Source organism: Massilia pseudoviolaceinigra, from assembly GCF_030846505.1.
Lineage (GTDB): Bacteria > Pseudomonadota > Gammaproteobacteria > Burkholderiales > Burkholderiaceae_D > Telluria_A > Telluria_A violaceinigra.
On sequence record NZ_JAVCWL010000018.1, the window covers coordinates 1 to 57,510 of the forward strand.

The following is a 57,510-nucleotide window of genomic DNA, read 5'->3' on the forward strand; positions in this document are numbered from 1 at the left end:
AATGCTCGTCCTACGGACACTCATCGATTGAACGGTTTGATGCCTCTGAGGTGAAGATCCATGAATTGGCCGATGCGCAATTTGTACTCGTTCCTCGTGACGCCATGAAAGTCGGTATGCGCCGCGCCGGGTACGATCCAAAGCTGCTTTGGTTCGGGCACGGCGGCGTAGATGCGGCGCGTTTCACGCTCGCTGGTGTGCCGGTCGATTTCTCCGCCCACAACGAGGGTAGGGCAAGCCAGCTTGCCCACCGCGTCAATCGGTCGCAGCTGATCCAAAGTCAGGTCCAGCCGCAGCGGCACCTGCCATAGCAACAGCGGCGCCAGCGCACCGCCTGCGCTTCCCAGATGCAGGCGTAGGCGATTTTCGATGGCTTCTTCAATCGTCGGATACATCGCCTCGATTACCAGCGCGTCGATTCCACGTCCGGGTTGTGACAGCACCACGGCAGCAGCGCCGAGTGACACGCCGATCACGCCGATCCGTTCACCGGGCTGTTCGCGCTTGAGGTAAGCCAGTGCGGCACGCACGCCTTCGGCCTCGCGCACGCCAAAGCTGATGCGCTTACCGGCGCTCTCGCCGTGCGCCTGCTGGTCGATCAGCAGCACGCCATACCCAAGACGCGACAGAAAGCGCGCGCGCCCCAACATATGCAGGCGGTTGCCACGCACCCCGTGCAACAGCAGGACCGCACCAGCGCCCGGCGTGCCACGCGCCATCCAGCCCCGGACCGGGCCGGCGGCGGTAGAAATAGTAACGGAGGAAGCGGGGAAGTCGGGTGGCGCGGCACCGATCTGGCGCCGCGCTGGAGCACTGAGATATTCGCCGGCGCCGAACAGCGCGCCCAATCCCAGTAAAAGCAGACAGGCGAAGGCGATCAGGCCGCGCTTCGCCATTGCCGGTTTAACGCGACTTGACGAACGGCTTGCCGATCGCTTTTGGCGCCACCGATTTGGCCATCAGGCCAGCCAGCACGATCACGGTCACCACGTACGGCACCATCTGGATCAGCGAGCCTGGAATGCGCCCGATGCCCGGCAAGTCAACGCCTTCGATCTGGATCTGCACGGCGCTGAAGAAGCCGAACATCATGCAGCCGAGCGCCGTGTACATCGGCCGCCAGTTACCGAACACCAGCGCGGTCAGCGCCAGATAGCCTGCTCCTGCAGACATGTCGCGCAGGAAGAAGCCACTCTGCACAATTGCCAGGTAAGCACCCGAGAACGAACACAGGATACCCGCCACCAGCATCGCCATATAGCGCGTGGTGGCAACACTGACGCCGGCCGCATCGGCCGCATGCGGGTTCTCGCCACAGGCGCGCAGGCGCAGGCCGAAGCGGCTGTGGTAAATCACCCAGTGCACCAGCGGGATCAGCGCGAACGCCAGGTACACCAGCGCCGAATGGCCGCCGATCACGTGCCCGTAGAACCAGCCGATGAAGGGAATGCCCGCCAGCGCCTCGGTACCCGGCAAGACGATATCGAACAGGCGCGCCTGGCCCAGGTCCGGCGTGCGGCCGCCCTGCTGGTAAAAGAACTGGGCCAGCACGAAGGTCAGGCCGCTCATGGCGATGTTGATCGCAATGCCGCCCACCAGCTGGTTGCCCTTCTGGGTGATGCTGACGTAACCCTGCAGCAGCGCCAGTGCGGCCGATACGGCCACGCCGGCCGCCACGCCGTACCAGGCATTCTGCGTGGTGAAGGCGACAGCGGCCGAGACGAACGCGCTGGCGAGGATTTTGCCCTCTAACGCGATGTCGACCACGCCGCTGCGTTCGGCGAACAGGCCGGCCATCGCGGCAAAAATCAGAACAGGCGCATTGCGGATCGTGGAGACGACAATGCTCGATAAATGGAGGTCTTCAAACATGGCTTATCCTTTGCGAATGTTAAGCAGCTTCAGGACAGCGGGCGCATACAGATTTTCCATCGCGCCGCAGAACAGAATGATCAGCCCCTGGATGAAAATGAAGGTCTCCTGCGGGATGTTCGGTTTTTCCAGCGACAGGTCGAAGCCGCCCTGGATCAGTGCGCCGAACAAGACGCTCGACAGGAAAATGCCGACCGGATGCTGGCGTCCCATCAGCGCAATCGCGATGCCGACAAAGCCCGCGCCGGCCGGAAAATTCAGGCTCAGGTAGTGGGTCGAGCCCATGATCGAATTAACCGCGCCCAGGCCTGCCAGCGCGCCCGAAATGAGCATCGCCACGATGATCATGCGGCTGATCGACACGCCCGCATAATGCGCCGCGCTTTGATTGAGACCGGTGGCGCGCAGCTTGTAGCCCCACGAGGAACGCCACACCATCACGCCGTAGATGGCCAGGGCGGCAATCGCGATCAGGAAGCTGACGTTGAGCGGCGTGTCGCCCAGGATCGGGAACCATTCGTTCAGGCGCGGCATGGCGCCGGCTTCCGAGAACACGCGGCTGGCCGGATTTTGCTGGCCTTCCGGGATCAGGTACTTGACGATGATGAAGTTCATCAGGCTGGCCGCGATGAAGTTGAACATGATCGTCGTGACCACCACATGGCTGCCGCGCTTGGCCTGCAAATAGCCGGGCAAGAACGCCCAGGCCGCGCCAAATACCGCGCTGCCCAGCATCGCCGCCGGAATCAGCAGCCAGGCAGGCAGCGAGTGGTCGAGCGTGAGCATGACCACGGTCAGCCCCAGGCCGCCGACGTACAACTGGCCTTCGCTGCCGATGTTGAACAGCCCTGCCTTCATGGCGATCGATACCGACAGGCCGGTAAAGATGAAGGTACTGGCGTAGAACAGCGTGTAGCTCAAGCCCTCGGGATTGATCACCGCGCTGTCGATCAGGATGCGCAGCGATTCGGTCGGGCTTTCACCCAGCAGATGGATCACCAGCGCGGCCACCAGCAGGGCCGAGAGCAGGTTCAGTACAGGCAGGACAAACGCGCTTGCCCAGCGTGGGAGTTCGGTCGTTTTCATGTTTTGTGCATCCCGCCCATCAGCAGCCCGATGCGGGTTGTGTCGAATTCTTCAATCTTGAGTTCACCGGTAATGCGTCCGCCGGACATGACGATGATGCGGTCGGCCAGCGCCCGCACTTCTTCCAGTTCCACCGACACCAGCAGGATCGCCACGCCTTCGTCGCGCATCTTGAGCAGCTGCGTGTGGATACTTTCGATGGTGCCGATGTCGACCCCGCGGGTCGGCTGGCCGACCAGCATCAGCTTCGGCTTGGCCGACACTTCGCGCGCGATCACCACTTTTTGCTGGTTGCCGCCCGAAAGCAGGCCGATACGCAGTTCCGGATTGGCCGGACGCACGTCGAAGGCCTTGAGCAGGTCGCCGCAGCGCGCCGCGATGGCCTTGAAGTCGAACAGGCCCCAGCGGTTGCAAACCCGGTCCTGGTAGCCGAACACGGTGTTCTGCATGACCGAAAAATCCTTGATCACGCCGTCGCGCAGGCGGTCTTCCGGCACGTGGCCGATACCCAGCTTGCGGAAGGCGGCTGGCAAGCCGTCGGCGTCCGAGCGTTTGGCGTAGGGCAGTTCGGTGCCGAGGAAGGCGACCTTGCCGCCGCTCGGCAGGCGCATGCCCGACAGGATTTGCATCAATTCGCTCTGGCCGTTGCCCGACACGCCGGCAATCGCCACGATTTCGCCCGCGCGCAAGGTGAAATCGATATCGGCCAGCAGGCGCACGCCCGCGGCGTCCTGCAACTGCAGGCCGGCCACTTCCAGCACGGCGGGGCCAGGGTTGTACTGTGCGCGTGGCAGTTCGCCCTGGATCGGGCGGCCCACCATCATGTTGGCCAGTTCTTCCTTTGACGTCGTGGCGGTCTGCACCGCGCCCGCCACGCGCCCGGCGCGCATCACGGTCACCTGGTCGGTGATCTCCATGATTTCGCCCAGCTTGTGGGTGATCAAAATGATGGTTTTGCCCTGTTCCTTGAACAGCCGCAGGATCTCGAACAGCGACGCCGTTTCCTGCGCGGTCAGCACGGCGGTCGGCTCGTCCAGGATCAGGATGTTGGCGCTGCGGTAGATCTGCTTGAGGATCTCGACGCGCTGCTGCGCGCCGACCGACAGGTCTTCGATCTTGGCCAGCGGGTCGACGTCGAGCCGGTAGCGCGTGCAGATCTCGCGCAGCTTCGCTTCAGTCGCGGCGCGGTGCGACGCGAGCTTGAAGCCGCCTTCGGTGCCCAGCATGACGTTGTCGAGTACCGTGAAATTCTCGACCAGCATGAAGTGCTGGTGCACCATGCCGATACCGAGGGCGATCGCCTGTTGGCTGGTGCGGATGTCCTGGGCCTGGCCGTCGATCAGCAACGCACCGCTGTCGGCATTGTAGTAGCCGTACAGGATGCTCATGAGGGTCGACTTGCCGGCGCCGTTCTCGCCGATCACGCCATGGATCGAGCCCTTGGCGATGGAGAAGCTGACGTCGGCGTTCGCCTGCACGGCCCCGAAGGCTTTGCAGATATTGCGAAATTCTACAGCTGGCTGCATAGCGGTCAGTGGTGAGTAGTAAAGGTAAATGAGTTCAAAAGCGCGCCGGGCCGATCAAAACCGGCGCGGCGCGCTTTTCTGGAGTGCGGGGAGAATCTAGACCGGGCAGCTGCTGCCAACGCGGTAGTCGACCACTTTGACCTTGCCGCTGACGATATTGGCCTTGGCTTCGTTGACGCGCTTTTCGATCTCCGGCGTGACGACCGCGCGGTTATCCTTGTCCAGCGCCCAATCGACGCCGCCTTCTTTCAGGCCCCTGTAGGTGACGCCGGCTTTCCAGCTGCCGTTCTTCATCTGCATGAACGAGTCGTAGATGGCCAGGTCGACCCGCTTGACCATCGAGGTCAGCATGGTGCCCGGATGGAGGTAGTTCTGGTTCGAGTCGACGCCGATGGCCAGCTTGCCTTTTTCCTTGGCCGTCTGCAGGGTGCCCATGCCGCTGCCGCCGGCAACGGCGAACACCACATCCACGCCGCGGTCGAACTGCGCGCGCGCCAGTTCACCGCCCTTGGCCGGGTCGTTCCAGGCTGCGCTGGTGGTGCCGACCATGTTCTGCATGGTCTCGATCTTCGGATTGGTCGCTTTCGCGCCCTGGGCATAGCCGCAGGCGAAGGTGCGAATCAGCGGAATGTCCATGCCGCCCACAAAACCGATTTTCTTCGACTTCGATGCCAGGGCGGCGGCCACGCCGACCAGGTACGAGCCTTCTTCTTCCTTGAACAGGATCGAGTTGACGTTGTTACCCTTGGCGACCGCGTCGATCAGCACGAAGCGCACGTTGGGGAATTCCTGCGCGACCTTCTGCACGGCCTGGGTCTGCGAGAAACCGACGGCCGCGATCAAGTCCAGCTTCTTGCGCGCCAGACCGCGCAGCACTTGCTCGGCCTGGGTATCGCTGCTGGCCTGCACCTCGATGTATTTGATGTTGGTCTCTTTTTTGAAGCGCTCGGCGCCTTCAAACGCGGACTGGTTGAACGACTTGTCGAACTTGCCGCCAGCGTCGTACACGATGCCCAGCTTTGGGTCGGCAGCCGTGGCGCTGGCCGCGACGCACAGCGCCGCGATCGTGATACTAAGTTGCTTAAATTTCATGAGTTCACTCCTGGAAAGCGATATTGTACCCGGCACACCGGCTGCGATGGGGCGAAAGGAATGCGTAAGCTTAACGACACTAAGCAAGCAAAGCCAGCAAATTGGCGTGTGCTTGCTCGAATTGTGTCAGGCCGGAGCGCAAGAGGTCGTTACCAATTGTATCGAGTCCGATGCCGTGCCGGCCCAGTTGCGTCAATACGGCGCGCGCGCCGTCGACATCGTCGACCAGCGACAGGCGCGCTTCGCCATGGTCGCGGAAAGCGGCCAGGGTCGCATCGGGCACGGTGTTCACGGTCGCCTCGCCGATCAGTTCTTCCACATAGGTGACATCGCGCATGGCCGAGTTTTTCACGCCCGTGCTGGCCCACAGCAGCCATTGCGGCGTGGCGCCGAACGCGGTGAAGATGGCAAAGCCGCTGTCGTTCTGGAAGTCGTGGTAGGCCACGCGCGCGGCGGCGATGGCCGCCTTGCCGCGCAGGGCGCCCGCTGCCGGCGGCAGCAGGGCGTCGACGGCGGCATCGACGCGGCTGATAAAGACGCTGGCCACGCTGGCGATGCGCTGCACCGACAGCATCGCTTCCAGGCGGCGCGCCAGGCCACGGCGGTGCGCCGCGCGCACGGCAGCCAGCTGGGTGGCGCTGAAAATGAGGGTGACGTTGACGTTGATGCCGGCGTAGATCACTTCTTCGACGGCGGCGATGCCCGCTTCGGTAGCCGGAATCTTGATCATCGCGTTGGGCCGGTCGATCGCAGCCCACAGGCGGCGCGCCTCGAGCACGGTGCCGGCGGCATCGTGCGCCCAGCGCGGCGAGACCTCGAAGCTGACGAACCCCGCGTGGCCGTCGCTGTCGGCGTACAGGGGCGCGAACAGGTCGCACGCGGTCTGCACGTCGGGCAGGACCAGCGCTTCGAAGCGCGCCTCCGGGTCAAGGTGGGCGAGGCGCAATGCCGGCAGCGCGGCCTGATAGGCGGCGTCGTTGCGGATCGCGTTATAGAAGATGGAAGGATTCGAGGTCACGCCCTGGATGCCGTCGTCGGCGATCCAGCGCGCCAGTTCGCCCGAGGCGACCAGCTCGCGGCTGAGGTTATCGAGCCAGATTTGCTGGCCCAGGCCGGCCACGGCCTTGAGACGGCTGGCGGATGCACTAATTTGGTTCATGGCAACTTTCCTGGCGGGCTATGTCGTATTGTTGCAACAACTCATGTGGCGAAAATCACGCGTCTTTACGTGTTGAACTTTGCTCGTCCCGGCCCGGTGCGCGGGGGCCGTGTCGTCGCCATGTTCGCTACGCCCGGGAGTGCGTAAGGCTAGGGAATATTGCGCCGCGCCATATGGCACAGGTACAGCTTTAGAACTATGCATCACCGTTAATATGTATGGCAAATACGATTTTGCTTCGTCATTTATATGATCGAAATATAAATGAAAACGTAATTCCCATGATTTCGAGTCAATTCTTTTCATGCTAGGATGCCCAGGCACTATCAAGATACAGACGGGAGCGTAGTCACAGCGGGGTGATGAAGGCTGTTTTGTGCGCTGCAAGGCGTCCGGGCGGCGCACGTCGCCGGAGCGGATGCGAACCGGAACGCAGGATTCATGAGATGGTTAATCGATCTAAGGAATTACTTAAATGACAATAAAAAGCAAGCAGTTCGCCACCCGTTCGCTGATCGCCCTGGCCGTTGCCAGCGCCTTTCCGCTGCACGTCGCGATGGCGCAGGACAAGCCAGCCGAAGAAGCCAAGCCGCAAGCCGGCCAGCTGGAAACCGTCATCGTGACCGCGCAGCGCCGTTCCGAGAACATCAAGGACGTGCCGATGGCGATCACCACGCTCAAGGGTGAAAAACTCGACGTGCTCACCTCCGGCGGCCAGGACATCCGCTTCCTGTCGGGCCGTTCGCCCAGCTTGAACGTCGAATCCGACTATGGCCGTTCGTTCCCGCGCTTTTACATCCGCGGCCAGGGCAATACCGACTTCGACCTGAATGCATCGCAGCCGGTTGGCCTGGTGGTCGACGACATCGTGCAGGAAAGCCCGATGCTGAAAGGCTTCCCGGTGTTCGACGTCGAGCAGGTCGAAGTGCTGCGCGGCCCACAGGGCACGCTGTTCGGCCGCAATTCCCCGGCCGGCGTGATCAAGTTCGACTCGGCCAAGCCGCAGATCGGCAAATCCGACGGCTATGCCACGGTCGGCATCGGCAACTACCGCGCCCGCAATTTTGAAGGCGCGCTCAACCTGCCGATCAGCGATACCGTCGCTGCGCGCGTGTCGGTGCAGTCGCAGAACCGCGGCGACCGCGTGCACAACAACCGTCCGGGCAACGGCACCAAGGATTTCGAGGGCTACCACGACGACGCGCTGCGCCTGCAAGTGCTGGTCAAGCCGACCAGCGCCTTCAGCGCCCTGTTCAACGTGCACGCACGCGATATGGACGGCAGCGCCACCCTGTTCCGCGCCAATATCCTTAAAAAGGGCACCAATGAACTGGTGAGCGGTTTTAACTACGGCAGTTACGACAGCGATGGCGTCAACGAACAGCGCCTCGCGACCGAAGGCGCCAGCATGCGCCTGCGCCTGGACCTCTCCGGCATCACGCTGCACTCGATCACGGGTTACGAATCGGCCGACTTCTACAGCCGCGCCGACGTCGACGGCGGCTACGGCGCCGTGTACGCGCAGCCGATGGGCCCGAGCTACGCCAACCAGGCCGCGTTCATTCCGTTCGTGGTCGAAACGGCGGACGTGCTGCCGAAGCACCGCCAGTTCACTCAAGAGTTCCGCGCGGAGTCGGTCAATAAAGGTCCGCTGCAGTGGATCGCCGGCCTGTTCTACTTTAACGAAGACATCCAGATCGACAGCATCAGCTTCGACTCGCTGGCGCCGGGCAATCCGCAGAATCCGTTCTTCGCGACCCAGTACCAGGACACCAAATCGTGGGCCGCCTTCGGTTCGCTGAACTACACCGTGTCCGACAAGTTCAAGCTGCGTGGTGGTCTGCGCTACACCAACGACAAGAAGAACTTCGCCGCCCGGCGCGTCGAGTTGACCACGGCCGGTCCTTTCGGGATCAGCAACGAGTCGACCAACGTGAGCTGGGATATGTCCGGCACCTACGCGCTCAGCGCCGACAGCAACCTGTTCGCCCGCGTGGCCACCGGCTACCGCGCACCGAGCATGCAGGGTCGTTTGAACGGCCTGGCCGATCGTCCATCGTTCGCCGAAGCTGAAAAGGCGCTGTCGTACGAAGCCGGTATCAAGCAGGACCTGTTCAACCGCCGCGCGCGCCTGTCGGCCAGCGTGTTCCAGTACCGCGTCAAGGACAAGCAGCTGACCGCCGGTTCGGGCCAGATCAACATGAACCAGTTGATCAACGCCGACCGCGTGACCGGCCAGGGCGTGGAACTGGACTTCCAGGCCAACCTGTCGGACGCACTGCGCATGACCCTGGGCGGCAGCTTCAATGACACCGAGATCAAGGATTCCGACCTGTTCGTCCAGACCTGCGGCAACGAACCCAATACCAAGGGCGTGAACGGCTGCACGCCGACCGGCGCGGCAGGACCGTTCGCGTACACGCAGAAGCTGAACGGCAACCCGCTGCCGCGCGCACCGAAGTGGCAGGCCAACTTCACGCTGCGCTACAGCGTGCCGGTGGGCGATGCCGAGTTCTTTGCCTATACCGACTGGGCGTATCGCAGCACCTACAATATGTTCCTGTACGAAGCGAAGGAATACAAAGCCAAGTCGCTGGTCGAAGGCGGCCTGCGCATGGGCTACAAGTGGGATAACTACGAAGTGGCGGCCTTTGCGCGTAACATCACCGACAAGGTACAGTCGGTCGGCGCGATCGACTTCGACAACCTGACCGGTATCGTCAACGAGCCACGCACGCTGGGTGTGCAGCTCAAGGCCACGTTCTAAGCGTCACTGCAGCCATATCAGCCCCGCACATCGCAAGGTGTGCGGGGTTTTATTTTTTTGGAAGACCATGAAGCCACTTTATCCAAGGATCGCCGGCGCAGCGCTGTGCGGCATGTGCTGCGTCGATTGTGCGCAGACCAGGCGCGGTTTTTGACGATTCGCATCACGGGAGGGGATAGCGAAGAAGAGTAGGGCGCAGCCCCGGTATCGGGTAAGATTCCTCGTCCTGCATTCAGGCCGCTACCCCCACCGCCGTCGTCCCCGCCGAGTGCCGCCTTGGCGCGGGAACGACGGGGCTATTGGAGAATCCATGCAATCAGCAGTCAACCTGTGGCCGCTCATCGGCGTCGCCGTCATCATTGTCGGCTTCGTGCTGCGCGTGCATCCCGTGCTGGTCGTTGTCGCCGCCTGCGGCGCCACCGGCCTGGCCGTGTCGATGCCGGTCGAAGCGCTCCTCGCCTCCCTCGGCACCGCCTTCATCAAAACACGCAACCTGCCCATGATCCTGCTGCTTCCGCTTGCCGCCATTGGCCTGCTCGAACGCTTCGGTCTCAAGGAGCACGCGCAAGCGAGCATCGCAAAAATCAAATCGGCCACCACCGGCCGCCTGCTGATCGTCTACCTGTTCGTGCGCGAAGTGTCGGCCGCTTTCGGCCTGACCAGCCTTGGCGGCCACCCGTCGATGGTGCGTCCGCTGGTCGCGCCCATGGCCGAAGCGGCCGCCGAAACGCGCAACGGCACCATCAGCGACAAGCTGCGCTACCGCATCCGCGCCATGTCGGCCGCCACCGACAACATCGGCCTGTTCTTCGGTGAAGATGTCTTCGTCGCCTTCGGCGCCATCGTCCTGATGCAAACCATCCTGGCGGCCGAAGGCATTCCGGTCAATCCGCTGCACATGGCGATGTGGGGCATTCCCACCGCGATCACCGCCTTCATCATCCACGCGTGGCGCCTGCACCGCTTCGATGCCGAGATTGCGCGCGACGGAGCCGGCAAATGATCATCCTGCTCGACTATTTCTACCTGGCGCTCGGCGCCATGCTGGCCGCTTCCGCCGTCATGTCCCTGCGCGACAAGGATAATCCGCGCCGCTATTCGGGCGCCTTGTTCTGGGCCCTGTACGCCGCCGTCTACCTGGTCGGCGAACGCCTGCCGCCGGCGATTGTCGGCGGGATCATGATCGTGATGGCCCTGATCGCCGGCTGCGGCGGCGTCACCCTGGGCAAGTACGGCGTGCGCACGCTTGATGAAAAGACCTCCAGCGCGCGCCGCCTCGGCCACCTGCTGTTCATCCCCGCATCGATCATCCCGGTGGTGACCATGATCGGCTCGACCCTGCTCAAGGATGTTCACATCGGCGGGTTGCTGCTGCTCGAAACCAAGCACCTGACCCTGGTCAGCCTTGGCTGCGCTTCGGTGCTGGCGGTCGGCGCGGCCTGCTGGCTGACGCGCTCGACGCCGGTGCAGGGCATGCGCGAATGGCGCCGCCTGGTCGACGCGGTCGGCTGGGCGGTGGTGCTGCCGCATATGCTGGCCGTCCTGGGGCTGCTGTTCGCCGAAGCGGGCGTCGGCAAGGCGGTCGCGCACATCACCACCTCGTACATCAACATGGATTCGCGTTTCGTGGCGGTGGTGGTGTTCTGCGTCGGCATGGCGCTGTTCACGATCATCATGGGTAACGGCTTCGCTGCCTTTCCCGTGATGGCCGGCGGCGTCGGCATTCCGATCCTGATCGGCCAGTACGGTGCCAACCCGGCGGTGATGGCCGCCATCGGCATGTTCAGCGCCTATTGCGGCACCCTCATGACGCCCATGGCCGCCAACTTCAACGTGGTGCCGGTGGTGCTGCTCGAACTGCCCGACAAGCACGCGGTGATCAAGGCGCAGATACCGACCGCGCTGCCGCTGCTGGTGGCGAATATCTTCCTGCTGTATTTTTTGATGGACCAGAAATGACCAGAACAGTACTGCTGACCGGTTTCGAGCCGTTCAATAAAGAGACGATCAATCCGGCCTGGGAGGCGGTGCGCTCGCTGGCCGGCCACGAGGGCAGCGGCTATCGCATTGAAGTGCGCCGGCTGCCGTGCGTGTTCGGCGCCGCAGGCGAGGTGCTGCGCGCGGCGATCGACGAGGTGCGGCCCGCGGTGGTGATCGCGGTCGGGCAGGCCGGGGGCAGGGTGGACCTGTCGGTGGAACGCATCGCCATCAATATCGACGACGCGCCGATTCCCGACAACGCCCAGTGCCAGCTCGTCGACCGGCCGGTTGTGGAGGGTGGACCGGCGGCGTATTTTTCGACCCTGCCGATCAAGGCCATCGTGGCAAGTTTACGCGAGGCCGGCTTGCCGGCGTCGGTGTCGCAGACGGCGGGTACCTTCGTGTGCAATCACGTTTTTTACAGCCTGATGCACCAGACGGCGGGCCAGGATGTACGGGCAGGCTTCATTCACATTCCCTACCTGCCGCAGCAGGCAGCGGCGCACCCCGGGGCACCCAGCATGGCGCTCGCCAACGTGGTGCGGGGGTTGACGATTGCGCTGGAAGTGGCGCTGGCCGTGCGCGACGATGTGTGCGAGGCCGGCGGCACGGTTTCCTAGGCGCTTGGATTGAGGATGTTCAGGAACGCCCGCACCACCGGCGCATCGTCGAGCGTGGTGTAGGTGATGTACAGATTGGCCGATGGCGGATTGGTCTTGATCGGCAAGAAGATCACCCCCGGCCAGCCGATGCGGCTGGTCGTTTCCGGCATCAGCGCCACGCCCAGGCCCGCGCCCACCATCGCCAGCAAGGTTTGCGGCTCGGACGCTTCCTGGAAAATCGCCGGCTGAAAACCGGCCTTGATGCAGCATTGGATCAGGTAGCGCGGGAAGGCCGACTTGTCCAGCGCGAGCGTGAGCATCGGCTGGTCGGCAATGTCGGTCAGCTCGATCCACGGCTGCGTGGCCAGCGGATGATGCTCGTTGACCGCCACGCACACGTTCTCGCGAAAACACAGTTCCTGGCGCAGGTTGTCGTGTTTGAGTTCATCTTCATCAAGCTTGGGCTCGCGCCAGAAACCCACATCGATCTGCTTGGCGCGCAGCGCTTCGTACTGCACGTTCGGTCCCGACTCGTGCAAGGTCCAGGTCACGCGCGGAAACTTGGTCTGGAATTCTTCGAGCAGGCTGGGAATCGGTCCCCACATGGCCGAACCGACAATGCCGACCCGCAGGCGCCCGACTTCGCCGCGGTCGATCTGGCGGATGGTATCGATCGTCATGCGCATCTTGGCCAGCAGGTCCGACGCTTCGCCCATCAGCGCCTTGCCGGCCACCGTCAGCTCGAAAGTGCGGGTAGTGCGCGCGAACAAACGGACCCCCAATTCGCTCTCGAGCTTCATGATCTGCTGGCTCAAAGGCGGCTGCGAGATATGCAGCCGCTCGGCGGCGCGGCTGAAGCTCTTTTCTTCAGCCACCGCGAGGAAGTACTTGAGCTGTTTCAGGTCGATGGACATGTGGGTATGTGGGTGGGGTTAGAGCGGTTGCAGGCCTGGCAGGTTACGCATGGCCACGGCCAGCTCGGCGCCTACCTGCGCGTTGTGCTTGACCAGCGCGATGTTGGTCATCAGGCTGCGCCCTTCGGTCAGCGTCTTGATGCGGGCCAGCAGGAATGGGGTCACCAGCTTGCCCGCCACGCCGCCGTCGCGCGCTTCCTGCAATGCCTGTTCGGTGATGCTGTCGATTTCTTCCTTCGGCATCGCAAACGCTTCCGGCACCGGATTGCTGATGACGATGCCGCCATCGAGACCGAGCTGCCATTTGGTCTGGATGAAGGCCGCCTGCTCCAGCGCCGAATCGAGCTGGAAGTCGGCCTTGAAGCCGCTGTCGCGCGTGAAGAAGGCAGGGAAGGCCGGCTGGCCAACGCTGATCACCGGCACGCCGTGGGTTTCGAGGTATTCGAGCGTGAGGCCGATGTCGAGAATCGACTTGACGCCCGCGCACACGACCGCCACGTTGGTGCGGGCCAGTTCCTGCAGGTCGGCCGAGATGTCGAAGCTGGTTTCGGCGCCACGGTGCACGCCGCCGATGCCGCCGGTGACGAACACGTGGATGCCGGCCAGCTGCGCGCAGATCATGGTGGCGGCCACGGTGGTGGCGCCAAGGCGGCCTTGCGAGAGCACATACGGCAGGTCGCGGCGCGATACTTTCATCGCGTCCGGCGACGTGGCCAGCAGTTCGAGCTGCTCGGCCACCAGGCCGATGCAGATCTTGCCTTCGATGATGGCGATCGTGGCCGGCACGGCGCCGGCGGCGCGGATCACGTGCTCGACTTCCTGCGCCATCGTGACGTTTTGCGGGTACGGCATGCCGTGCGAAATGATGGTCGACTCCAGGGCGACGATCGGTTTGCCGGCGGAACGGGCGGCGGCGACTTCGGGCGAGAACAAGAGGTATTGGTGCATGGTCAGTCCTGGTAAAGTGCGTTGAACGGCTGCTGGGCGCCGGGAAGGGCGTCGGGATTCGGAATCTCGGCGAGGACTTCCGCCGTCAGGTAAGGGCATACGGTTTCTTCGCTGGCCAGCGTCATGGCCGACAGTTGCAGGCCGCGGCGACAGGCCAGCGTCATGTCGTCGCTGCCCTGGAACAGGGACCAGCATACCGCAGCGGCAAAGGCGTCGCCCGCACCGGTGACGTCGACGATGTGCGCCGGCGGCGCGTCGAGCTGGGCGATGCCGTCAGCAGTGGTGTAGACCACGCCGGTGGCGCCGCGCGTGACGATGACGTCTTGCGCGCCCTGCGCCTGCAAGGCGCGGCAGGCCGCGAGGAAGTCGGCGCTGGTCAACAGCCGCGTGCCGATGCGCGTTTCGAGCTCGCCCTGGTTCAGAATGAGCAGGCGCAGGCCGCGCAGATCGTCCGGCAGGTTGGCCATCTTGGGCTGTGATACCGCCACCAGCACCAGCGGCACGGCGTCGCGCGCGGCGTCGTCGAGCAGGGCGCGCAGGGTGTCGCGCGGCAGGTTCAGGTCGGCCACGGTCAATGCGCCGACTGCGCGCTGCGGCTGGCGCGTGGCCAGAAAGGCGGGCGTGAGCGCGTCGTACAGGGCCATGTCGGCCAGCGCGAGGATCATTTCGCCATGGTCGTCGAGGACCGCCGTGTAGGTGCCGCTGCACACACCCGTCAGGTGCAGGGTGGCGCGGGTATCGATGCCGGTCGCCTCGGCGTGCGCCAGCAGCGCCTTGCCGGACGAATCGTCGCCAATGGCTGTGATCAGCGCCACCGGCGCCGACAGGCGCGCCAGGTTCTCGGCGATATTGCGGGCCACGCCGCCGAACGATTCGTCCTGGCGTGCGGGATTCGAGGTGCCCATTTTAAGTGTGGCGAGGGAGCGCAGTTTGCGATCGAGATTGGCCGCGCCAAGGCAGACGATCGGCCGGTTATCGGGCAGCACGTAGGCGCGCCCGAGCAGGCGCCGGTCGCGGATCAGTCCCGCGATATAGCCGGCCACGGCGGAGCGCGACAAGCCCAGGACTGACGCCAGGTCCTGCTGCGAGATGAACGGGTTGGCGCGGATCAGTTCGTACAACTGGTCTTTTTTGGAGAGTTCGGTCACAATAAGCAATCATTAAACAATTGTTTGTGATAGTAGACAATTGTCTTAATACTGTCAATCAATGATTGTGTCCTGCTCTCTATAGTGTGCCTGATAGGCACCCGGGGTCCAATCGATTCTAGCGCGTATTTATATGTTGCACATATAAATGAGGAAGAAAAATGGTATTTGCCATACATATCCCCGATCATGCATAGTTATAATAGTTAGCGAACCCATTCTCCACGCCGCCTGCACCGTCCGCGTCGCGTGGCAGCGCCCTCCCCGAACAGATAAGGAATCCTCATGTCGAACAATACTCCCTTCGAAGCCGCCGATATCATCCGCGCCCGCAAACCTGGTTTCGAGCCGCGCGTGGCGATGATCCTCGGTTCGGGCCTTGGCGTACTGGCCGAGCAGATGACCGATGCGGTGTCGATCGGTTTCGACCAGCTGCCTGGTTTCCCGATCAGCACCGTGCACGGTCACGCCGGTGAGCTGGTACTGGGTACGCTGGCGGGCGTGAACGTGGTGTGCATGAAGGGCCGCGGCCACTTCTACGAAGGTTATGGCATGGGCGTGATGACCAGCGCCGTGCGCACCATGAAGCTGCTCGGTTGCGAGATGCTGTTCGTGACCAACGCCGCCGGTTCGCTGCGCACCGAAGTCGATGCGGGCAGCCTGGTGGCCCTGACCGACCATATCAACTGGTTGCCTGGAACGCCGATGGTTGGCCCGAACGACGACCGTTTCGGCCCGCGCTTTTTCAGCATGGCCAATGCCTACGACAGCGACATCCGTAACGTGGTCAAGGAAACCGCCGCCGCCAAGGGCATCACGCTGCATGAAGGTGTGTTCATCGCCTACCCGGGTCCGAACTTCGAAACCGCCGCCGAAATCCGCATGATGGCCAAGCTGGGTGCCGATGTGGTGGGTATGTCGGTGGTGCCGGAAGTGGTGTCGGCCCGTCATTGCGGTTTGAAGGTGGTTGGCGTGTCGGTGATTACCAACCTGGCGGAAGGCATGTCGCCGTTCCCGCTGTCGCACGAGCAGACCCTGAAGTACGCCGCGATTGGCGCCAAGGATCTGGTTGCGCTGATTCCGGCGTTCCTGGAGCGCGTCGCCGCACAACCGCGCGCCGCTGCCTGATTTGCTCGCACTACGTCCGAGGTTGCCAATCTCCGATTACGTCGTCTCCCCCGCGCCAAGGCGGCACTCGGCGGGGGAGACGACGGAAGTGGTAGCGGACGTGCACCCAATTTACCGTACCTGAACCTTTCTAAAGCGAGCGATCCCATGTCACGCGCATTTATCCTCCTGCTTGATTCCTTCGGCCTCGGCGCCACGCCCGACGCCGACAAATTCGGCGACGTCGGCGCCAACACCTTCGGCCACATCGCCAGCTGGGCCGCCGAACAGGGCAAGCCAATGCAGCTGCCCAACCTCGAACGCCTCGGCCTCGCCGCCGCCGCCCACCTGGCCAGCGGCGAATGGGCGCAGGGCTTCGACCAGCGCGACGGCTTCACCGGCGCCTACGGCGCGGCGCGCGAGCGCTCGACCGGCAAGGACACCCAGAGCGGACACTGGGAAATCGCCGGCGTGCCGGTCGAATTCGACTGGGGCTACTTCCCGCGCACCGTGCCGTCGTTCCCGGCCGAACTGACCGACAAGCTGCAGGAATTGACCGGCGTGGCCGGCTACCTCGGCAACTGCCACGCATCCGGCACCGACATCATCAACAAGCATGGCGATGAACACGTCGCCACCGGCAAAATCATCGTCTACACCTCGGGTGATTCGGTGATGCAGATCGCCGCGCACGAAGAACACTTCGGGCTCGAACGCCTGTACGCCGTGTGCGAAGCCGCGTTTGAACTGGTCAAGCCGTACAACATCGGCCGCGTGATCGCGCGTCCGTTCCTGGGCGAGAACGGCAACTACCGCCGCACCAGCAATCGCCACGACTACGCCGTCCCACCTCCGGCACCGACCCTGCTCGACCACGTCAAGAACGAAGGCGGAGAAGTTATCGGCCTTGGCAAAATCAGTGACATCTTCGCGACCCAGGGCATCTCGCGCGTGGTCAAGGGCGTGGACAACATGGCGCTGTTCGACGCGCTGCTCAAGGTCACCGACGAAGCGGGCGACAAATCGCTCACGTTTGTGAACTTCGTCGACTTCGACCAGGCCTTCGGCCATCGCCGCGATGTCGCCGGCTACTCGAACGCGCTGCATGAAATGGATGCGCGCCTGCCGGAGTTCATGGCCAAGCTGAAGGAGGGCGATCTGGTCGTCATCACCGCCGACCATGGCTGCGACCCAAGCTGGCCGGGCTCGGACCACACGCGCGAGCACATCCCGATGATCTTCTTCGGGCCGGGCGTCGCCCCGCGCGCGCTGCCGGTCTCGAACACGTTCTCCGACATCGGCGCCACGCTGGCCAAGCACCTCGGCGTCAAACCACTTTCCAACGGAACCGCTCTGCTATGACTCACAATCCCGCATTCAAACGCAACGAGGCGGTTGGCCTCGACCTCGGCTGGGTCAACCAGATCAAAGTAAACCGTAGTGCGTCGGACCGCCGCGCCGCCAGCCTGGCCAATCGCCGCACCGTCAAAAAGGAATACCAGGCCGCGTGGCTGATCAAGGCCCTGCAGTGCATCGACCTGACCACGCTCGGCGGCGACGACACGCCGGGCCGCGTCGAGCGCCTGTGCATGAAGGCCATGCGCCCGCTGCGCACCGACCTGATGGAAGCCCTGGGCGTGTCCAACCTGACCACCGGCGCGGTGTGCGTGTACCACGAGATGATCACCCCGGCCGCGAAGATCCTGCAAGGTCGCTTGCCGATTGCCGCGGTATCGACCGCGTTCCCGGCCGGCTTGGCCAGCATGGAAACCAAGGTGCGCGAGATTGAGCTGTCGGTCGCCGCCGGTGCCACCGAAATCGATATCGTCATCACGCGCCAGCACGTCCTGATGGGTAACTGGCAGGCGCTGTACGATGAAATGGTCGCTTACCGCAAAGCCTGCGGCGATGCGCACGTCAAAGCCATTCTCGCCACCGGCGACCTGCTCACGCTGGAAAACGTGGCCAAGGCCTCGTGGGTGTGCATGATGGCCGGTTCCGACTTTATCAAAACCTCGACCGGCAAGGAAGGCGTCAACGCCACCATTCCCGTGGCCCTGACGATGGTGCGCACGATCCGCGAATACCATGAGCAGTATGGCTTCCAGGTCGGCTTCAAGCCGGCCGGCGGCGTGGCAACCTCGAAGAGCGCGCTGCAGTACCTGACCCTGATGAAAGAGGAATTGGGACGCGAGTGGCTGGAGCCGCATCTGTTCCGCATCGGCGCATCGAGCCTGCTGACCGACATCGAGCGCCAGCTCGAACACTACGTCACCGGGAACTACTCGGCCAACCATCGCCACGCGCAACCATAAACACCAACGGATTCGTCATGCCAACAATCAACGAGATTCTTCAAACTATGGACTACGGCCCTGCACCCGAGAGCACCAAAGAAGCGCAAGCATGGCTGGACCAGCATGAGCGCCGTTTCGGGCTGTTCATCGATAATGCCTGGAGCGATGCCGCCGACACCTTCGCCTCGACCAATCCGGCCGATGGCAAGGAACTGGCGCAGGTAAGCCAGGCCAGTGCCGCCGACGTGGACCGCGCAGTGGAAGCGGCGCGCCGCGCCCAGCCGGGCTGGGTGGCCCTGGGCGGCCATGGCCGCGCGCGCGTGATGTACGCGCTCGCGCGCCTGCTGCAAAAGCATGCGCGCCTGTTCGCGGTCATCGAAACGCTCGACAACGGCAAGACGATCCGCGAAACGCGCGACGCCGACCTGCCGCTGGCCGCGCGCCACTTCTACCATCACGCCGGCTGGGCGCAGCTGCAATCGGAAGAATTTGCCGACTACCGCGCCGTGGGCGTGGTGGGCCAGATCGTTCCCTGGAATTTCCCGCTGCTGATGCTGGCCTGGAAAATCGCGCCAGCGCTGGCCGCCGGTAACACGGTCGTCTTCAAGCCGGCCGAATTTACCTCGCTGTCCGCGCTGCTGTTCGCCGAGATCTGCCAGCAGGCTGGCGTGCCGGCCGGCGTGGTCAACATCGTCACCGGCGACGGCCGCGTGGGCGAAGCCATTGTCAACCATGCGGGCATCGACAAGGTGGCCTTCACCGGTTCCACCGAAGTTGGCCGCATCATCCGCAAGGCCACCGCCGGCAGCGGCAAGAAGCTCTCGCTCGAACTGGGCGGCAAGTCGCCGTTCATCGTGTTTGAGGATGCCGATCTGGACGCTGCCGTCGAAGGCCTGGTCGATTCGATCTGGTTCAACCAGGGCCAGGTCTGCTGCGCCGGTTCGCGCCTGCTGGTGCAGGAATCGATCGAAGAACGCTTCCTCGCCAAGCTGCGCACGCGCATGGATAACCTGCGTCTCGGTTCGCCGATCGAAAAGTCGGTCGATATCGGCGCGCTGGTCGATCCTGTCCAGCGCCAGCGCATCGAAGGCCTGGTCGAAGCGGCCCGCGCCGAAGGCTGCACCATTTACCAGCCGGTTTGCGAACTGCCGGCCACCGGCTCGTGGTTCCCGCCAACCCTGATTACCGGCGCATCCACCTCGGCCGGCATCGCCCAGACTGAAATCTTCGGCCCGGTGCTGGTCGCAATGAGCTTCCGCACCCCGGTTGAAGCGGTCCAGCTGGCGAACAACACCGTGTACGGCCTGGCTGCCTGCGTGTGGTCCGAATCGATCAGCCTCGCGCTCGACGTGGCGCCTCAGATCAAGGCTGGCGTGGTGTGGATTAACACCGCCAACCAGTTCGACGCCGCGTGCGGCTTCGGCGGCTACCGCGAGTCCGGCTTCGGCCGCGAAGGCGGCAAGGAAGGCATGTTCGAGTACATGACGGCGCTGTCGGAAGATGCGCGTCCGGCAGTGCCAACGGTGGAAGCGAAGGGCAAGGCCAAGCCGGCCGAAGCGCCGGGACCATTCGCCATCGACCGCACCGCCAAGATGTACATCGGCGGCAAGCAGGCGCGCCCTGATGGCGCCTACACGCGCGCGATCGTCGGCGCCAACGGCGCCTTCATCGGCGACGTGGGCGAAGGCGGCCGCAAGGATATCCGCAATGCCGTGGAAGCGGCGCACAAGGCATCCGGCTGGGCCAAGGCAACGTCGCACAACCGCGCGCAAGTCTTGTACTACATCGCCGAGAACCTGGCGATCCGCGCTGACGAATTCGCGGCACGCCTGGCTGCCATGACCGGCGCCAAGAATCCAGAGAAGGAAGTGCAGGCATCGATCGAACGCCTGTTCTACTACGCGGCGTGGGCCGACAAGTACGACGGCCTGGCGCACCAGCCGCCGATGCACGGCATCACCGTGGCGCTGAACGAACCGGTTGGCGTGATCGGCATCATCTGCCCGAACGAGTCGCCGCTGCTCGGCTTCATTTCGCTGGTGGCGCCTGCGCTGGCGCTGGGTAACCGCGTGATCGCGGTGCCGTCGGAAGCGTATCCGCTGGCTGCAACCGACCTGTATCAGGTACTCGACACGTCGGACCTGCCAGGCGGCGCGCTGAACATCATCACCGGCAGCGCCGACGAACTGGCCAAGACGCTTGCATCGCACTCGGACGTGGACGCCGTGTGGCGCCACGACGGTTCGGCTGAAGGCTGCGCCGAAGTCGAACGCCTGTCGGCCGAATCGCTCAAGCGCACCTGGGTGGGCGGCGGCAAAGGGCGCGACTGGTACGACACCAAACAGGCCGGCGGGCGCGCAGTGCTGGCGCACGCGAGCCAGGTCAAGAATGTCTGGATTCCGTACGGCGTTTAAGCCTGCGATTCGGAAAAAACTACATCAAGTAAAGGCAGCACATGTTCTTAAATCAGGAAATCATCCGCAAAAAACGCGATGGCGGCGCTCTCTCGGCTGAAGAGATCCAGTTCTTCGTGCGTGGCATCACCGACGGCAGCGTCACCGAAGGCCAGATCGCGGCACTCGCGATGGCCGTCTTCTTCAACGACATGAACATGGATGAACGCGTGGCCTTCACCTTGGCAATGCGCGATTCCGGCCAGGTCATGGAATGGCGTTCGATGAACCTGCCAGGCCCGGTGGTCGACAAGCACTCGACCGGCGGCGTGGGCGACGTGGTGTCCCTGATGCTCGGACCGATGATTGCAGCCTGCGGCGGCTTCGTGCCGATGATCTCCGGCCGTGGCCTGGGCCACACCGGCGGCACGCTCGACAAGTTCGATTCGATTCCGGGCTACTGCACCGTGCCCGATCCGGAACTGTTCCGCACCGTCGTCAAGGACGTGGGCGTGGCCATCATCGGCCAGACCGCGCAACTGGCGCCGTCGGACAAGCGTTTCTACAGCATTCGCGACACCACCGCGACGGTGGAATCGGTGGCCATGATCACCGGTTCGATTTTGTCGAAGAAGCTGTCAGCCGGGCTGGATGCCCTGGTGATGGATGTGAAGGTCGGCACCGGCGCCTTCATGCCGAGCTACGACAAATCGGTTGAACTGGCCGAGAGTATCGTCGCTGTCGGTAACGGCGCGGGTACCCGGACGTCGGCGCTGCTGACCGAGATGAACGAGTCGCTCGGTCCGGTGGCCGGCAATGCGCTGGAAGTGCGCCTGGCGATGGATTACCTGACCGGCCGTTCGCGTCCGGCACGCCTGCACGAAGTGACGATGGCGCTGTGCGCCGAGATGCTGGTGCTGGGCAAACTGGCCGCCAACGAAACCGACGCGCGCGCCAAGCTGCAGGCGGGGCTGGACTCCGGCGAAGCGGCCGAGCGCTTCTCGCGCATGGTGGCGGCACTGGGCGGCCCGGCCGATCTGGTCGAGCGTCCGGACGCGTATCTGGAAAAAGCACCGATCATCGTGCCGGTACCGGCGCTGCAGGCAGGTTTTGCAACCGCCACCGATTGCCGTGGCCTTGGCCTGGCGGTGGTCAGCCTGGGTGGCGGACGTCGCCGTCCGGAAGACGCGATCGACTTTGCGGTTGGCTTGACCGCTCTGGTGGAACTGGGCGACGCGATTGCGGTGGGCCAGCCGCTGGCGATGGTGCACGCGCGCACCCAGGCTGCGGCCGACCAGGCGGTGCGCGAGGTGCAGGCTGCGTACAAGGTTGGCGATACGAGGCCGGCTGCGAATCCGATCATTTACCGCACGATTCGTCCATAACAGCCGCAATACCTCCGTCTCCCCCGCGCCAAGGCGGCACTCGGCGGGGGCCCATAGCACAGGTGATCATAGGTGCTATGGATCCCCGCCGAGTGCCGCCTTGGCGCGGGGACGACGGTCTTGAGGATGAAGGTCCTAATAAGACCTGAACCCGGCGAAATAGCTAAACAAGCCTTGTCAGGAACTCCCATGAAATACGAAAAACTGATCACCGAAGCCACCGCGGCCCGTCTGCTCGCCTACACCCCCTACTCGAACTTCCAGGTCGGCGCCGCCCTCGAGTGCAAGGACGGCCGCATCTTCCGTGGCTGTAACGTCGAAAACGCCTCCTACGGCTTGTGCAACTGCGCCGAGCGCACCGCGTTCTTCAGCGCCATCGCCCACGGCTACAAACCGGGCGACTTCAGCGCGCTGGCCGTCATCGGCCAGACCGACGGCCCGATCGCACCGTGCGGCGCCTGCCGCCAGGTGATCCTGGAACTCGGTGGTAACGACCTGCCCATCGTCCTGACCAACCTGAATGGCGACATTCTCGAGACGACGGCGGCCGGACAGCTTCCGAACGCGTTCGGCGGCTGGGACCTGAAGAAGTAAGCTTTGAAAAAAACCATCGATGTACAGGCCGCGGTAGCACTGGCGGCCAACGAGGCCATCGCCGCCAAGACCCAGGGAACGTTCGGGGTCGGCGGCGTGCTGCTCGACCAGCACGGCAACGTGCTCAAGTCGCTGCAAAACAACGTGGTGCGCGACGGCCTGATTTTCGATCCGACCGCGCACGGCGAGCGCCAGCTGATCGACTGGTATTTTGCCGAACGCGCCAAAGGGCGCGTTTTGCCTGCGCCCGAAGAAATCACCCTCGTCACCTCGCTCGACCCCTGCGCCATGTGCACCGGTGCGATCCTGTCGGCCGGCTTTAGCGTTGTCGTCGCCGCGCGCGACGCCAAGGCCGGCATCAACCACGACGCCAGCTTCACCTTTGCGAGCCTGCCCGCGGGCCTGCGCGGCCAGGCCGCCGCCAGTTTCTTCTACCCTGCGGTGAAAGGTGCTTCGCCGTTCGCGCGCGAGAGCGCCGGCGTCGTGCCCAAGTCGTTCTTCATCGGGAAAACCATCGCCGAAGCGACGCAGGCGCTTTGCTCGCTGGTGTTCGAGGCCACATCCGACAAGGTGCAGATCCTGCTCAACAGCGACCCGCCGCGCGAGCAGTTGAAGGACCCCGCGCAACTGGCACCCGACCATCCGCTGGTACGCCAGCTCAAGACCCTGTACCCGCACGCGCTGGCCTACCGCTGCGCGCCGCACCAGCCGGATGCAGGCCTGGCGCCGTACCTGCTTGAGGCCATCGCGCGCGACCGCCAGCAGGGCGGGGAGGGCGATGCGGTGGCCTTGCTCGACTCCTTCGGCAACCTGCTGCTGTGCTCACCGGGCCGGCGCGCGCTGTCGGCGATCTGCACGGCGTTCATGGAATGCACGCGCCAGTACGCGCAGCTGCGCTACACGCTGATGCGAGGCCTGGACGCCGAGGCGCAGGCCGTGGTGCGCCAGTACCTGGCCCATCCGAAGCAAGGTACGTTCGTCTTCGCGCGCGGGCCCGACACCAGCGCGCAGAGCTTCATGAACCTGGGCGCCTACGGTTCGACCATGGAAGGGCCGCTGCCGGCCGATAACCCGGCCCAGTTCCAGTACGTGAGCGCGGCGCTCGATGAGGCGCGGTTAGATGCGATCTGCGCGTACATGCCGCCGCTGTACAGGGACGTCATCCGCATCCGCCCGGTGCAGGTGGCCGACCAGGCGCTGGTGGCGGCGCTGGCCGAGCCCGTGCCGGTCATGCAGCCGTGATATCGGCCTGCATCATCCCGAACATATTCCCGTCCGGGTCCTTGACGTAGGCCAGCCAGCCGATCCCCGGCACCGCCGCCTTCGGCACGCACACCACGCCGTGCAGCGAGCCCGATGCCGCTTTCGCCAGCGAGGCGTCGATATCCTCCACGTCGACCGTGATGACGAAAGCGTTGACGGCGGCATCGCCCTCGGGCAGCGGGCCACGGCGTGGCAGTAGGCCGCCGTTGATGCCCGGCTGGTCTTCCGGCCCGGTATGCACCATCCAGTAGTCGCCGCCCTCCCATTTGTTGAAGGTCCAGCCGAACAGGCCATGGTAAAAGTCGATCATCGCCTGCGGGTTCGACGCCTGGATTTCAAAGTGGACTGCACGTGACATGGTGTGCTCCTCGATGGTTTTTATTCGAACGGGTCGTAGGTGCCGAAGGTCCAGACGTGGCCTTCCAGGTCGCGGCAGGTAAAACTGCGCCCGCCGTAGTCTTCATCCTTGATGTCCATGACGATCTGCGCGCGCGCCGAGATGGCGCGGTCGTAGACGGCATCGGCATCGGTGACGACGACGCAAATGGTCTGGGTTTGCGCGCCGTCGATCTCGTCGGGCTGCTTCATCAGCTTGCTGTACTCGGAATCGATGGCCGACGTCGAGCCCAGCATGATCATGCCGTTGCCGAAGGCCAATTGTGCATGGAGGATGGTATCGTTTTCGCCGGGGACAACGAGTTGCTTTTCGAAACCGAAAGTGCTGCAGAGCCAGTCGATGGCGGCCGGCGCGTTGCGATAGCGCAGGCAGGGGATGATATTGGCGCGGGTTTGCTTGGGTGTGGCTGACATGTTTCTTCTCCTGGGTGGGTGATCGGAAAAGCAAGGTATATGGTACTGGATTATTGGGCATCCCGCTGCACTCCCACGCCGTCATGCGCACGCAATGGCCCTTACATTTGCTGGAACAGATGCGTGTGATTGCGGCTCACTTCCAGCAGCGCCGGATGATTGCGCACCCTGAGCATCTGGCGGCCGCGCTCGTCGCGCGTGACCTCGGCGATGGCGTCGACCCGCACCAGGGTGGAGCGGTGGATGCGCCAGAATTCGTCCGGATCGAGTTCGTCGGTCAGTTCCTTGAGCGTTTTGCGGATCAGCATTTCGGCCTGCGCCGTCTGCACCAGGGTGTACTTTTCGTCGGACTGGAAAAACAGCACTTCGCGGGTGCTGATCATGCGCAGGTTGCTGCCTACCTGCGCCTGGATCCAGCGCAGGTACGCGGGCTTTTTCGATTCGCCCTGCTGCAGGAGCTCGGTCAGCTGGCGCAACTGCTCGCCGATGTTCTCGGGCGCCTTCGTCAGGCGCGTGCGCAGGCGCTCGCACGTGACGCGCAGGCGCTCGGCCACCACGGGCTTGAGCAGATAGTCCATCGCGCCCTGCTCGAAGGCGTCCAGCGCGTACTGGTCGTATGCGGTCACGAACACGATGTGGCAGCGGTTATATAAATGCCGCGCCGCTTCGATGCCGCCCTGGCCCGGCATGCGGATGTCGAGGAAGACGATGTCCGGCTGGAGCTGCGCCGCCATGGTGACCGCATCGAGGCCGTTCGATGCCTCGCCCACGATCGCCAGGTCCGGCCACACTTCGGCCAGGCGCGCGCGCAGCTGGTCGCGCATGGGGGATTCATCGTCGACAATCAGGGCGCTGACAGTGGCCATTTCAGTTGGTCTCGTGAGAAGAATGGGGAACGCGCAGCGACGCCAGCGCGCCGCCTTCGACCGGCATTTCGATCACCAGCTCCGCGCGCGACCCGAACAGCAGCAGCAGGCGCTCGCGGATATTCGCCAGGCCCACGCCGTCGCCCGCGTGCATGTTAAAGCCGACGCCATTGTCGCGCACATCGACATGCAAGGCGTCGCCCACCAGGCGCGCGCCGACATCGATGCGGCCACCTTCGATCTTCGGTTCCAGGCCGTGCTTGATGGCGTTCTCGATCAGGATCTGCAGCATCATCGGCGGAAAAGGCATGTGCTCCAGCTGCGCGGGCACGTCGAAACTGACGGTCAGCCGCTCCTTCATGCGCGCCTGCATGATGGCCAGGTAGGCGCGCGAGAGCTGGACCTGGCGCCCCAGCGTGCCGCCGCCGGGCGCGCGCATCTGCGGCAGGGTGGAGCGCAGGTATTCGATCAGGTGCATGTGGATGCGCGCGGCCTGCGGCGGATCGGTTTCGATCAGCTGGCCGATGAGCGCAAGGGTATTGAACAGGAAGTGCGGCTCGACCTGCGCCTGCAGGGTCGCCATCTGCGCTTCGAGCAGGCGCCGTTCGAGCACGGCGACCTTGGCTTCCTCGGTCGCTTCCCTGGCGATCAGTTCCGCCTTGCGCTTGCCCCCGGCCAGTACTTTCACGGCGTACGACAGGATCACGTACCATATCGCCGGTTCGGGCAGGGTCAGCGCCAGCCCGAACGCCATGGCGAGAAACCAGGTGATGAACAGTTGCCGCCATTCCACCAATGCAAGCCAGTCGAAGAAGCTCCACCATAGCACCGTGGCTTGCGCGAGGGAATCGCGCAGGAAATCCATCACCTTGTTCAACTGGCTTGCCTTCACGCTGTTATTCGCCTTCTGTCTTCACGGGCGTGTAGGGCGTGGCCGGGCCGCGGGTGGCGCGGTCGCTGACGTAGCCGGTCACCAGCTTAATGATCATGAGCAACACAAACAGCGTCAGCACCACCGGCACGATGGTCAGCAGCATGGCCAGGCCGACGGCGCTGAGCAGCAGGGTGGGCCAGGACATGGTGGCGATGGCGCTCACGGCGTAGCGGGCTACCTTCCCCAGCGTGCGGCCGAGGTCTTCCATGCTGGCGAAAAAAGAGGTGAATGCAGGGTTGGTCATTTGCTTCTCCAGGGGAGGGTTGTCGATGGAGAGACTGTAGCAAGTGCCGCGCGATTGCTCTACCGCTGTCCGATGAAGTGCGTAAATTGGGTGGTGACCGGTTTGGAGAGGCGATAAACGGCCGGCGGGGCAACGCTTCACGCCAGCGCGACGATCCTGCCGCCGGTGTCATCCGCTATCACCAGCATCTCGCCTGGTCCCGGCGCGGCGATCACCAGCTCGCCGCCTGAGGCCCAGATGGCGCTGCGGCCGGCGCTGTCGTATCCGCCCGAGGCGTGCGCGTAATTGGCCATCAAGACCCCCATCCCGAACAGCTTTGCGTAGCCGGCCAGCTGGCCGGTGTCCTTGTCGTACCCGCCCGCGGAGATCAACGAGCCGGCCGCATACAGCTCGGCGCCGGCCACCGCGGCGGCGTGCGCGTGCTGCTGCTGGCCGGTGTCGGCGCAAATCGCCAGCGCGACCTTCGTGCCGCGCACATCGTGCAGCTGGCTGATCGCGCTGCCGGCCGTGACGTGCTGCTCTTCACCCGCATGCAGGAAGTGCTTGCGGTAGACCGAGCTGCGTCCGTCCGGATGAAAGGTGATCGCGCCGATGCCGGGCAGCGCGCCGGCATTGGCCAGCGGCGCGCCCACCACCACCGTCATGTTGGCGCTGGCGGCACGCTCGCGCAGCGGCGCAAGCCGCTCATCGTCGGCCTTGAGTGCGCAGGCGGCCATGCCCGGCAGCTCATAGCCGCTCAGCGACAGTTCGGGGAACACCAGCAGCTGCACGCCCGCCTCGCTGGCGGTGTCGATAAAGGCGAGGTGACGCTTGACGTTGGCCGCGATATCGAGCGGCACCGACGCCGATTGCGCGGCCGCATAACGCAGGCCGGCCATCAGCTGTTCTCCCAGCCGCGCCGCAGCAGGCCATAGAACACGGTGTCGCAGATTTCGCCGTTGACGATCCAGCGCTCCGGCATGTAGCCCTCTTTTTGAAAGCCCATGCGCTCGAGCAGCTTGGCCGACGCCAGGTTGCGCGGGTCGATATCGGCTTCGATGCGGTTCATGTTCATTTCCTTGAACAGGTAGTCGAGGGTGGCGCGCATCGCTTCGCTCAGATAACCCTGGCCCCAGTGGGCGCTGGCCAGCGCGTAGCCGATTTCGCAGCGGCGGTTCTGTGCGTGGAAGGCGTGCGGCTTGATGGTGCCAATCAGCTTGCCCGTCTCGCGCAGGACGAGAGCGAGCTCCATGCTGCCGCCGCTGCTGTAACCGTCCAGCGCGCGCGCAATGACCGCGTCGCCCTGCGCCGGATCGGTCCAGGCGGTGCCGCTGAAGTAGCGCATCACTACCGGGTCGGAGTGGATCGTGTACAGCGCTTGTGTATCGCTGGCGTGCAGAAAACGCAGCGTCAGGCGTTCGGTTTGTAGTGTGACGGGAGCAATTTCTGGCATGGGACGGTTCGGCATGATGGGTAATTGGCAAGAATACACCAATGCCGCAAATCGGGTGTGCCGGCTGTCGTCCCAAGGCACCGCTTGTTTCCGCTTGACAAAAATAGCACGACATCATCCCACGCCCACCCAAGGTATCCTCCTACCCCTCCGGATGGCTTACGGTGCAAGAATAGCTGTTCGTTATCTATCTTCAGGAAGCAGGCATGAAAACCAAACTCGCGATTTCCCTCGTCGCTCTCATGGTCGGCGGCGCAGCATGGGCACAAAGCCAGAGCGGCAATGCTACCAGTGGCAACAGCGGCACGAATGCGACCGGGACCAACACGCGCGACGGCGCCGTCTTGGCCAATCCGGACCGTCAGCCTCGTAGCGGCATCAAACCGCCCCAGAACCGCGACAAATCGCAGGAAGAGCGCGATGTGATCACCGATCCGCGCGACACGACGAACAGCAGCACCAGTGCCAATACCAACCCGGCGCGCGATGCGGACATGACCGGTACCACCGGCACTGAAATGCGCGGCTCGTCCGGCACCAGCGGCAGCACCGGCAGCAGCAATCCGCCCGTCACCGGCACGTCCGGTAACCGCGGCATGGACAGCACCGGCGCGGCCACCGGCACCTCGACCACCGACAAGAAGCCCACGGTGCCGCCGGTCCGCTGACCGGCCGCACGTGCCAGCGCTGGCCGCGCCCCGCATCGTTATTGGCGGTGCGGGGCGCAGTCATCGTCCGATCAGCACCACCGTATATCCCCCAACGATTTCTCCTCCGATCCTCTGGCGCACGCGCAGTACCTGCGCTTCGCCGCGCTTGATGTCGGCGATGCTGGCGTGGAAAGGGATCGCTTGCCGGTCGCATCCGCGCAGCACGTCCTCGGCCGGCAGCAGCAGCTTGCGGCGCGCCTCGAACGGAATATCGCTCAATCGTTGCCTGCGCGCCTGGCCCACGGTTGCGGGGAGCAGGCCATAGGCCACCGGGTTGGCGGGCGTGCGCAGGCCGGGATCGGCCAGGCCGGTGTAGAGCTTGAGCCAGTCCATGCTGTCCGGCGCGTCCAAACTCGTCTCGATGCGGGCCGGCCCCGGGTTGGCCACGTAGCCCAGGTTCAGCGCCAAGTCGACCGCCGCCGGCGAGGACGAGGGAATGACGGCGATATTGCGCTGCCCGATATGACGGTCGGCCGGTGCCGAGAACTGGTCGGGCGAGACAGCGTCGAGAATCGGTTCATGCACCCGCACCACCAGGCATTCATGGCCGCCGTTGACAAAGGCCGGCACCCAGCTTTGCGGGCACTTGACGATGGCGTGGCAGCCGTGGCTCAGGTAGCGGCCATCCGGACCATTCACAACCCGCCATTCGGTGCCGTTGTTGAAGCGGTTGCCGAGGTCGACCCAGGTGGCGCCGATGAAGTTCGCTTCGGCGCGCGAAATGCCCAGCGTGGGATCGAACCAATAGAATTCCACGCGCACCCGCAGCGCCGGCGCCTTGCCCAGGTTCCAGACGTGCGCATACAAGGTGTTGGGCGCGTTGGCGCGCGCAATGCCGCCCACCGTGGCTGGCTGCACCGGCGCGCTGGCCGCTTCCTGGTTGGGCACCACATAGATATCGGGCGACTCCCAGAACACGCCGTTCAGCGGACGCGCGCCGTTGTCGCCGCCATTGGCGCGGATCATCAGGAACGGCAGGAATTCATCCTTGCGCGGACCGAAGGTCGGGCCGTCCTTGAGAATGCCCTGCAGCTGGCCGCGGAACCAGGGAATTTCAGCGGGGCTGCCTTGGGGCGGACGGTTGACACTTTCCGGCCGCTGCGGCGCGGTCTTGACCACGGGCGGGTCATCGGCTTGCGGCAGTTCCACCGTGCCGGGAAACGGGCAGCGCGGCGGCGGCGGGCAGACCGGCCCGCGCGGCCGCTGGCACGGGTCGTGGCCGCAGCGGCACTGCCGGCAGGGGCCGTGTGGCGCTCCCGGTGCGTGGCACGTGCAGGCGCAGGCGCGCTCTTGGTCGGATGGTTTCATGATGTCCCCTTCTCGCTGTTGTTGTCACCGCCGTTGTCGCTGTCCGCGTCATGCACGGCGCCGCGCGCCAGTGCCGCCAGGATGCCGGTGCCCACGTCCACGCCGCAGCCGGGATTGCGCACCCCCGCATGGAGAAAATAGATATTCAACGGCACCGACGGGTCGTACTTCTCGTCATAGGGCGGGTCTGCCTGCGACGGCCAGGTGCACGGCGGCTGGAACTTGTAGCCTTCGGGATCGTCCACGCCGGGGGCGGTGAGATTGCGCGCGAAGTCCAAGGTGTGGTAGCCGTAGCCGCGGTCTGCATCCAGGTTCCAGTCGACCAGCGGCACGGGCGCGCCGCCCGGCTGCGGGTTCTGGCGCGAATTGAGCCAGATCAGATAACTCGAAAAGCCGACCGCGTCGCCCAGGTGGCGGTTCGCGCGCAGGATCGGGCCGACCGCGTCGGCCGCCTGCGGCGTGGCCGCGCTTTCGAGCGCGTCGCGGATCTCCGGGTCCGGTCCCACGTTCTGGAACAGCACATCCGGGTTGGCGCGGCGCGGGTGCGGCCCGGCGAAGGTGGCCGCCAGTTCGACGCCCCGGTCCGCCGGATACTGCCACGGGTGCTTGAAGTCGTCCTCCGCATGCAGGCGCGGGTAGAGCCGGTCGCGGAAGGGCGTCAGGTCCAGTACCGGCGTGTCGAAGCCCGGCAGCACGTTGCCGACGTCGTTCAGTACCCCGGCAAAGGCTTGCGCATCGGGCATGCCGACCGTGATCAGCCCGACCGTGATTTCATCGTCCATTGGCAGCAGGTAGCCGGACATGACCAGCACGGCGCGGAACGATTTGAGCAGGTGGAACAGCGGCAGTTCGAGCGCGTAATACAGGCCCAGGCGCAGCGGGTAGGTGGCGATATCGGCCAGGATCGCCCATGGCAGGGTTGCCAGGTACACCGCCACCTGTACGATATACAGCAGTATCTTGACGATGGAGAGGATGAAGTCGAGCAGGTCGTCCCACCAGCTGCTGTCGTCGTCGCCGGCGCCGGGGGCGCTGGCCTGCGGATCGTTAAAGGTGGGGAACTGCAGGTTCGGGAACAGCTCGGGCGGTGGCGGCGGTTCGTGCGCGAAGCCGTCCACGGTGGTCATCTTGAGGAACGTGAACAGCAGGCGGTAGGAGGATGCGATCAGGTCCTCGCCCGGCTTGCCGTCGTCCTCGCGCAGGATGCGCGGATGCGCGCCATCCTTGTAATAGACCGCGGTGATGGTCTCGTACAGCAGTTTGGCGATGGGATCGGCCAGCTCCGAATCGATGTCGAGCAGGCGGCGCCGGGTCCAGTTTTCGCGCAGCGTATTGCCGCTCGGGTAGGTGGGGCGCGCCACGCCGGCGCCATCGTTTTCGCGGAAGGCGATGTCGAAGTACAGCGCCGATTCGGTCAGCTGCGGGTACTGGCCGCCGCGCGCCGGCCCGGTGCCGTCGCGCAGGTAGCGGAAGGCATCCATGTGGTTCTCCACCAGGTGGTGGCGCTGCCAGTGCAGGCGAAACGGCCCGCCGGAAATGGCGTTCACCAGCGCATGGCCGGTGACGTCGGTGCCGACGTGCGTCATGTAGCCGAGCGCGTAGGCGCGCGCCTTGTCCTGCTGGTCTTGAGACTCGAATCTGGCCGCCTGGTTCCACAATTCGCGCGCGAACTGGCCGGTGCGGCGGTAGTGCAGCATGTCCGACCACAGGAAAGCCTGTTCGTCGAAACCCTTGTTCAGGCCCAGCGAAAAGAACTCGAACAGGTCCAGGCGCGTGACGACGAAGTTTTCCAGCGCCGTGATCAAAATGCCGGACAGTTCGCCCGCGATATTGCCGACGCTCTCGGACAGGCCGCCGGTCAGGCGGCTCAGTTCTTCGGCGGCGTTTTCGGTGATCGGCCCCAGATAGCGTTCATACTTTTCGATGTAGGGATCGAGCGCGTCGTACAGCCCTTCGAGCACGCGCAGCACCCCGATCAGGGCGCTCGATAGCGGAAACGGTCCCTGGTCGCGAAAATCGGGAAGGAAGAAAAACAGGTCCGGGCCGATGGCGCCCAGGCTGGCGAAGTTGGGATGGCGCTGCATGATGCGCGCCAGTTCGGCGGTGTCCGCGCCCGTCCATTCGGGCTTGATGCGCGCGCTGGCGGCGGGTTGGAAATTGCCGCGCGCGAGCGCCTGGGCGGTCGCGCGCATGGCGCTGATGTGTATATACGGTCCGGGCATGATGCCCTCCACAAATGCGGTCGTCGGTCGGAACCAGCGGGCTGGTTGGTCGTCTGCATTTGTAACGGTAGACCTGCGCAAGCGCGCCGCCCTGTGGCATCGCAAGGGCGGCGCAATTGATGAGATTGCCTTAAGCGGCGGGCTTGCCAGTCTCGGCAGCAATAATGCCGAAGCGCACGCGATAGCGTATTTTGCTGATGCGTTTCGCGCCTTCGAGTTCGACGTGGACCGGCTCGCCATCGCCCATCGAGGCCGCACCGGCCGCGTACATGCCGCCCCAGTCTTCATCGCCGTAGGCGCCGGAACGCCCAACCGCCGCCCCTAACTCCTCGACCTGCGAAATGAACGACAGCCTGACACCAGATTCCGATGCAATGAGCTGCGCCTTGCCGCGCGCATCGGCCAGTGCCGCCGCGTGGGCATGCGCGCGCTCGGCGTCGGACGCTTCGAATTGCGGCTTAAGCATGGACACGCTCAGGGTGTAGCGCTGGTGCTCGAAAATCGGTTGCAGCGCGTCGAGCGCGGTGTACAGGCGTTTCGCTTCCGAACACGTAATCAGAATCTTGAATGCGCGTTCCTGGCCCGGTTTGCTTTTCTTCCAGAACCACGGTTGCCAGATGGCGTTGCCGCCCTCGCTCATTTCGTCGGGCGCGATCCCCGAGCTTTTGAGAACGCGAATGCAATCGTCGCGCAGTGCGCCGGCTTCGCTGTTGGCGGTATCGGCATGCGCCGCGCGCACCGACAGCGACAGGTCGGCACGGTACGTCGTCACTTGTTCGACCAGCGAGGACTGGCCGGTTACTTCGATATAGGAATCCATGATGGTGTCGTTATGCTTTCAGGAGGTTTGTCCGGGGCAGCAATCATACGCGAGCGCTGGCGCGCGGGTCCGCGATGGCCACCGCCGACAGCACCATATGGGTGATCATGGCCTCGGCGTCGTCGAAATCCTTGCGCGAGAGCTGTTTACGATTTAGCACCAGCGCCATCTGCGCCGAAAAATCGGCATACGATTGCGTCATCGCCCAGATGGCGAACAGCAGGTGGGTGGCGTTGATCGGTCCGATGCGGCCTTCGCCGATCCAGCGCTCGAACACCTCGATATCCTTGCGCAGCAGCGGCACCACGCGGCTCTGGATCTGCGGGCCGTACAGCTGCGCGCCGCTGATCACTTCCATCGCATACACGCGCGAGGCCCACGGCTGTTCGCGCGAAAAACGCAGCTTGGCCTGAATGTAGGCGCGCAGCACATCGCGCGGTTCCTGGCTCGGGTCGCCCAGCGTGGCCATGCGCGCCAGCCAGTCATCGAGCACGCCATCGAGCACGCGTTCGTACAGCGCCTGCTTGGTTGGAAAGTAGTACATCAGGTTCTGCTTCGACAGGCCGGCCTGCTCGGCGATGGTGGCGATCGAGGTGCCTTCGTAGCCGCATTCGGCGAACACGCGCACGGCGACGTCGGCGATGTCGGCTTCGAGCTTGTCGCGATTGAGGACGCGGCGCTTGACGGCGGCGCTACGCGTTACGGTGACGGTCTTGGTGGCGGCCATGGTGACTTTCAGCGTTGCGATTGCAGGAACTGAACCAGCTGGGGTGCATCGGCGGCATACGCCACGTTGAAGCGAAACCAGATGCTCGGGGACGGGCGCAGCATGAAAAATTCGTAAGGCGAGAGCAGAATGCCGGAGCGTAGCGCGCGGTCGGCAATCACCTTGCCATTAAACTCCGGCGTGGGTGCCTCCGGCCAGCCGGCGCTGACGAACATGCCGCCGCGCGGCCGCGCCAGCGGCTCCATGCCCGCCTCGCGCAGGCGTTCGATGGTGCGTTCGCGGCCCGACTGCAACTGGTCGGTCAGGCGTTCGAGCATGCGCTTGTAGGGCCGCGCGGAGATGGCGTGGTACACGGCGCGCTCGTTGATCTCGGACGTGGTCAGCCCGGTCAGCATTTTCACGCGCAGCAGTTCGGGAATGAGCGAATTCGAGGCGCAGATCGAGCCGACCCGCAGCACCGGCGAGAGGGTCTTGGAAAAACTGCCGACCCGGATCACGCGCCGCAAGCCGTCCATGGCGGCCAGCGAAGCATCGCCGCCGGCGGCGAGCTCGCGGTAGATGTCGTCTTCCACCAGCCAGAAGTCGAACTGCTCGGCGGCAAGCAGCAGCCGGTGCGCCTGCGCCTGGGTAAGCGAGGTGCCGAGCGGATTTTGCAGCACGGTGTTGACGAACATGAGCTTGGGCTGGAGCGTCGCCGCCTGCGCCATCAGGACTTCCATATCCAGTCCGTCCGGCCCGCGCGCAATGCCGACCGCAATGCAGCCGTGATGGCGGATCAAGGAGAGCAGATTGCTGTAGCCCGGGTCTTCGACAAACACCGTGTCGCCCGGCTTGGTCAGCGTGCGCAGGATCAGGTCGAACCCGTGGGTGGCGCCATGGGTGAGCAAAATCTGGTCCGGGCTGGCCGCGAACAGATCGTCGGCCAGGGTGGCGGCCATGTGCTGGCGCAGGGTGGGGAAGCCGAGCGGATGGCCGTAGCCGCGCAGGCGGCTGGCCGGAATTTTCATCGCGTGGCGCACCGCGTCGAGCACCGTGTCGTCGCCATACCATTCGGGCGGCAGCCAGCCCGCGCCGACCGGCAGCGCGTCCGACACGCCGGAATACAGTTCGGGGGTGAGGGCGTCGATGGCGGCGGGGGTTGCTTGCAGCGCCAGTTGCTGCGGCGCGCTGGCCGCCTCGCTGCGGGCGACGAAAAAGCCCGAGCCGCGGCGTGAACTTAACAGGCCAAGCGTGAGCAGGCGGTCGTACGACTCGACCACCGTGAAGGTGCTCACGCCATTACACTTTGCGAAGCGTCGAACCGAGGGCATCTTTGTCCCCACGCGCAGTTCGCGCCGGTTTACCATCTGCGTGATGGCCGCGACGATCTGGTCGACCAGGCCGCCGCGCTTGCTGCGCTCGATCGCCAGTACCGGCCAGCCATCTCCGCAATTGCCAGGAGGCACTTCCTCATGCAAAACGTCGCTGTCATCCATCCACATTTCCTTTGTGCATTGCCGCAAACTGTATTGTTTGCGCCACCGATACGGTTGGCGGGTTTTGCGATTTGTGTATATGTGCCATAGTTGATCTGCTGACTATTATTGCATCATCATTTTGCCAACTGGTAAATAATTTTTTTAGTTGTAAAAACTCTTGGAGAGTCGCATGAACGAGTCCAGACCAGAATCGATGTCGTCGTTTTGGATGCCATTTACGAATAATCGCGACTTCAAGGCCAACCCGCGCCTGCTGGTGTCGGCCGAAGGGATGTACTACAAGGATGTCGACGGCAACACCGTGCTCGACGGCACCGCCGGCCTGTGGTGCGTGCCCTGCGGGCATGCGCAGCCGAAGATCGTCGCCGCCGTGCGCGAAATGGTCGGCCAGCTCGACTTCGCTCCCACCTTCCAGATGGGCCACCCGGCCGCTTTCGATCTGGCTGAAAAGCTGATGGACTACACGGGCCGCCGTTTCGGCCACGTTTTCTATACCAACTCCGGTTCGGAAGCGGTGGACACGGCGCTCAAGATGGCGCTGGCCTACCACCGCGCGCGCGGCGAAGCGGGGCGCACGCGCCTGATCGGGCGCGAACGGGGTTACCACGGCGTGGGTTTCGGCGGCATTTCGGTCGGCGGCATCGGCGGCAACCGCCGCACCTTCGGGCCGCTGCTGCCGGGCGTCGACCATCTGCCGCACACGCACAACCTGGAAAAGAACGCCTACTCGCGCGCCGAGCCGGAACACGGCGCCAACCTGGCCGATGAACTGGAACGCATCGTCGCGCTGCACGACGCATCGACCATCGCCGCGGTGATCGTCGAACCGGTGGCCGGGTCCACCGGCGTGCTGATTCCGCCCAAGGGTTACCTCAAGCGCCTGCGCGAACTGTGCACCAAGCACGGCATCCTGCTTATTTTCGATGAAGTCATTACCGGCTTCGGGCGCCTGACCACGCCGTTCGCGTTCGATTACTTCGGCGTCGAGCCGGACATGGTCACCTGCGCCAAGGGCCTGACCAACGGCATGGTGCCGATGGGCGCCGTGTTCACCAAACAGCATATCCACGACGCCTTCATGGATGGTCCGGCCGGTATTGAACTGTTCCACGGTTACACCTATTCGGGCCATCCGCTCGCCTGCGCCGCGGCGCTGGCCACGCTGGAGGTGTTCGAGGAGCAGAAAATCCTCGACAACGCCAAGGCCGTGCAGGAGTACTGGACCGACGCGGTGCATTCGCTCAAGGGGCTGCCGCACGTGATCGATATCCGCACGATCGGGCTGGTGGCCGGCATCGAGCTCGCGCCGATCGACGGCAAACCCGGCGCGCGCGCGTTCAGCGCCTTTAAAAAGGCGTTTGCCGACGGCGTGTTGATTCGCACGACGGGCGACATCATCGCCCTGTCGCCACCGCTGGTGCTCGAGAAGAAGCACATCGACGAGTTGTTCGGCAAGCTGGCAACCATCCTCAAAAACCTGGACTGAGCTCATGAGCAATCTCGATACCATCACGCATTACATCAACGGCGCCAAAGTCGATACGGCCAGCGGCCGCTATGCCGATGTCTTCAATCCTGCCATGGGCGAGCCATGCGCGCGGGTGGCGCTGGGCACCGCGGACGATGTGGATGCCGCCGTCGCCGCGGCCGCCGCGGCCTTTCCGTCATGGTCCGCCACGCCGCCGCTCACGCGCGCGCGGGTCCTGTTCAAGTACCTGCAACTATGCCAGGCGCATACCGACGATTTTGCGGCCATGCTCACGCGCGAACATGGCAAGACGTTTTCCGACGCGCAGGGCGAAGTGGCGCGTGGCATCGAGATGGTGGAATTCGCGGTCGGTATTCCGCAACTGCTCAAGGGCGAGTTCACCGACCAGATTTCGCGCGGCATCGATGCCTGGTCGATGCGCCAGGCGCTCGGCGTGGTGGCGGGCATCACGCCGTTTAACTTTCCGGTGATGGTGCCGATGTGGATGTTCCCGGTGGCGATCGCCTGCGGCAATACCTTCGTGTTGAAACCATCCGAGCGCGATCCGTCGGCGTCGCTGCTGCACGCGCGTCTGCTCAAGGAAGCGGGGCTGCCGGACGGCGTTTTCAACGTGGTCCAGGGCGACAAAGTCACGGTCGACGCGCTGCTCGACCACCGTGATGTGCAGGCGATCAGCTTCGTCGGCTCGACCCCGATCGCCGAATATATCTATGCGCGCGGCAGCGCGGCCGGCAAGCGCGTGCAGGCGCTGGGCGGGGCCAAGAACCACATGGTGGTCATGCCCGACGCCGACATGGACATGGCGACCGATGCCCTGATCGGGGCCGCCTTCGGTTCGGCCGGCGAACGCTGCATGGCCATTTCGGTGGTGGTGGCGGTGGGTGACGCCGGCGACAAGCTCATTGGCGCACTGGGCGAGCGCACCGCCGCGCTCAAGATCCGGGACGGCATGGCATCCGATGCCGAAATGGGGCCGGTGGTCAGCGCGGCCGCCAAGGAACGCATCGAGCGTCTGATCGGCGAGGGTGTGGAGCAGGGCGCGACCCTGGTGGTCGATGGGCGCAACTGCAAGGTGCCGGAACGCGAGAAGGGCTTTTTTGTCGGCGGCACGCTGTTCGATCACGTGACGCCAGATATGACGATCTACAAGGAGGAGATTTTCGGGCCGGTGCTGTGCGTGCTGCGCGCGCCGGACGTGGCCACGGCGGTCAATCTGATCAACGCCAACGAATACGGCAACGGCGTGGCGATCTACACGCGCGACGGTGGCACGGCGCGCGAGTTCGTGCGCCAGATCCAGGTCGGCATGGTGGGCGTGAACGTGCCGTTGCCGGTGCCGATGGCGTTCAACAGTTTTGGTGGATGGAAGCGCAGCATGTTCGGCGACCACCACGCGTACGGTCCGGAAGGCGTGCGGTTCTACACGCGGCACAAGGCAGTGATGCAGCGCTGGCCGAATACGGCGAGTGCTGGCGTGGAATTTGCTTTTCCACAGATGAAGTAGAAGGCCCTGTTAGCGGGTGATGCGTACGGTTAGCTGAGAAGCCGTCGCCCCCGCGCAGGCGGGGGGGCCAAGTTCGGTGATCAGTCGGTGGCTACGAAGCTGACTTGGGCCCCCGCCTGCGCGGGGGCGACGGATAAGAGGTTAGCGTCGACGCTTCCGCCAAGTGGGTGAACACATTATAAAAACAGGGATGTAAAATGATCGAATCTCTCAAGCACCTGCCGCATGCGGCCGGCTCCAGCAGCGCACTGGCCGAACAGTTCACCGATCTCGCGCCGGCGCTGACCGAGCGCCAGGCCGCCATCGAAAGCGCGCGTTGTCTGTACTGTTACGACGCGCCGTGTACCCGCATCTGTCCCTCCGAGATCGACGTGGCCAGCTTTATCCGCAATATCCACGACAAGAACATCAACGGCGCGGCGGCGGGCATCCTCAAGCAGAACATCCTGGGCGGCAGCTGCGCCCGCGTGTGTCCCACCGAGATCCTGTGCGAAGACGCCTGCGTGCGCAATCACGACGAGGAAGGCCAGCCGGTCAAAATCGGCCTGCTGCAGCGGCACGCGCTCGATCACGCTTCCTTCAAGGCCTATCCCTTCCAGCGCGCCGAACGCACCGGCAAGAAGATCGCGGTGGTCGGCGCGGGGCCGGCCGGCCTGTCGTGCGCGCACCGCCTGGCCATGCTGGGCAACGACGTCGTCGTCTATGAGGCGCGCGAAAAATCCGGCGGCCTGAATGAATACGGCATCGCCAAGTACAAGCTGACCGGCGACTTCGCGCAACGCGAGGTGGAGTTCCTGCTCAGTATCGGCGGCATCGAAGTGCAGCATGGCCGCACGCTGGGCGTGAACCTGCAGCTGCACGAACTGCATGCCCAGTACGATGCCGTGTTCCTCGGCCTGGGCCTGAACGCGAGCCGCCAGCTTGGTTTGACGGGCGAGAACGCACCAGGCCTGATGGCGGCGGTCGACTACATCGCCGACCTGCGCCAGGCCAGCGACCTGACGGCGCTGCCGGTGCCGGAGCGCGCCATCGTCATCGGCGCCGGCAACACGGCGATCGACATGGCGGTGCAGCTCAAGCGCCTTGGCGCGCAGGACGTGACGCTGGTGTACCGCCGCGGCTTCGAGTCGATGACCGCCACGCACCACGAACAGGATATCGCCAAGGCCAATATGGTGCGCATCCGCACCTGGGCGGCGCCTCTGGAAGTGCTGCTCGACGAAACGGGCCGCGTGCGCGGCATGCGCTTTGAAGAGACCCGTCTCGACGAAGGCCGCCTGATCGGCACCGGCGCCTTCATCGAGATCGCCGCCGAAGCCGTGTTCAAGGCCATCGGCCAGAGCATCGACCCGGTTGGCTTGTCGGACGACATGGCGCAGCAGATCACGCGCGAAGGCGACAAGATTCACGTCGACGCACAGTTCCGCACGGCGTTGGCTGGCATTTATGCGGGCGGCGATTGCATCGCACCCGGGCAGGATTTGACGGTTCAGGCGGTCCAGCATGGCAAGCTGGCGGCGATGGCCATTCACAATGACATCCAATTCAAGGTGGAGGCTTCCCATGGCTGACCTGAGCATCGAATTTTGCGGCATCAAGTCCCCCAATCCGTTCTGGCTGGCCTCCGCGCCACCGACCGACAAGGCTTACAACGTGGTGCGCGCCTTCGAAGCGGGTTGGGGCGGGGTGGTCTGGAAGACGCTCGGCGAAGACCCGGCCGCGGTGAACGTGTCGTCGCGCTACTCCGCCTTGTATGGCAAGAACCGAGAGGTGATCGGCTTCAATAACATCGAACTCATTACCGACCGCTCGCTGGAGATCAACCTGCGCGAGATCACGCAGGTGAAGAAGGACTGGCCGGACCGCGCGATGATCGTGTCGCTGATGCTGCCGTGCGAGGAAGCGCTGTGGGCCGAGATTCTGCCCAAGGTCGAAGCGACCGGCGCGGATGGCATCGAGCTCAATTTCGGCTGCCCGCACGGCATGCCGGAGCGCGGCATGGGGGCGGCAGTGGGGCAGGTGCCCGAGTATGTGGAAATGGTGACGCGCTGGTGCAAGAAGCACTCGAAGCTGCCGGTGATCGTCAAGCTCACGCCGAACATCACCGACGTGCGCAAGCCGGCGCGCGCGGCCAAGGCGGGTGGGGCGGATGCCGTGTCGCTGATTAATACGATCAATTCGATCACCCACCTGGACCTGGACCGCATGGTGGCGCTGCCGATCGTGGGCAACGCCAGTACGCACGGCGGCTACTGCGGCGCGGCGGTCAAGCCGATTGCGCTGAACATGGTGGCCGAGATCGCGCGCGATCCCGAGACGCACGGATTGCCGATTTCGGGCATCGGCGGCATCGGCAACTGGCGCGACGCGGCTGAATTCATCGCCTTGGGCGCCGGCTCGGTGCAGGTGTGCACGGCGGCGATGCTGCACGGCTTCCGGATCGTGGAGGAGATGAAGGACGGCCTGTCGCGCTGGATGGACGAGAAGGGATACAAGAGCATCGCGGAGTTTTCGGGCAAGGCGGTGCCGAATACGACGGACTGGAAATACCTGGACATGAACTATCAGGTGATCGCGCAGATCGATCAGGACAAGTGCATCAAGTGCGGCAAGTGCTATGTGGCGTGCGAGGATACGTCGCACCAGTCGATTGCGCAGCTGATCGACGCGGCGGGCACACGCACGTATGAAGTGATCAAGTCAGAGTGCGTTGGGTGTAATCTGTGCGAGATTACCTGTCCGGTGGAGGCATGTATTACGATGGTGCCGCAGCCGACCGGGAAGGCGTATATGAACTGGACCCAGGATCCGCGCAATCCAAGGGCGGAGGTAGTTGGTTAGCACTACTGTCCTTAAAACCGTCGTTCCCGCCGAGTGCCGCCTTGGCGCGGGAACGACGAAGTCGCGTCACCATTCAGGAGAACCCCACTGTGAGCAACGACCTGTCCGCCAACACGCAGCTCTGGAACGAAGACCTCGCGCCCACCTCCGACGCGCAGCGCACCTGGCGCTGGTATCACTTCGCCGCCCTGTGGGTCGGCATGGTGATGTGCATTCCGGCCTATACCCTGTCGGCCAGCCTGATCGAGGGCGGCATGTCCGGCTACCAGGCGGTGCTCACGGTCTTCCTTGCCAATGCCATCGTGCTGCTGCCCATGCTGCTGATCGGGCACGCGGGCACCAAATACGGCATTCCCTACGCGGTGCTGGCGCGTGCCTCGTTCGGCACCACGGGCGCCCGCATTCCTGCCTTGATGCGCGCCATCGTCGCCTGCGGCTGGTACGGCATCCAGACCTGGTTCGGCGGCAGCATGATCTACACGCTGCTCGGCGTGATGATGGGGGCCGAAATCGGCGGCGCCAAAATTGCGGGTCTCGGCATCAACGGCATGCAGCTCCTGTGTTTTCTCGCGTTCTGGGCCATCCAGTTCTACTACATCGTTCACGGCATGGAATCGATCCGCAAACTCGAAACCTGGACCGCGCCGCTCAAGATCCTCATCTGCTTCGTGCTGCTTGGCTGGGTCTACAACAAAGCCGGCGGTTTCGGCCCGCTGCTCGAACAGCCGTCGCAGTTCGTCGAAGGCGGCAAGAAAGCAGGCCAGTTCTGGAGCACCTTCTGGCCGTCGCTCACGGCCATGGTGGGTTTTTGGGCCACGCTGGCGCTGAACATCCCCGACTTCACGCGCTTCGCCAAGACCCAGCGCGACCAGATTATCGGCCAGTCGGTCGGCCTGCCGGTGCCAATGGGGCTGCTGGCAGCGCTGGCCGTGATTGTGACGTCGGCCACGGTGGTTTTGTACGGCAAGGCGATCTGGGACCCGGTGGACCTGGCCAGCCGCATGACCGGCATCGCCGTGCTGATCGCGCTGATCGTACTGCTGGTCGATACCGTCAGCGTCAACCTGGCCGCTAACCTGGTTGGACCGGCCTACGACTTTTCGTCGCTGGCGCCGAAACACATCACCTACCGCGCCGGTGGCTACATCACGGCGGGCATCGCGCTGGTGATGATGCCGTGGAAGATCCTCGAATCGACCGAAGGCTATATCTTCACCTGGCTGATCGGCTACTCGGCGCTGCTCGGACCTATCGCCGGCATCCTGATCATCGATTACTACTTCATCCGCAAGACTGAACTCAATGTCGCCGACTTGTACCGCGATGATGGCGTCTACTCGTACGGGAACGGCTGGAACGTGGCCGCGATTGTCGCCTTCGTTCTCGGCGTGGCGCCGAATATCCCGGGCTTCCTGAATGCGGCCTTTCCGGCGTCGTTCCCGGACGTGGGCGCGCTGTTCAAGACACTGTATACATATGCGTGGTTCGTCGGGATCGCCATTTCCGCACTGGTGTACGGCGTGATGATGAAGGGGAAGGCGCTGCCTACCCTCAGCACCGCGGCCCGTACCTGAGTATCTGATTGCCTTACAGGAGAGACTTATGACCACGATTATCCGCGGCGGCACGGTCGTCAATGCAGACCGCGCGTTTCGCGCCGATGTACTCAGCGACGGCGACAAGATCGTCGCCATCGGCGAAAAGCTCGACGCGCCCGCCAATTCGACGGTGATCGATGCCAGCGGCCAGTACGTCATGCCGGGCGGGATCGACACTCACACGCACATGCAGCTGCCGTTCATGGGCACCGTCACAGCCGACGACTTCTTTACCGGGACCGCCGCCGGCCTTGCAGGCGGCACGACGACCATCATGGACTTCGTCATTCCCAATCCGCAGCAGTCCTTGCTGGAGGCGTACCACACGTGGCGCGGCTGGGCCGCGAAGTCCGCAGGCGACTATACCTTTCACGTAGCGGTCACCTGGTGGAGCGACAAGGTGCACGAGGAAATGGGTGTGCTGGTGCGCGATCATGGCGTGAACAGCTTCAAGCACTTCATGGCGTACAAGAACGCCATCATGGCGGACGACGAAACGCTGGTGCGCAGCTTCACGCGCGCACTGGAGCTGGGCGCGATTCCAACCGTGCACGCCGAGAATGGCGAACTGGTTTTCCAGCTGCAGCAGGACCTGCTCCGGAAAGGCATCACCGGTCCGAGTGCGCATCCGCTCTCGCGTCCTCCCGAGGTGGAAGCGGAAGCCGCCAACCGCGCCATTGCGATCGCCAACGTGCTGGGGACGCCGGTGTACATAGTTCACGTGTCATGCGCAGAGTCGCTCGATGCGATTGCGCGTGCGCGGGCCAAGGGCCAGCGCGTGTACGGCGAGGCGCTGGCGGGACACCTGGTGATCGACGACAGCGTGTACCAGAGCGCGGATCTCGAATTCGCGCGCGGACACGTGATGAGCCCACCGTTTCGCAGCAAGCACCATCAGGCCGCGCTGTGGCAGGGCCTGCGCGGCGGGAACCTGCATACGACGGCGACCGACCACTGCACCTTCTGCGCCGAGCAGAAAGCGGCGGGACAGGATGACTTTACCAAGATTCCGAACGGCTGCGGCGGCGTCGAGGACCGCATGTCGGTGGTGTGGGACGCTGGTGTCAATTCGGGGATGCTGACGCCATCCGAATTTGTGCGCGTAACGTCCGCGAATGCGGCGCAGATTTTCAATATGTACCCACGCAAGGGCGTGGTGGCGGTGGGCGCGGATGCCGACCTGGTTGTGTGGGACCCGGAAGGCACGCGCACCATTTCGGCCAAGACGCAGTTTGCCAAGGGCGGGTTCAATGTGTTCGAAGGCCGCACCGTGAAAGGTATTCCCTCGCATACCCTGCATGCGGGGAACGTGGTGTTTGCCCGGGGCGAGCTGCGCGCGGTGTCGGGCGCCGGGCGGCATGTGGATCGCCCTGCATTCACCAAGACCCATGCCTGACCTCCCTTCGCATGTCTTCAATTTTTGGAGTGATCAATGAACGATCTGCGCATTAACGGCGAGCGCCTGTGGGCCTCGCTGATGGAACTGGCTAAAATCGGCGCCACGCCAAAAGGCGGCGTCAAACGCCTCGCCTTGACGGACCTCGACAAGCAGGGCCGCGACCTCGTCGTCGGCTGGGCGAAGGAAGCTGGCATGTCGATCACGGTCGACCAGATCGGCAATGTCTTCATGCGCCGCGAAGGGCGCAACCCATCGCTGCCCCCGATCATGACCGGCAGCCATATCGACACTCAGCCCACCGGCGGCAAATTCGATGGCAATTACGGCGTGCTGGCCGGTCTGGAAGTCGTGCGTACCCTCAATGACCAGGGCGTCACTACCGAAGCACCTGTCGAAGTGGCCTTCTGGACCAACGAGGAAGGCTCGCGCTTCGTGCCCGTGATGATGGGCTCCGGCGTCTTCTGCGGCGCCTTCAGCCTGGAGACGGCCTACGCCGCCAAGGACACCGAAGGCAAAAGCGTCAAGGATGAACTGGCGCGCATCGGATACATGGGCGAGCAGGTTCCCGGCCAGCACCCCATCGGCGCCTACTTTGAAACTCATATCGAACAAGGCCCGGTGCTGGAAGATGCCGACAAGGTGATCGGCGTGGTGCCGGCGGTGATGGGACTGTCGTGGTACGACTGCGTGGTCACCGGCATGGAGGCGCATGCCGGCCCCACGCCCATGGGCCTGCGCAAGGATGCGATGCAGGTCTCTACCCACATCATGCAGGAGGTGGTGAAGATCGCGAACCGCTATCCGCCGTATGGCCGTGGCACGGTCGGCATGGTGCAGGTGTTCCCCAACAGCCGCAACGTCATTCCCGGCGAGGTCAAATTCAGTATCGATCTGCGCAACGTGAACGATGAACTGCTCAATACCATGCATGAAGAAATGCTGGCATTCATCGACAAGACCCGCAGCGACTCCGGCCTGGCCATTTCGATCGAGCGCGTGTCGTACTATCCGCCTTGCCCGTTCCATCCGGACTGCGTGGGTGCGGTGCGCGAGGCGACCGCCAGACTCGGATACTCCACGATGGACGTGGTGTCCGGCGCCGGCCACGACGCCATCTACGCGGCCCGCCTGGCCCCCGCCGGGATGATTTTCGTGCCCTGCAAGGACGGCATCAGCCACAATGAAATCGAGGATGCCAAGTCCGACCACCTCGAAGCGGGCTGCAATGTGTTGCTGCATGCCATGCTGGAGCGCGCGAAAATCGTGTCCTCATAATTTCAGTTGAGAAATCACGTCGGCGTTCTCCTACCGTTACGGACGGACTCTGCTGATTCGTGCGTAGGAGTTTGCTTGTTACTCTGTCCTTTTCCATGAGGAGGACAGTTCATGCGCGCTTTAACCTATCACGGCAGCAACGACGTCAAGGTTGACAACGTTCCGGATCCGATTTTGCAGGAGCCGGACGACATCATCCTGAAAGTGACTGCCACCGCCATCTGCGGATCGGACCTGCACATGTACCGCGGGAAGATCCCGGCGATGAAAAGCGGCGATATCCTGGGCCATGAATTCATGGGCGAAGTCGTCGAGACGGGCCCCAACGTCACCAAGCTGCAGAAGGGCGACCGCGTGGTCGTGCCGTTCGTGATCGCGTGCGGCAGCTGCTTTTTCTGCGACATGGATCTGTATTCAGCATGCGAGACCACCAATCCAGATCGTGGTTCGATCATGAACAAGAAAAGCCTGCGTTCCGGCGCGGCGTTGTTCGGATTCAGTCATTTGTATGGCGGCGTGCCGGGCGGGCAGGCTGAATACGTGCGGGTGCCGAAGGCGAATGTCGGTCCGATCAAGATTCCCCTGACGCTGGCCGATGAGCAGGTGCTGTTCTTGAGTGATATTCTGCCGACCGGTTATCAGGCCGTGCTCAATACGGGCGTGGGCAAGGGCGGCAGCCTGGCGATTTTTGGTGCCGGGCCGGTGGGGCAGATGGCGGCAGCCAGTGCGCGCATGCTGGGAATCGAGAAGATTTTCATGGTCGACCATCACGCGTTCAGGCTTGAATTCGCGCGCAAGACGTATGGTGTCATTCCGATCAATTTCGACGACTGCGACGCTGCGGAGTTCATTCTCGATCACACCGACGCGCGCGGTGTCGATGGCGTGGTGGAGGCGGTCGGCTTCGAGGCCAAGGGCAGTACGGTGGAAACCGTGATGACCAACCTGAAGCTCGAAGGCAGCAGCGGCAAGGCCCTGCGCCAGTGTATCGCGGCTGTGCGGCGCGGCGGGACGGTGAGCGTGCCTGGCTTGTATGCCGGGTTCATTCACGGCTTCCTGTTTGGCGATATCTTCGAGAAGGGGATCGGGATCAAGGCCGGCCAGACGCACGTGCAGAAGCATATGCCGGAGCTGCTCAAGTTCATCGAAGAAGGCAAGCTCCATCCGAATGCGATCATCTCGCATCGCCTGAATCTTTCGCAGGCGGCGGAGGGGTACAAGATGTTCGATAAAAAAGAGGATGATTGCCGGAAGGTGGTACTGACGCCTTAATCGTCGTTCCCGCGTAGGCGGGAACCCAATTTCGTACCGCAGCCTAGGCGGCTCAACACACTTGGGTTCCCGCCTGCGCGGGAACGACGGGGCTATGTGAGGCTGCGCAGGAAGTCTAGCAGCACCTGCGCTGCCAGCTCTGCATCATCCCCTGTCATCGTCTCCAGCCGGTTATGGCTGATCCCACCGTTGCCGCACCGTGTGAACAGCATCGCCACATCGGTAATCTTCGCCATTGCCATCGCATCGTGCCCGGCGCCGGAAGCGAGGTCGTAACGCGGCAGGCCGGCGCGTTCGATTGCATCGCCCAGTTGATCCATCAGCGCCGGCGCGCATGGCGCGGCCGGTGCCGACACGATCTGCTCGACCTCCACTTCCACATGGCGCCGTCCGCAGATCGCCTCGATGCCGTCCAATATTTCCTTGACCGCCGCATGGCGCACAGCGTCGTCCGCAGCGCGGATGTCCAGCGACAGCTTGCAGTGGCCTGGAATCACATTGACCGATCCATTCGGCACCTGCAGCTGTCCCACCGTGCCCACCAGCGACCCGGCGCCGCTGCAGCGCCGCTCCACCAGCAGTACGATCTCCGCCGCGGCAGCAGCGGCATCCTTGCGCATGTTCATAGGCGTGGTGCCCGCGTGGCTGGCCAGCCCGGTCAGGTCGACCAGGTAGCGCGAGCTGCCGGCAATCGCCGTCACCACGCCCACCGCCAGGCCGCGCTCCAGCAGCACCGGCCCTTGTTCGATATGCACTTCCACAAAACCCAGCAGACCTTCAGGATTGCGCGCGATCGACGCTATCGCGCCGGGATGGTGGCCGGCGGCCGTCAGCGCCTGCAGCATGGTGACGCCGTCGGCATCGACCTGTTCCAGCAGCGCCATGTCGAACTGCCCGATCACCGCGTTACTGCCCAAGAAGGTACTACGAAAGCGAACGCCTTCTTCCTCGGCGAAGCCCACCACTTCGAGGTGATAGGGCAGGCGTTCGCCGCGTTCGTGCAAGTGGCGCACCACCGCAATCGGCAGCAGGATGCCTAGGCGCCCGTCGTACTTGCCGCCATCGCGCACGGTGTCGTAGTGCGAGCCGGTCATCAGCGTCTTTGCATCCGGGTCAGCCGACAGATAGCGTCCGACCACGTTGCCCACGGCGTCGATGCAGGTTTCCATGCCGGCGTCGCGCATCCATTCGGCCAGTTGCGCGGCGGTGCGCTGGTGCACGCCGGTCATGTAGGAGCAGGTCAGGCCATCATCGGCCTCGCTCCATGCGCCGATGGTTTCGGCCCATTGCATCACGGTGGGACCGAATACGGGCGTCAGTGTGAGCAGGTCGTTGATGCGCAGTTCGGCGATGCGGTGAATCTGGCGCAGGCATTCGGCCATCTCGTCGGGACGCTGGTTTTTCAGGCGCCGCGTGAAGGTGTCGATGATGGCGCGGCGGGTCAGGCCGTTGCCGTCCGGGCCTTTCACCGCGAGGATGAACGGAAAGCCGAAGCGCGCGTTGTAGTCGGCATTGAGCTTGTGCAGGGTCGCGTATTCTTCCGCGCTGCACAGGTTCAGGCCGGACTTGGCCTGCTCATTGGTCGACTCCTGCGTCAGTTCACCGGCGATGGCCGCTTTGCCGGCCAGTTCTGGGTGGGCGCGGATCAGGCCAAGCTGTTCGTCGACGCTGGCCTTGGTCACTGCCGTTTGCAGCGCGTATTTGAGCGCCGTCACGGTCGCGAACGGGCGAGCGGACAATGCGCGTTCCGGAATCCATGGCGAATGTTCGTAAATGCCGCGCAGGGTGTCGACAAAGGCCGCCGCGTCGCAGCTGTTCAAATCCGTCAATGTAGTCATGTTATGGGTATTCCATCTTTGATTACCGATCATAAGCGCTGGCTGCGTTGTACACATACGAGCCAGCTGATAACCGCTATCGCTACTTCTGCACCAGCGCCTTGGCAGCGGCGCTGACCTGGTCGCGCAGCCATTTGTGTTCGGGCGCCTGGTGCACGCGTTCGTGCCACAATTGGTAAAACCGCATCGGCGGGAATTTCACCGGCACCGTGAAGCTTTTGAGCGGCAGCGTCTTTTCATAAAAGCGCATGAACTGGCGCCCGGTGGTCAGTACCAGGTCGGTCTGTGTCAGCATATACGGAATCAGGCCGAAATAGGCCGATTCCACCGCCACCTTGCGCTGCATGCCCTGGCGTTCGAGGAAGGAGTCGATCACGCCGTGGTAACCGGGCAGCATCTGGGACGGCGCCACGTGGGGCAGGGTCAGATAGTCTTCGATCGTCATCGCATCGCTGGCCGTGCGTTTGGCGTACGGGCTGTCGGCGCGCATGGTGCAGATGATCGGGTCCTCGAACAGCTTGGAAATGTGCAGATGCGCGGGTGGCTCGTCCCAGTTGGCGATGACGAGGTCCATGTCGCCATCCGACAGCATGCGGATGTAGTCCACGCCACCGCCAAGGCTGTGGATCACCACGCGGCTGTTGGGTGATCCGCGCCGCAGCGCCGCCACCACGTTCGGCAAGAATTGGCTGTCGAGGTAATCCGGCGCGGCGATGTGGAAGGTACGCGCTTCTTCCTGCGGCATGAAGGGCGATTTCTTGACGAACAGGCTTTCGGTTTCGTCGAGGATGCGCTTGGCCGGCTTGAGCAGGCTTTCGCCGTGCTGGGTCGGCACCATGCCGCGTGCGCCGCGCACCAGCAGCGGGTCGCCGGTCAGCTCGCGCAGTTTGCGCAGCGATGCCGAGATCGAGGGCTGCGGCTGATTGAGCTTGAGCGCCACGCGCGAGACGTTTTTTTCGACCAGCAGCAGGTACAAAATGCGGATCAGGTGCAGGTCGAGGTGTTGGGGAAGGCTGGACATCGGTATGTATATGAATTCGAGTATGTCGAATATACGCCATATTTCATGTTGTGGCACTTGAATCAGTTTATCTTGGGTAAATTCGCGCTACTATCGCCGCAGCCCACGCAACAAGGAACCCCATGGAAGTGTTCGGATACCTGATCCCCTACGGCCTCGAATGGCTCAACCTCATCGTGCGCTGGCTGCACCTTATCACCGGCATCGCCTGGATTGGCGCCTCGTTCTATTTCGTCTGGTTAGACAACACCATCCGCCCTCCCGCGCCGGGTTCCGACCTGGCCAACAAGGGCGTGTCGGGCGAATTGTGGGCGGTGCATGGCGGTGGTTTCTATAACCCGCAAAAATACCTGGTGGCGCCGGCCGAACTACCCAAGGAGCTGCACTGGTTCAAGTGGGAAGCCTATTCCACCTGGCTGTCCGGTTTTGCGCTGCTCACCATCGTCTATTACTTCAACGCGCAGGCGATGATGGTCGATAAGGCCGTGGCGGACCTGAGTTCCTTGCAGGCGATCGGCATCGGTATCGGCAGCCTGGTGCTCGGCTGGACGGTGTACGACCTGCTGTGCCGTTCCCCGCTCGGTAAGCGCGACCTGCCGTTCGGGATCGTGATGTTCCTGTTCCTGGTCGCCAGCGCGTATGTGCTGAACAAATACCTGAGCGGGCGCGCCGCCTACATCCACGTGGGCGCGATGATCGGCACCATGATGGTGGCCAATGTGCTGATGCTGATCATTCCGGGACAGCGCAAGATGGTGGCCGCGATGATGGCCGGCCAGAAGCCGGACCCGATTCACGGCCTCAAGGCCAAGCAGCGCAGCGTGCATAACAACTACTTCACCCTGCCGGTCCTGTTCATCATGATCAGCAATCACTACGCCATGACGTACCGCCACGAGCATGCGTGGGCGGTGCTGGCCGGGATCATGGCGGCCGGCGTATTGATCCGCCACTTCTTCAACCTGCGCCACAAGGGCCGCGTGGAGTGGAGGTATCCGGTGGCCGGCGTGGCGCTGCTGCTGGCCGTAGCCATCGCCATTGCGCCCAAGGCGCCTGCCGCTGCGGCCGCGGGCGTCGATCCGGCGGCGCAGTTCGCGCAGGTGCAGGCCATCGTCATACAGCGCTGCGCGACGTGCCACGCCGAGCGACCGACCCAGCCCGGGTTTGCCAGCGCGCCGGCCGGCGTCATGCTGCACAACGCGGAACTGATTCGCCAGAACGCAGCGAAGATTTACCAGCAGTCGGTGCAGCTCAAAGCCATGCCGATCGCGAACCTGACCAACATGACCGATGCCGAGCGCGCGCAGGTCGCCGCGTGGTTCGAAGCCGGCGCTAAATAGGAATGACAGCAATGACAATGCGAGCACAAGAAGAACTGATTGACTGGATCGACGCCCACTTCGATGAACAGGTGGCGTTCTTGCAGCAGGTGATCCGCATTCCAACCGATACGCCGCCGGGAAACAATGCGCCGCACGCGGATGCCGTGGCCACGATGGTGGAAGCATTCGGCTGGAGCGCCGAGAAGCATGCGGTGCCGGCGCAGGCGGTGCGCGACTACGGCATGGAGAGCATCACCAACCTGATCGTGCGTCGGCCCTATGCGGCAGGCGGGCCGACCATTGCGCTCAATGCGCATGGCGACGTGGTGCCACCGGGCGAAGGCTGGGTGCATCCGCCGTATGGCGGCGTGGTCGAAGATGGTTTCATTTACGGACGCGCGGCGGCGGTGTCGAAGTGCGATTTTTCGACGTATATTTTCGCCGTGCGCGCGCTCGAAGCGCTGGGCGTGCCGCTCAAGGGCGGTCTTGAACTGCATTTCACCTACGACGAGGAATTCGGCGGTTTGCTCGGACCGGGCTGGCTGCTCGAACAAAAGCTGACCAAGCCCGATTTCGTCATCGCGGCGGGCTTCAGCTACAACATCGTCACGGCGCATAACGCCTGCCTGCAGCTGGAAGTGACGGTGCACGGCAAGTCGGGTCATGGCGCCATGCCGGAAACCGGGCACGATGCACTGCAGGCGGCAACACGCATTCTGACTGCGATTTACGGACAGCTGCCGGAACTGAAAAAAATCAAGTCGAAGGTGGCGGGCATCGATTCGCCGACCATGCTGGTGGGGCGCATCGATGGCGGCACCAATACCAACGTGGTGCCGGGGAAGGTCGTGCTGAAGATGGACCGGCGCATGATTCCGGAAGAAGATCCGGTCGCGGTGGAAGCGCAGGTGAGGGCACTGATCGAGGATGCCGTTCGTGGCGAGCCGGGGATTCGGGTCGAGATCAGGCGCCTGCTGCTGTCGCACGCGTTGCGGCCGTTGCCGGGGTCGGACAAGCTGGTGGCGAGCTTGCAGAAGAATGGCAGGCAGGTGATCGGCGAGGAGATTACGGCGCAGGGAACGCCGCTGTATGCGGATGCGCGTTTGTATGGCGAGCACGGAATTCCGGCGGTGCTGTATGGCGCGGGACCGCGTACGGTGCCGGAGTCGAATGCGAAGAAAGCCGATGAACGCCTGGCGCTGGAGGATTTGCGCAAGGCCACCAAGGTGGTGGCGTTGACGTTGCTGGATTTTCTCGGGCACTGACATCCGCTCTGTCTCTCCCGCCGAGTGCCGCCTTGGCGCGGGAGAGACGGCTCGTGGGTTAGTGGTAAGTGCGCGGACCGTTACTTCAACGTCCGCTCAAACAGCTGGTAGATCCGGCGATACTGGTCATACCAGCTCTCCGGCTGCACGAACGCGTGGCGTTCCAGCGGGTAGCTGGCCAGCTCCCAGTGATCCTTTTTCAGCTCGATCAAGCGCTGCGCGATGCGTACCGAATCCTGGTAGAACACGTTATCGTCCACCATCCCGTGCGAGATCAGCAGGTGTCCGCGCAGCTTGTCCGCGTACTCGATCGGCGACGACTTGCGGTACGCTTCCGGATCCAGATCAGGCGTATTGAGAATGTTCGCGGTGTACTCGTGGTTATACGTCGTCCAGTCGGTCACGGGCCGCAGCGCCGCGCCTGACTTGAACATCTCCGGCTCGCGCATCAGCGCCATGAAGGTCATGAAGCCGCCATAACTGCCGCCGTACACGCCCACGTTTTTCAGGTCGCCCTGGTGGTTCGCCGCCATCCAGTTCACGCCATCGACGTAATCTTCCAGCTCCGGATAGCCCATCTGGCGATAGATGGCCGTGCGCCAGGCGCTCCCGTAGCCTCTTGACGCGCGATAGTCCAGATCGAGCACGATGTAGCCCTTCTCGACCAGCAGGTTGTGGAACATCTGCTCGCGGAAGTACACCGGATAGCGCTTGCTGACATTCTGCAGGTAGCCCGCGCCGTGCACGAACATCACGATCGGGTACTTCTTGCCCGGTTCCAGATTCGCCGGACGATACAGCTTGCCCCAGATCTGGCCCGCCCCTTTGGTCGACGGCACTGCCACGTACTGCGGCTCGATCCAGCTGCGCGCCTTGAAGTCGGACGAGCGCGTATCGGTCAGCTTGACGGGCGCGCCGCCACTGGCTGCGATGGTTGCCAGCTGCGCCGGCATGTAGCTCGACGAATAGTGCACCAGCAGCTTGCGTTCGTCCGGCGACAATGCAAACTGCTCGACGCCTTCGAGCGCCGTCACTTCGCGCAGCCTGGCATCGACGGCCGAGACCGAGCACACTTCGTACGTACCCGGGTTCTTCGGGTTGCACATCATGAAGGCCGTGGTGCCGTCGGCCGACCACTGGATGCGGGTCGCTTCCCACTTGCCCTGCGTGAGCGCGCGCGTCTTGCCGTCGCTGGCGCGGGTGTACAGATGCGCGTAGCCGCTCTCTTCGGAGAGGTACCACAGCGTGCTGTTGTCGGGCAGCCAGCCGAATTCGTTGTTACCCGAGTTGACCCAGGCATTGTCGGTGACGCGGTGGGCCGGCTTGAGCGTGGCGCCGGCCAGGTCGACGGTGGCGATCCAGCGGTCCTTGTTGTCGGCGGCGCGCAGCATCACGGCCAGGCCTGTGCCGCTGCGGTTCCATTCGACCGCGGCGCCATCGTCATCGACGCGCACCACGCGGTTGCCTTTCAGTTCGGGCAGTTTTTGCGCCTTGCGCAGGTCCGCCAGCGGGTCGACGCCGATGCCGGGCAGGCTGTCGAAGGACAGGTCGCGCATCTCGCGCGTGGCCAGGTTGACCAGCTTCAGTGTGTGCGAAACCGGTGCGTTGCGGCCGACGCGCGGACGCTGGTCGTCGAATTCTTCGTAGCCCGATTCGGTCACGTAGCGCGGCAGCTTGCCGACGCGGCCCTTGTCGGTGGCCTTGGGTGCGGTCACCAGCAGCAGCCAGCGGCCGTCAGGCGACAGGGCGCTGCCGTCGATGACGACCTTGTCGCCCAGGTAGATCGGCGCCGGCGCGCGCGTGGGATCGGCGCGGCGTTCCTGTTCGGCGCGGTCGCGGCCCGCGTCGCGGTCGTCCTTCTGGCGCTTGAGGGTGGAGATCAGGCGTAGTTGGAGGTCGCGCAGGTTGTCGGCGTCCGGCGCGGCGGCGGGGTCCTTGGTGGCGTGCGCCGCGGCCAGGGGCGAGATCAGGCGGTCGGCGCGGTTCCAGCCGAGCCATTCATGGCCGACGCGGAACTGCACGCTGCGCCCGTCGGCGGAGTACTGGGGCGCGGCCAGGCCGTTGCTGCCGCGCGTAATCTGGGTCAGCGCGCCGCTTTTGAGATCGCGCTCGAACAGGTCGCCGTTGCGCAGCATGATGGAGCGCGTGCGCTCGCGATTGTAGATGACCTTGTCGCTGTCCAGATTGGCCAGCTCGGCGTCGCCAACCAAACGTGGTTTTCCGGGCGCGGCCTGGTAGATGTCGCGCAGTTGGGAACCGGTGCGCTTCTGTTTGTAAAACACCTGCTTGCCGTCCCAGCTCCACCAGGCGGTTTCCGCCGGCGTGCCGATCCAGTCGGGGTGGGCCATCGCCTGATCGAGGCTGATGGGCGTGGCGGCGACGGCGGGGATCGCCCACATCGCGGCCAGGAGGGGTAGGACAAATAGGCGCATGGTAAATACAGTTCGAGAGGAAATGAAAGGAAATGCGAGAAGTTGCAGGATCGCATTCTAGCGCAGGCGCGGTGGGTGTGGGCGGCTGGCGCCGCCGCACAACATTGCGCACCCGGTCTATCGCGCGCGGCGTGCCTTACGGATCGATTCGATCAATTCAAAGAGCAGCATCCCGCCCAGCATGGTCGCGACGAAAACCAGGGCATCGCTGCTGCCGGTCGCCAGCGATGCCAGCGCGGGACCGGGGCAGTAGCCGGCCACGCCCCAGCCCGCGCCGAAGGTCAGCGCACCGATCAGCAGGCGCTGGTCGATCTTGCCGGCCGGGGGCAGGTGCAACGCTGCGCCAAGCAGCGCGGTTGAACGCCGGGCCGCGATGCGGAAGGCGACCGCCGCCACCGGAATGGCGCCGGCCATCACAAACGCCAGCGCCGGATTGAAGTCGCCGGCCAAGTCGAGAAAGCCGATCACCTTGGCCGGATCGGTCATGCCCGAGAGGATCAGGCCAAGTCCAAAGACCAGGCCGCTGGCGAAAGCCGCGCTGACGTATTTCATGAGGCTCCGAATCCTAAGAGGTGGCGCAGCACGAAGACGGTGACGAAGCCGGCCAGCATGAAGGTGGCGCTCGCGGCCAGCGAGCGGGGCGACAGGCGCGCGATGCCGCACACGCCATGCCCGCTGGTGCAGCCGGACCCGTAGCGGGTGCCCAGTCCCACCAGCACACCGCCCACGATCAGGCTCGCCTTGCCGGCGTCGACGTGCACCTGGGGCAGGGGAGCGAACAGCACGAACACCAGAGGTGAGAGCACCAGTCCCAGGAGAAAGGCGATGCGCCAGCCGAGTTCGCTCCGAACCGGACGCAGCAGCCCGCCGAGGATGCCGCTGATGCCGGCGATGCGGCCATTTAGCAACAGGAACATCGCGGCGGCGAGGCCGATCAGGGCGCCGCCGGCCAGCGCGCGGACGAGGTCAGGACTGAGCGGTGGCATCGTCTTTTTTCTCCGGGGTCGGTGAACAGAACTGCTGGTACAGCACATCCATGACGGCGCTGGCCGGCGCGCTGCTGAGCGAGTAGAAAATCTGCTTGCCGGCGCGCCGTGTACTGACCAGTTGTTCGTTGCGCAGGACGGTAAGCTGTTGCGACAGCGTCGGCTGGCGAATGCCGGTCACTTCTTCCAGTTCCCCCACGTTGCGCTCATGGTGCGACAGCTGGCACAGCAACAGCAGGCGGTCGCGGTTGACCAGCACTTTTAACAGCGCGCACGCCTGGTCCGCGCCAGCGGCGAAGCGTTCGAGATCGAGTGAATTTTCCAGCATGGGCATGGGCGCGGCGACAACCATCAATATCAATCTGGATAATATATCACAAGATAGAATATGTGCAGATCAGATGTTCAGGACCGGGAGTGCCGGGATCGAGGCGGAGGAGGGGGAAGGGGTGCGCTGCAGCGGTGGCAGCGCGGAAAAACACCCGGCCACGAGCGCGGCCGGTGAGATTTACACGTCTTGCTGGTCTTGCTCTGGCTCCGGGCCATCGCGAAAGAAAATGGCGATGCGAACGGCCAACGCAATCGCTGCCAGCGCGCCCGGGAGGTATTCGATGACTTCCATGATCAACCCCGCGAAGCCAGATTGCGCAATTCAGCCGCCAGGCTAGGATGCATGTGCTGGTAAGCATTTGCCATGACGATCAGCTTGCGATGGCTGCGCATGCGCGCCCGGTCGTTCTGGGTCGGCTTGACCGCTACTTCCTGCGCGATGAACTGGCGCTCTTGCGCGGCAAACAGCGCTGCGGCAAAGGCACGCGCCGCATTGCTGACGTCGGTCAGGTAATGGCGGAAGCTTTGGTTCGTCGGTTGGGTGTAGGTGGCGCTGCTCATTTGGAACTCTCCTGGGGATTAAATTGCGTTGTTGCAGTGCAGTATAAGAGAGTCCGAGGTATAAAGAAAATTTTGATTTATGATGCCTCATATCACCATCGGTAATATCAGCATTTTCGCAGCTATATGCATTATTCGCGCCAGTGATGTCGTTGGGCAATATGACATGTCCGTATATCAATATGAATAAAGGGGCAAATGCAGGGGGGGATTGCAGCCCCGATGTGATGCGCTATGCTGCCTGTTTGAGCTATTCAGGCGTGGATGAATGACAAAACTTAAAACGTTCAATCATGTGGCCGCCGGCGTATCCCAGTCCTTCATCAGCCGCAACAACGATGTGGGCGGCTACTGGGCGCTCGGAGAACTGTACAAGGACGCCAAGGCGCCGGACTATGCTTTCCAGCTGCAATTGCTCGACGGTGTGGCCATACCGTCCTCGCGCAGCGCCTGCCAGGTCGCTAAAAACTACACGGGGTTTTTGCAACGGGCGCTGGCCGACAAGGGCATTTCGTCCGATGAGCTTGCGGATGCGAATGTATACATACAGTTCAATGCAGAAGCACCCGAGGGTGCGATCCCCATGGAATATCAGGGCGATCCTTTCGTTTGCACCGTTACGTTGAGAACGGCGCAAGGAAAGGTGGCGGTGGCGAAGGCGTATGGGCGTTGCTTTCGCAATCGGTGGGGCAT

At 63.8% G+C, this 57,510-nt stretch carries 51 protein-coding genes (1 of these 51 only partly in view); 23 read left to right on the forward strand and 28 right to left on the reverse strand.

The window, feature by feature from the left end:
- Positions 1-20: 20 nt before the first annotated feature.
- From RBA40_RS18205 to tal, 6 genes are all read right to left on the reverse strand, one after another.
- The gene (locus tag RBA40_RS18205; RefSeq protein WP_306649189.1) at positions 21-896 is read right to left on the reverse strand and encodes an alpha/beta hydrolase; all 876 of its coding nucleotides are present in this window, start codon (positions 894-896) and stop codon (positions 21-23) included.
- 7 nt (positions 897-903) lie between these two features.
- The gene (locus tag RBA40_RS18210; RefSeq protein ID WP_099874492.1) at positions 904-1,872 is read right to left on the reverse strand and encodes an ABC transporter permease; all 969 of its coding nucleotides are present in this window, start codon (positions 1,870-1,872) and stop codon (positions 904-906) included.
- Positions 1,873-1,875: 3 nt separating this feature from the next.
- The gene (locus RBA40_RS18215; protein ID WP_306649190.1) at positions 1,876-2,958 is read right to left on the reverse strand and encodes an ABC transporter permease; all 1,083 of its coding nucleotides are present in this window, start codon (positions 2,956-2,958) and stop codon (positions 1,876-1,878) included.
- Positions 2,955-4,484, reverse strand: a complete 1,530-nt coding sequence (locus RBA40_RS18220; protein ID WP_306649191.1) for an ABC transporter ATP-binding protein — start codon at positions 4,482-4,484, stop codon at positions 2,955-2,957. Before RBA40_RS18220 ends, RBA40_RS18215 begins: the two co-directional genes overlap by 4 nt.
- A 96-nt stretch (positions 4,485-4,580) precedes the next feature.
- Entirely contained in the window at positions 4,581-5,576 is a 996-nt protein-coding gene (locus tag RBA40_RS18225) for a BMP family lipoprotein (RefSeq protein WP_306649192.1), read from the reverse strand.
- A 79-nt stretch (positions 5,577-5,655) separates the two neighbouring features.
- The gene (gene tal / locus RBA40_RS18230) at positions 5,656-6,735 is read right to left on the reverse strand and encodes a transaldolase (protein ID WP_306649193.1); all 1,080 of its coding nucleotides are present in this window, start codon (positions 6,733-6,735) and stop codon (positions 5,656-5,658) included.
- A gap of 475 nt (positions 6,736-7,210) precedes the next feature.
- Between tal and RBA40_RS18235 the strand changes: the two genes are divergently transcribed.
- The 4 genes from RBA40_RS18235 to pcp all read left to right on the forward strand — a co-directional run bounded on the left by RBA40_RS18235 (position 7,211) and on the right by pcp (position 12,102).
- The gene (locus RBA40_RS18235) at positions 7,211-9,502 is read left to right on the forward strand and encodes a TonB-dependent receptor (protein ID WP_306649194.1); all 2,292 of its coding nucleotides are present in this window, start codon (positions 7,211-7,213) and stop codon (positions 9,500-9,502) included.
- 310 nt (positions 9,503-9,812) lie between these two features.
- Positions 9,813-10,505, forward strand: a complete 693-nt coding sequence (locus RBA40_RS18240; RefSeq protein ID WP_306649195.1) for a DUF969 domain-containing protein — start codon at positions 9,813-9,815, stop codon at positions 10,503-10,505.
- The gene (locus RBA40_RS18245) at positions 10,502-11,461 is read left to right on the forward strand and encodes a DUF979 domain-containing protein (RefSeq protein ID WP_306649196.1); all 960 of its coding nucleotides are present in this window, start codon (positions 10,502-10,504) and stop codon (positions 11,459-11,461) included. The genes RBA40_RS18240 and RBA40_RS18245 overlap by 4 nt, the downstream gene beginning before the upstream one ends.
- Complete coding sequence (pcp, locus tag RBA40_RS18250; protein ID WP_306649197.1) at positions 11,458-12,102, forward strand: pyroglutamyl-peptidase I; 645 nt, start codon at positions 11,458-11,460, stop codon at positions 12,100-12,102. The genes RBA40_RS18245 and pcp overlap by 4 nt, the downstream gene beginning before the upstream one ends.
- Here the strand turns inward: pcp and RBA40_RS18255 are convergent.
- From RBA40_RS18255 to RBA40_RS18265, 3 genes are read right to left on the reverse strand one after another with little or no spacing between them, the layout of a single operon-like run.
- Positions 12,099-12,998, reverse strand: coding sequence for a LysR family transcriptional regulator (locus RBA40_RS18255; protein ID WP_306649198.1), 900 nt, complete (start codon positions 12,996-12,998; stop codon positions 12,099-12,101). The two genes, pcp and RBA40_RS18255, sit on opposite strands and share 4 nt — an antisense overlap.
- Positions 12,999-13,016: 18 nt before the next feature.
- Entirely contained in the window at positions 13,017-13,946 is a 930-nt protein-coding gene (locus tag RBA40_RS18260; RefSeq protein ID WP_306623395.1) for a pseudouridine-5'-phosphate glycosidase, read from the reverse strand.
- A gap of 2 nt (positions 13,947-13,948) precedes the next feature.
- Positions 13,949-15,094 (reverse strand): carbohydrate kinase, encoded by a 1,146-nt coding sequence (locus tag RBA40_RS18265; RefSeq protein ID WP_306649199.1) that lies wholly within the window; start codon positions 15,092-15,094, stop codon positions 13,949-13,951.
- 285 nt (positions 15,095-15,379) lie between these two features.
- Here RBA40_RS18265 and xapA point away from each other — a divergent pair, with 285 nt between their 5' ends.
- From xapA to RBA40_RS18300, 7 genes are all read left to right on the forward strand, one after another.
- Positions 15,380-16,222 carry a xanthosine phosphorylase gene (gene xapA / locus RBA40_RS18270; RefSeq protein ID WP_306649200.1) on the forward strand — a complete coding sequence of 281 codons (843 nt, stop codon included), beginning with the start codon at positions 15,380-15,382 and terminating at the stop codon, positions 16,220-16,222.
- 147 nt (positions 16,223-16,369) lie between these two features.
- A complete protein-coding gene (locus RBA40_RS18275) occupies positions 16,370-17,563 on the forward strand; it encodes a phosphopentomutase (protein WP_306649201.1) in 1,194 nt (397 codons plus the stop codon).
- Positions 17,560-18,516, forward strand: coding sequence for a deoxyribose-phosphate aldolase (gene deoC, locus RBA40_RS18280; protein WP_306649202.1), 957 nt, complete (start codon positions 17,560-17,562; stop codon positions 18,514-18,516). Before RBA40_RS18275 ends, deoC begins: the two co-directional genes overlap by 4 nt.
- Positions 18,517-18,533: 17 nt before the next feature.
- On the forward strand, positions 18,534-20,912 hold the full coding sequence (locus tag RBA40_RS18285) for an aldehyde dehydrogenase family protein (RefSeq protein ID WP_374710515.1): 2,379 nt from the start codon (positions 18,534-18,536) through the stop codon (positions 20,910-20,912).
- A 41-nt stretch (positions 20,913-20,953) separates the two neighbouring features.
- The gene (deoA, locus tag RBA40_RS18290; RefSeq protein WP_306649203.1) at positions 20,954-22,276 is read left to right on the forward strand and encodes a thymidine phosphorylase; all 1,323 of its coding nucleotides are present in this window, start codon (positions 20,954-20,956) and stop codon (positions 22,274-22,276) included.
- A gap of 189 nt (positions 22,277-22,465) precedes the next feature.
- Entirely contained in the window at positions 22,466-22,870 is a 405-nt protein-coding gene (locus tag RBA40_RS18295; protein ID WP_306649204.1) for a cytidine deaminase, read from the forward strand.
- Between the two features lie 3 nt (positions 22,871-22,873).
- A complete protein-coding gene (locus RBA40_RS18300) occupies positions 22,874-24,112 on the forward strand; it encodes a nucleoside deaminase (protein ID WP_306649205.1) in 1,239 nt (412 codons plus the stop codon).
- Here the strand turns inward: RBA40_RS18300 and RBA40_RS18305 are convergent.
- The 7 genes from RBA40_RS18305 to RBA40_RS18335 form a co-directional block, all read right to left on the reverse strand.
- Positions 24,099-24,491: a VOC family protein gene (locus RBA40_RS18305; protein WP_306649206.1), complete on the reverse strand. Its 393-nt coding sequence runs from the start codon at positions 24,489-24,491 to the stop codon at positions 24,099-24,101. The two genes, RBA40_RS18300 and RBA40_RS18305, sit on opposite strands and share 14 nt — an antisense overlap.
- A 20-nt stretch (positions 24,492-24,511) precedes the next feature.
- Positions 24,512-24,943, reverse strand: a complete 432-nt coding sequence (locus RBA40_RS18310; protein WP_306649207.1) for a VOC family protein — start codon at positions 24,941-24,943, stop codon at positions 24,512-24,514.
- A 101-nt stretch (positions 24,944-25,044) separates the two neighbouring features.
- Positions 25,045-25,809: a LytR/AlgR family response regulator transcription factor gene (locus tag RBA40_RS18315; protein ID WP_306649208.1), complete on the reverse strand. Its 765-nt coding sequence runs from the start codon at positions 25,807-25,809 to the stop codon at positions 25,045-25,047.
- Position 25,810: 1 nt separating this feature from the next.
- Positions 25,811-26,701: a sensor histidine kinase gene (locus RBA40_RS18320; RefSeq protein ID WP_306649209.1), complete on the reverse strand. Its 891-nt coding sequence runs from the start codon at positions 26,699-26,701 to the stop codon at positions 25,811-25,813.
- A gap of 4 nt (positions 26,702-26,705) precedes the next feature.
- Entirely contained in the window at positions 26,706-26,987 is a 282-nt protein-coding gene (locus tag RBA40_RS18325) for a hypothetical protein (RefSeq protein WP_208640093.1), read from the reverse strand.
- Between the two features lie 137 nt (positions 26,988-27,124).
- Complete coding sequence (locus RBA40_RS18330) at positions 27,125-27,865, reverse strand: carbon-nitrogen hydrolase family protein (RefSeq protein WP_306649210.1); 741 nt, start codon at positions 27,863-27,865, stop codon at positions 27,125-27,127.
- Entirely contained in the window at positions 27,865-28,419 is a 555-nt protein-coding gene (locus RBA40_RS18335; RefSeq protein WP_306649211.1) for a GNAT family N-acetyltransferase, read from the reverse strand. Before RBA40_RS18335 ends, RBA40_RS18330 begins: the two co-directional genes overlap by 1 nt.
- A gap of 206 nt (positions 28,420-28,625) precedes the next feature.
- Between RBA40_RS18335 and RBA40_RS18340 the strand changes: the two genes are divergently transcribed.
- Positions 28,626-29,087, forward strand: a complete 462-nt coding sequence (locus RBA40_RS18340) for a hypothetical protein (protein WP_306649212.1) — start codon at positions 28,626-28,628, stop codon at positions 29,085-29,087.
- A 60-nt stretch (positions 29,088-29,147) separates the two neighbouring features.
- Here the strand turns inward: RBA40_RS18340 and RBA40_RS18345 are convergent, their stop codons facing one another.
- The 5 genes from RBA40_RS18345 to RBA40_RS18365 form a co-directional block, all read right to left on the reverse strand.
- A complete protein-coding gene (locus RBA40_RS18345) occupies positions 29,148-30,437 on the reverse strand; it encodes a hypothetical protein (RefSeq protein WP_306649213.1) in 1,290 nt (429 codons plus the stop codon).
- Positions 30,434-32,659 (reverse strand): zinc dependent phospholipase C family protein, encoded by a 2,226-nt coding sequence (locus tag RBA40_RS18350; RefSeq protein ID WP_306649214.1) that lies wholly within the window; start codon positions 32,657-32,659, stop codon positions 30,434-30,436. Before RBA40_RS18350 ends, RBA40_RS18345 begins: the two co-directional genes overlap by 4 nt.
- Positions 32,660-32,789: 130 nt before the next feature.
- Complete coding sequence (locus RBA40_RS18355) at positions 32,790-33,479, reverse strand: SIMPL domain-containing protein (RefSeq protein WP_306649215.1); 690 nt, start codon at positions 33,477-33,479, stop codon at positions 32,790-32,792.
- A gap of 43 nt (positions 33,480-33,522) precedes the next feature.
- On the reverse strand, positions 33,523-34,206 hold the full coding sequence (locus RBA40_RS18360; RefSeq protein ID WP_306649216.1) for a TetR/AcrR family transcriptional regulator: 684 nt from the start codon (positions 34,204-34,206) through the stop codon (positions 33,523-33,525).
- A gap of 8 nt (positions 34,207-34,214) precedes the next feature.
- The gene (locus tag RBA40_RS18365; protein ID WP_306649217.1) at positions 34,215-35,681 is read right to left on the reverse strand and encodes an aminotransferase-like domain-containing protein; all 1,467 of its coding nucleotides are present in this window, start codon (positions 35,679-35,681) and stop codon (positions 34,215-34,217) included.
- A gap of 172 nt (positions 35,682-35,853) precedes the next feature.
- Between RBA40_RS18365 and aptA the strand changes: the two genes are divergently transcribed.
- From aptA to RBA40_RS18405, 8 genes are all read left to right on the forward strand, one after another.
- Entirely contained in the window at positions 35,854-37,170 is a 1,317-nt protein-coding gene (gene aptA / locus RBA40_RS18370) for an omega-aminotransferase AptA (protein ID WP_306649218.1), read from the forward strand.
- Between the two features lie 4 nt (positions 37,171-37,174).
- Positions 37,175-38,677, forward strand: a complete 1,503-nt coding sequence (locus tag RBA40_RS18375) for a CoA-acylating methylmalonate-semialdehyde dehydrogenase (RefSeq protein ID WP_099874520.1) — start codon at positions 37,175-37,177, stop codon at positions 38,675-38,677.
- A 197-nt stretch (positions 38,678-38,874) separates the two neighbouring features.
- Positions 38,875-40,248, forward strand: coding sequence for an NAD(P)-dependent oxidoreductase (locus RBA40_RS18380; RefSeq protein ID WP_306649219.1), 1,374 nt, complete (start codon positions 38,875-38,877; stop codon positions 40,246-40,248).
- Positions 40,241-41,518, forward strand: coding sequence for an NAD-dependent dihydropyrimidine dehydrogenase subunit PreA (gene preA / locus RBA40_RS18385; RefSeq protein ID WP_306649220.1), 1,278 nt, complete (start codon positions 40,241-40,243; stop codon positions 41,516-41,518). Before RBA40_RS18380 ends, preA begins: the two co-directional genes overlap by 8 nt.
- Positions 41,519-41,607: 89 nt before the next feature.
- Positions 41,608-43,092 carry an NCS1 family nucleobase:cation symporter-1 gene (locus RBA40_RS18390; RefSeq protein WP_306649221.1) on the forward strand — a complete coding sequence of 495 codons (1,485 nt, stop codon included), beginning with the start codon at positions 41,608-41,610 and terminating at the stop codon, positions 43,090-43,092.
- Positions 43,093-43,120: 28 nt separating this feature from the next.
- The gene (gene hydA, locus RBA40_RS18395; RefSeq protein WP_306649222.1) at positions 43,121-44,512 is read left to right on the forward strand and encodes a dihydropyrimidinase; all 1,392 of its coding nucleotides are present in this window, start codon (positions 43,121-43,123) and stop codon (positions 44,510-44,512) included.
- 36 nt (positions 44,513-44,548) lie between these two features.
- The gene (locus RBA40_RS18400; protein ID WP_306649223.1) at positions 44,549-45,790 is read left to right on the forward strand and encodes a Zn-dependent hydrolase; all 1,242 of its coding nucleotides are present in this window, start codon (positions 44,549-44,551) and stop codon (positions 45,788-45,790) included.
- 111 nt (positions 45,791-45,901) lie between these two features.
- Complete coding sequence (locus RBA40_RS18405; RefSeq protein WP_306649224.1) at positions 45,902-47,062, forward strand: zinc-dependent alcohol dehydrogenase; 1,161 nt, start codon at positions 45,902-45,904, stop codon at positions 47,060-47,062.
- Positions 47,063-47,154: 92 nt separating this feature from the next.
- Here the strand turns inward: RBA40_RS18405 and RBA40_RS18410 are convergent, their stop codons facing one another.
- Positions 47,155-48,900 (reverse strand): allantoate amidohydrolase, encoded by a 1,746-nt coding sequence (locus RBA40_RS18410; RefSeq protein ID WP_306649225.1) that lies wholly within the window; start codon positions 48,898-48,900, stop codon positions 47,155-47,157.
- Positions 48,901-48,982: 82 nt separating this feature from the next.
- Positions 48,983-49,921 (reverse strand): LysR substrate-binding domain-containing protein, encoded by a 939-nt coding sequence (locus RBA40_RS18415; RefSeq protein ID WP_306623361.1) that lies wholly within the window; start codon positions 49,919-49,921, stop codon positions 48,983-48,985.
- 122 nt (positions 49,922-50,043) lie between these two features.
- Between RBA40_RS18415 and RBA40_RS18420 the strand changes: the two genes are divergently transcribed.
- Together RBA40_RS18420 and RBA40_RS18425 are read left to right on the forward strand one after the other, a co-directional pair.
- Positions 50,044-51,261, forward strand: coding sequence for a urate hydroxylase PuuD (locus RBA40_RS18420; RefSeq protein ID WP_306649226.1), 1,218 nt, complete (start codon positions 50,044-50,046; stop codon positions 51,259-51,261).
- A gap of 11 nt (positions 51,262-51,272) precedes the next feature.
- Positions 51,273-52,508: a M20/M25/M40 family metallo-hydrolase gene (locus RBA40_RS18425; protein WP_306649227.1), complete on the forward strand. Its 1,236-nt coding sequence runs from the start codon at positions 51,273-51,275 to the stop codon at positions 52,506-52,508.
- Between the two features lie 80 nt (positions 52,509-52,588).
- Here RBA40_RS18425 and RBA40_RS18430 read toward each other — a convergent pair whose 3' ends face one another.
- The 5 genes from RBA40_RS18430 to RBA40_RS18450 all read right to left on the reverse strand — a co-directional run bounded on the left by RBA40_RS18430 (position 52,589) and on the right by RBA40_RS18450 (position 56,817).
- Complete coding sequence (locus RBA40_RS18430) at positions 52,589-54,940, reverse strand: prolyl oligopeptidase family serine peptidase (protein WP_306649228.1); 2,352 nt, start codon at positions 54,938-54,940, stop codon at positions 52,589-52,591.
- Between the two features lie 117 nt (positions 54,941-55,057).
- On the reverse strand, positions 55,058-55,492 hold the full coding sequence (locus RBA40_RS18435) for a DUF6691 family protein (RefSeq protein ID WP_306649229.1): 435 nt from the start codon (positions 55,490-55,492) through the stop codon (positions 55,058-55,060).
- The gene (locus tag RBA40_RS18440; protein WP_306649230.1) at positions 55,489-55,926 is read right to left on the reverse strand and encodes a YeeE/YedE family protein; all 438 of its coding nucleotides are present in this window, start codon (positions 55,924-55,926) and stop codon (positions 55,489-55,491) included. The genes RBA40_RS18435 and RBA40_RS18440 overlap by 4 nt, the downstream gene beginning before the upstream one ends.
- Positions 55,907-56,254 carry an ArsR/SmtB family transcription factor gene (locus RBA40_RS18445; RefSeq protein ID WP_306649231.1) on the reverse strand — a complete coding sequence of 116 codons (348 nt, stop codon included), beginning with the start codon at positions 56,252-56,254 and terminating at the stop codon, positions 55,907-55,909. The genes RBA40_RS18440 and RBA40_RS18445 overlap by 20 nt, the downstream gene beginning before the upstream one ends.
- 296 nt (positions 56,255-56,550) lie before the next feature.
- Positions 56,551-56,817 (reverse strand): hypothetical protein, encoded by a 267-nt coding sequence (locus RBA40_RS18450; RefSeq protein ID WP_099874534.1) that lies wholly within the window; start codon positions 56,815-56,817, stop codon positions 56,551-56,553.
- Positions 56,818-57,085: 268 nt separating this feature from the next.
- Here RBA40_RS18450 and RBA40_RS18455 point away from each other — a divergent pair, with 268 nt between their 5' ends.
- Positions 57,086-57,510 carry the 5' portion of a hypothetical protein gene (locus tag RBA40_RS18455; protein ID WP_306649232.1) on the forward strand. 22 nt of this gene lie beyond the right edge of the window, so the window shows 425 of its 447 coding nt (coding positions 1-425); its start codon is at positions 57,086-57,088; the stop codon falls past the right edge of the window.

Coding starts and splice junctions, on each gene's coding strand:
- RBA40_RS18205 (WP_306649189.1), bottom strand. CDS start 896: ATGGCGAAGCGCGGCCTGATCGCCTTCGCCTGTCTGCTTTTACTGGGA.
- RBA40_RS18210 (WP_099874492.1), bottom strand. CDS start 1,872: ATGTTTGAAGACCTCCATTTATCGAGCATTGTCGTCTCCACGATCCGC.
- RBA40_RS18215 (WP_306649190.1), bottom strand. CDS start 2,958: ATGAAAACGACCGAACTCCCACGCTGGGCAAGCGCGTTTGTCCTGCCT.
- RBA40_RS18220 (WP_306649191.1), bottom strand. CDS start 4,484: ATGCAGCCAGCTGTAGAATTTCGCAATATCTGCAAAGCCTTCGGGGCC.
- RBA40_RS18225 (WP_306649192.1), bottom strand. CDS start 5,576: ATGAAATTTAAGCAACTTAGTATCACGATCGCGGCGCTGTGCGTCGCG.
- tal (WP_306649193.1), bottom strand. CDS start 6,735: ATGAACCAAATTAGTGCATCCGCCAGCCGTCTCAAGGCCGTGGCCGGC.
- RBA40_RS18235 (WP_306649194.1), top strand. CDS start 7,211: ATGACAATAAAAAGCAAGCAGTTCGCCACCCGTTCGCTGATCGCCCTG.
- RBA40_RS18240 (WP_306649195.1), top strand. CDS start 9,813: ATGCAATCAGCAGTCAACCTGTGGCCGCTCATCGGCGTCGCCGTCATC.
- RBA40_RS18245 (WP_306649196.1), top strand. CDS start 10,502: ATGATCATCCTGCTCGACTATTTCTACCTGGCGCTCGGCGCCATGCTG.
- pcp (WP_306649197.1), top strand. CDS start 11,458: ATGACCAGAACAGTACTGCTGACCGGTTTCGAGCCGTTCAATAAAGAG.
- RBA40_RS18255 (WP_306649198.1), bottom strand. CDS start 12,998: ATGTCCATCGACCTGAAACAGCTCAAGTACTTCCTCGCGGTGGCTGAA.
- RBA40_RS18260 (WP_306623395.1), bottom strand. CDS start 13,946: ATGCACCAATACCTCTTGTTCTCGCCCGAAGTCGCCGCCGCCCGTTCC.
- xapA (WP_306649200.1), top strand. CDS start 15,380: ATGTCGAACAATACTCCCTTCGAAGCCGCCGATATCATCCGCGCCCGC.
- RBA40_RS18275 (WP_306649201.1), top strand. CDS start 16,370: ATGTCACGCGCATTTATCCTCCTGCTTGATTCCTTCGGCCTCGGCGCC.
- deoC (WP_306649202.1), top strand. CDS start 17,560: ATGACTCACAATCCCGCATTCAAACGCAACGAGGCGGTTGGCCTCGAC.
- RBA40_RS18285 (WP_374710515.1), top strand. CDS start 18,534: ATGCCAACAATCAACGAGATTCTTCAAACTATGGACTACGGCCCTGCA.
- deoA (WP_306649203.1), top strand. CDS start 20,954: ATGTTCTTAAATCAGGAAATCATCCGCAAAAAACGCGATGGCGGCGCT.
- RBA40_RS18295 (WP_306649204.1), top strand. CDS start 22,466: ATGAAATACGAAAAACTGATCACCGAAGCCACCGCGGCCCGTCTGCTC.
- RBA40_RS18305 (WP_306649206.1), bottom strand. CDS start 24,491: ATGTCACGTGCAGTCCACTTTGAAATCCAGGCGTCGAACCCGCAGGCG.
- RBA40_RS18310 (WP_306649207.1), bottom strand. CDS start 24,943: ATGTCAGCCACACCCAAGCAAACCCGCGCCAATATCATCCCCTGCCTG.
- RBA40_RS18315 (WP_306649208.1), bottom strand. CDS start 25,809: ATGGCCACTGTCAGCGCCCTGATTGTCGACGATGAATCCCCCATGCGC.
- RBA40_RS18325 (WP_208640093.1), bottom strand. CDS start 26,987: ATGACCAACCCTGCATTCACCTCTTTTTTCGCCAGCATGGAAGACCTC.
- RBA40_RS18330 (WP_306649210.1), bottom strand. CDS start 27,865: ATGGCCGGCCTGCGTTATGCGGCCGCGCAATCGGCGTCGGTGCCGCTC.
- RBA40_RS18335 (WP_306649211.1), bottom strand. CDS start 28,419: ATGCCAGAAATTGCTCCCGTCACACTACAAACCGAACGCCTGACGCTG.
- RBA40_RS18340 (WP_306649212.1), top strand. CDS start 28,626: ATGAAAACCAAACTCGCGATTTCCCTCGTCGCTCTCATGGTCGGCGGC.
- RBA40_RS18345 (WP_306649213.1), bottom strand. CDS start 30,437: ATGAAACCATCCGACCAAGAGCGCGCCTGCGCCTGCACGTGCCACGCA.
- RBA40_RS18350 (WP_306649214.1), bottom strand. CDS start 32,659: ATGCCCGGACCGTATATACACATCAGCGCCATGCGCGCGACCGCCCAG.
- RBA40_RS18355 (WP_306649215.1), bottom strand. CDS start 33,479: ATGGATTCCTATATCGAAGTAACCGGCCAGTCCTCGCTGGTCGAACAA.
- RBA40_RS18360 (WP_306649216.1), bottom strand. CDS start 34,206: ATGGCCGCCACCAAGACCGTCACCGTAACGCGTAGCGCCGCCGTCAAG.
- RBA40_RS18365 (WP_306649217.1), bottom strand. CDS start 35,681: ATGGATGACAGCGACGTTTTGCATGAGGAAGTGCCTCCTGGCAATTGC.
- aptA (WP_306649218.1), top strand. CDS start 35,854: ATGAACGAGTCCAGACCAGAATCGATGTCGTCGTTTTGGATGCCATTT.
- RBA40_RS18375 (WP_099874520.1), top strand. CDS start 37,175: ATGAGCAATCTCGATACCATCACGCATTACATCAACGGCGCCAAAGTC.
- RBA40_RS18380 (WP_306649219.1), top strand. CDS start 38,875: ATGATCGAATCTCTCAAGCACCTGCCGCATGCGGCCGGCTCCAGCAGC.
- preA (WP_306649220.1), top strand. CDS start 40,241: ATGGCTGACCTGAGCATCGAATTTTGCGGCATCAAGTCCCCCAATCCG.
- hydA (WP_306649222.1), top strand. CDS start 43,121: ATGACCACGATTATCCGCGGCGGCACGGTCGTCAATGCAGACCGCGCG.
- RBA40_RS18400 (WP_306649223.1), top strand. CDS start 44,549: ATGAACGATCTGCGCATTAACGGCGAGCGCCTGTGGGCCTCGCTGATG.
- RBA40_RS18405 (WP_306649224.1), top strand. CDS start 45,902: ATGCGCGCTTTAACCTATCACGGCAGCAACGACGTCAAGGTTGACAAC.
- RBA40_RS18410 (WP_306649225.1), bottom strand. CDS start 48,900: ATGACTACATTGACGGATTTGAACAGCTGCGACGCGGCGGCCTTTGTC.
- RBA40_RS18415 (WP_306623361.1), bottom strand. CDS start 49,921: ATGTCCAGCCTTCCCCAACACCTCGACCTGCACCTGATCCGCATTTTG.
- RBA40_RS18420 (WP_306649226.1), top strand. CDS start 50,044: ATGGAAGTGTTCGGATACCTGATCCCCTACGGCCTCGAATGGCTCAAC.
- RBA40_RS18425 (WP_306649227.1), top strand. CDS start 51,273: ATGACAATGCGAGCACAAGAAGAACTGATTGACTGGATCGACGCCCAC.
- RBA40_RS18430 (WP_306649228.1), bottom strand. CDS start 54,940: ATGCGCCTATTTGTCCTACCCCTCCTGGCCGCGATGTGGGCGATCCCC.
- RBA40_RS18435 (WP_306649229.1), bottom strand. CDS start 55,492: ATGAAATACGTCAGCGCGGCTTTCGCCAGCGGCCTGGTCTTTGGACTT.
- RBA40_RS18440 (WP_306649230.1), bottom strand. CDS start 55,926: ATGCCACCGCTCAGTCCTGACCTCGTCCGCGCGCTGGCCGGCGGCGCC.
- RBA40_RS18445 (WP_306649231.1), bottom strand. CDS start 56,254: ATGCTGGAAAATTCACTCGATCTCGAACGCTTCGCCGCTGGCGCGGAC.
- RBA40_RS18450 (WP_099874534.1), bottom strand. CDS start 56,817: ATGAGCAGCGCCACCTACACCCAACCGACGAACCAAAGCTTCCGCCAT.